Here is a 57,671-nt window from a genome sequence, read left to right on the forward strand (position 1 = left end):
GCACCGAATCCATCGAATGCAAGTGAAGTTTTCTTTGTCAATTACTCTTTACGTCCGAACGAAAAGGGGATTTACCGAATGGAAAATAATACTTTCAAAAAAGTATATAAAAATAACGATTCCGACAGCAACTATAATCGTCCGGGAGGTTTGACTTTTGACGAAAACAACCAGCTTTTTGTATCACTGGGAGTTATCGAAAATCAGACAGCAAATACCGGATATTATTTCTATAATCGAAGTGGAGACGATTTTACAGCAGTTCCTGTCATTGCTGGTGGAAACGTACTAAAACCGTTGGCCAAAGATGGCATTCTTTATATTCCAAGTCCGTTTTTTGATCCAGGAGGTCTGATTATGAAGCAGTATGGTAACAATCCTACTTCTACATCCACCCCTTTAAAGATGATCAATAAAAGTAATAATTTACCGGCCAGTGGAACTGTTTCCGCTTCCATAGATAAAGATGACAATGTCTGGATCGGAACAAGAGGAGGATTAAGAATTCTCTCCAATCCAAAATCAGCTATTACAGAAGCTTCACCTCAGACAGAAGCTATCGTCATCGAACAAAACGGTATTGCCGAAGAATTGTTCAGAGATAATACGATTTTACAGATTGAAACCGATTCCGGAAATCACAAATGGGTTTCTGTAGATGGTGGTGGTGTTTATTATATGTCTTCTACAGGAGAACAGACGATCAAACATTTCACGAAAGAAAACTCACCTTTACCTACCAATAGTGTAACAGACATTAAAGTAGACAGCAAAACCGGAAAAGTATATTTTGTAACACTGGATGGCGTCATGGTCTATCAGGGAGACGTTGCAGATGTAACTTCAGGTTTTGGCAACGTATTGGTATATCCGAACCCTGTAGTTTATTCAAACTTCAAAGGAAAAGTTACGATCAAAGGTTTAGCTGAAAAAACCAATATCAGAATCGCTGATGCTGCAGGAAATGTTGTGCATTCAGCAGTTGCAAGAGGCGGATATTATGAGTGGGATCTTAACAATAATAAAGGAAAAAGAGTGGCATCAGGAATTTATTTTGTACTGATGACAAATGAAGATGCTTCCGATAAAGCTACTGCAAAAATAGCTGTGGTCAATTAATGAATTCACAAGACAGTTTTTTACTATCTTATATAAAATATGGTGAAAATGATGCCGTTCTCCATTGCTTTTCGGAAGAAGATGGCTATCAGACCTATTTTTTAAAAGGAATCTATTCCAAGAGAAATAAGAAAAAAGCATTACTGTTGCCTTTAAACAAGCTTAACTTTTCGGTTAATCTGGGTAAAGGCAATGGTATTCAATCTGTTTCAAAACTTGAACTGGTAAAAAGCAATGATATTTATAATGATATTAAAAGCAATACCGTTATTTTTTTTATCTCTGACTTTCTGAATCAGGTTTTAAGAAATGAAAACAAAAATTTAAATGTTTTTTTCAGGATTGAAGAGTTTATTGAAGAATTGTCACATCAAAATTATCAGGCTCATTTAGTTTTTCTCATTATCATTTTAAAAATCCAGGGAGTAGCCCCTCTGATCAACCATGGAAATTTTCTGGATCCTGAAACCGGTACTTTCTCACAAACTACAACGCACCAGCTGTTCACTGAAAATATTTCAATGATCTGGAAAAATATTCTTACCACCGATAATCCTTATCAGATAAAAATACATTCTTCTTTCAGAAAAGATTTCTTAGACAGTCTTTTGGTTTATTATCATTATCATATTACCGATTTTAAAATCCCGACATCCCTCGAAATCATTCAGCAGATATTTGAGTAAGATAAACAGGCCGAAAGTATGAAGAAAGAATCTGAAGGTTTTACCGAAAATAGATCCTAGAACTCAAGACCCAAACCGTTTTCAATCTACTACGGTCTATTTAGCATCATCCGGCATTTCCGTTTCTGCTTCCGCAATTTCTTTTTTAGTAAATCTAGGCTGAAGGATTTTTGCAATGAGCCCTGTCCATCCAGTCTGATGGGAAGCCCCTACTCCACGTCCATTATCACCATGGAAATATTCATAAAATAAAATATAATCTCTGAAATCAGGATCAGTCTGAAATCTCGAATACTGGCCGTTTACAGGACGGTTTCCATTTTCATCTCTCAGAAATATTGAAGAAAGTCTTTTGCTTAAGGCATCTGCTATCTGATCTAGGTTTAAATAATTTCCACTTCCTGTCGGATATTCTACCATAAAATCGGGGCTGTAGTAAAAGAAAAACCGCTGCAGACTTTCAATAATTAAAAAATTAATCGGAAACCAAATCGGGCCGCGCCAATTGCTGTTGCCACCAAAAAGACCACTGTCGCTTTCTGCCGGAGTATATTTTACGGAATAATCCGTTCCGTTTAAATTTAAAGTATATGGATTATTTTCATATTCTTTCGATAAAGCACGAATCCCATACTCACTCAGAAATTCATCAGGATTCAACATTCTGTGGAGTAACCTTTTCAAGCGGTGCCCCCGTAAAAGGGAAAGCAGATGTTTAGAATCCTGGCCCTTTACTTCCCAGTGAGAAACCAGAGCGGCTAATTCAGGTTTATTTTCAAGAATCCATGTCATTCTTGCCTTAAAATTCGGAAGATTTTCAATCATCTCATCATCAATAACTTCAACGGCAAACATCGGAATCAGTCCTACAATAGTTCTCAACTTCAAATACATATGGCTTCCATCGCTGGAAGAAATGGCATCATAAAAAAATTCGTCCTCTTCATCCCAAAGGCTGAAACATTCATCTCCCATATTATCAAGAGAATTGGCAATAGAAAGGAAATGTTCAAAAAATTTCATTGCCATTTCTTCGTACACATTATTATATTGAGCCAATTCCAGTGCTATTCGCATCATATTGAGTGCAAACATCGCCATCCAGCTTGTTCCGTCTGACTGTTCCAGCTGCTCACCATTCGGAAGCGGCGTATTTCTATCGAAAACCCCTACATTATCAAGTCCTAAAAAACCACCTTCAAAAATATTATTTCCGTTGCTGTCTTTTTTATTCACCCACCAGGTGAAGTTCATCAACAGCTTCTGGAAAGCACTTTCCAGAAATTCTAGATCAGCCTTTTCTTTAAAATATTCATCAATCTTAAAAACCCGGAAAACGGCCCAGGCATGGACCGGAGGATTTACATCACTGAAATTCCATTCGTAAGCAGGAAGCTGCCCGTTGGGGTGCATATACCATTCAAAAAGAAAAAGTTTCAGCTGTTGCTTTGCAAAATCAGGATCGATTAAAGAAAAACTGATGGTATGAAAAGCAAGATCCCAGGTTGCATACCAAGGATATTCCCATTTATCGGGCATTGAAATGATATGTTCGTTGTTGAGATGCTTCCATTCATAATTTCTGATTTTTTCTCTGGATTTTGAAGGCATTACCTCTCCAGGATCACCTTTCAGCCATTTTTCCACATTATAATGATAAAACATTTTATTCCATAGCATTCCTGCAAAAGCCTGTCTTTGAATCAGTTTTTCATCTTCAGTTTTAATTCCTTCCTGAATTTCAGCATAAAATTCATCCGATTCTTGCTTTCTTAAGTCAAAAACCTCATCAAAATCTTTAAAAGGTTCTTTTATATTCTTATCAGAAATTCTGAACTCAAATATTTTAGATTCTCCGGCAGCAAAATTTTCATCGATCAAGAAAGAGGCTTTTGTTCCGATATCTTTCGGATTGACAGCCTGAGAATTACCGTTAATGATAAATTCATTGATTCCGTCTTTTGTATATCCTGACGTATTGGGTGACTGATAAAGCTTTTCATTATTCGTTTCATTATTACAAAACAAAGTTTTCAGAGATTGTCTGGCGTATATATTTTTACATTCTAATTCTTTATGATGTATTTGAATTGAAGTAGCTTCTTCGGAGCTTAATTGCGGTTTATAATCATCATATCCCCAATTCCAGGTATTTCTGAACCAGACTGTCGGAAGAATAATCAGGGAAGTTTCCTTTTCGGATTTATTGACAACAGTCAGTTTTACTAAAATATCATTTTGACTTTCTTTCGCATACTCAATAAAAATATCGAAATATTCATTTTGATCAAAAATCCCCGTATCTATCAGTTCATATTCAGGTTCATCCTTACTTCTCCCTGCATTCGTTTCTACAAGATCTTCATATGGAAAGGCATTTTGCGGATACTTGTACAGCATTCTCATGTATGAATGAGTAGGTGTAGCATCAAGGTAATAAAAATACTCTTTAACATCTTCCCCATGATTCCCCTGTCCGTTTGACAGACCGAAGAAACGCTCTTTCACCATTTTATCCTTTTTGTTCCAGAAGCCCACAGAAAACACCAATTTCTGAAAATCATCGCAAATACCGCATATTCCCTCTTCGCCCCAGCGATACGCTTTGGCTTCAGCAGAATCATGATTGGTATAATTCCAGGCATCTCCATTTTCGCTGTAGTCTTCACGTACCAGTCCCCATTCGCGATTGCTGACGTAAGGGCCCCATTTTTTCCATGAAATATCTGATAGTCTTTCTTTTTCTTTCATATTTTTTATAAACAAAGATTGGTTGGTGATAAATGATTAAAAATGAATATCTAATTTCTTTGAGAAACCTTATAGGTTTGTATACGTATAAAATTTTCCTATTTACATTAAATTGACAAGTAAACCATTCACAATTGACATTCAAAAGACTTTCTCTTCAACGTCGACTGATTCGCGCCCCGGATTGAACGGTATGTCTGAGCTCTTTTTGTAAGAAATGGACAGGCAAGGCACAAAAAAGCGAGTAGTGAAAGCCGGAAATGTGCGCCCAAGACTTAGCCTCCTGTTGAAAAGCTTTCAAAAGTTGTCATTCCTCCATCCACAAAAATACTGGCTCCGGTAATATAATCCGAGAGATCGCTTGCCAAAAAAGCAGCCAGATTTCCGATATCTTCCGGCTGTCCGATTCTGTTGTAAGGAATTAAGTTAAGAAGAGAGTTCAAGGCTTCAGGAGTGCCCCATGCGTCTTTATTGATCGGCGTCTGAATAGCACCGGGACAAATTGAATTAACCCGGATTTTGTCTGCACCATATTCCTGCGCCAGCGTCTGCATCAACATTCTTATGGCTCCTTTACTTGAAGCATAATTGGCGTGGCCTGCCCAAGGAATAATTTCGTGAACCGAACTGATATGAATAATTTTTCCACAGGCAACGGAACGTGAAGTATCGATTCCGCGGCGAAGAAATTCTTTAATAGCTTCTCTGGCACATAGAAACTGACCTGTAAGGTTGATACCAATTACCGCATTCCACTGATCAAGCGTCATTTCTGTGAATTTTGCATCTTTTTGAACACCAGCATTATTTACGAGAATATCGAACGTTCCGAATTCAGAAACTACATCCTGAAACATCCTGATCACCTGATCTTCTTTGGAAACATCACATTGATATGTCATGCCTTTCCCTCCGGCATCTGTAATTTCTTTTAAAACAGCTTTAGCTTCGTCTGTGGACCTTTCTGATGAATGATTCACAATAACTGTTGCCCCCGCTGAAGCAAGCGATTTTGCAATTCCCGAACCAATTCCACTGGAGGCTCCTGTGACTATAGCGACCTGATTATGAAGTGATATTTCCATGTTTAATTATTTGATGTTACTCAAATTTATGGAAGAATCAAGCCAAACGGGAACTTTGCAATTAAAAATTTCTTAAAGTTTTTTATACATCAGATATTGCGGACCAATTCTACCAATCTTTGTTTTACCTTCATATAAATACCCAACCTGAATATAAAGATTATAGGCCAAAGGGTTATTTTGATTGACCGTAAGTACAATTTCGTCACAGTTTATAAAATTGTTTTTAACAAAATCATCTACCAGAATCATCGCCGATTTTCCGATTCCCTTTCCCTGTGCATTTGGATTAACTGATAAAGAACGAAGTAAAACAGCATTTTTATTGTCTGTGATATCCAATTTATCCTCACCGAAATCCAGTGTAAAAAATCCAACAGGTTTGTCATCATCAAAAATAGTTACCGGATGTTCCAATCCTGTATTTCTGTCTTTAATCCTTTGCAAAGCAAATGCAGCTGTTGATGTATATTTAGACTGAATGTCATCCAAAGTATAATTGACTTCAGAAAAATATTCCTGTTTGAAAAATTCTAAGCGGATCATATCTTAATGATGATAAATATCTTCATACATGACACCGGCACGAATTTCGACCGGCAGTTTATTTTCCTCAGGAACGATCGGACAGTTGTAATCGTAGGCATTGTAAGCACAGAAAGGCTGATAAGATTTATTAAAATCCAATATGATGGTATTCCCTTTAGGAATAGTAAGATCCATATATTTTCCACCTCCGTAAGTTTCTTTTTCATTAGTAGCATCACGGAAAGGCAGAAACAGATAGTTCCTGTATTTCTTCTGTTTTATTAAATCCAGACTTTGATATAATGTTAAAGTATATTTTTTCCCATCAAGATCAAAACTTGCTTTTCCATATTCTCTATAAGACTTCGTTTTCCCCGAAGAAGTAGGAAGGTCAAAAGGTTTTGGGTTCTTCGTTTTTACAAATGTAGCCGTTATTCTATATTTTAAATCGAACGGAAAAAAAGGATGTCCTTTAAAGTTAGTTAAATTATCACCTCTTAAAGGCGTTTCTTTTGGATTTAGATATTCAGCATTAAGATCTTCCTGAAATTTCTTCACTTCCATGATTTCTTTAGAAACCATTTTTTGAGAGAAAAAAAACAATGGAAACAGCATTAATATCAGTATAAATTTCTTCATAAATCTGTTTAAAAGTTTAAAACTATGAATTTTTGATGGTATTCGTGTTAAAAAATAATTACAAAAAACCAGCCAATAATAAGAATAAATATTTTCCTACATTTAAATTGAACAAGCATAAATTTTCAATGAAAGATCAATAGTTTTAAATTTCAAAATATAAATATTCATAATTAAGTTTAAATACTATTAACGTTTTATTTTGTAGCATATTTTTTGGACAGGCTGATTAAAAATCATCAATGGACAGAAAAAGTTTCATTAGAAACAGCCTTCTTGCAGTCGGAGGCTTTTACTTTTTACAAACCAACCTATTTGAAGCAGCTCAACCCAAATTTAAGGATAAAAAAGATATAAACGCTCCTATCATCATCATTGGTTCCGGATATGGAGGTGCTGTTTCCGCTTTACGTCTTTGTCAGGCCGGAAAAAAAGTTGTTATGCTTGAAATGGGCATGAACTGGAAAAGTTCCGGACTTCCCTATTCAAATTTATTAAAGCCCGGACCAAGTTCAGCGTGGCTAAAAACAAAAACCATTGCACCATTTTTTAATATTTTCTCATTAAAACTTTTTACGGGAGTTCTGGACCGCCTTGATTTTGAAAACATCAATATCTGGGTAGGAAGAGGTGTTGGCGGAGGTTCACTGGTAAACGGCGGAATGGCTGTAACTCCCAAAAGAAACTATTTTGAAGAAGTTTTCCCTCATTTAGATTCTGATAAATTTTATAATATCTATTTTCCTAAAGCAAAAGAAGAGCTAAAAGTAAACGTTATTAATGAAACTTTCTTACAGGAATGTCCTTTTTATAAATTTACGAGAGTCGGTGAAGCTGAAGCTCATAAAGCAGGTTTTAAAACAGTAAGAGTTCCGAATGTCTATGATTTCAGCTACATGGAAAGAGAATATAAAAATGAAGTTCCCCGTTCAGCTTTTAATACAGAGGTCATTTATGGAAACAACCATGGGAAAAACAGTCTCGACAAAACTTATCTTCAAAAAGCACTCGATACAGGAAATCTGGAAATAATAGATCTCCATCACGTTGACAGTATACAGCTTAATGATGATCAATCCTATACCCTGAAAGTTAACCAGATTGATACTTCAGGAAAAAGCATTGCAGAAAAAACATTCAGCTGTAAAAAACTTATTCTTGCAGCAGGGACGATGGGCACTTTACAATTATTATTACGTTCCCATGCATTGCATCATTTTCCTATTAATGATTATGTAGGAAAAAACTGGGGAAACAATGGAAATTTTATGACCGGAAGAAACTGGGTAAAGCCAATGACCGGAGGAACCGGAAGCAAGCAGTCAACCATTCCGGTAGGCGGTGTAGACAATTGGGAAGATCCCGAGCATCCTTTCTTCGCTGAAATTGCTCCTCTTCCTATGGGTATGGACGTCGCAACAGCCTTATATCTCCAGATCAACAGGGTTGACAAAAAAGGAGAAGTTTCCTATAAAAACAATCAGCTTGTCTTGGACTGGAATGAAAGCCATACTCAAAAGATGAAAGAAAATGCTGACTTTTTCATCAAAAAAATGAATAAAGCAAATGGCGGAACAAGAGCCCATTTATTATTCAAAAATGGTTTTGGGGCTAATATTTGTTACCATCCTTTGGGCGGATGCGTTTTAGGAGAAGCGACTGATGAATTCGGAAAACTGAAAAATCACGATAATCTTTTTGTTTTAGACGGCTCATTAATTCCCGGTACAATTGGTGTTAACCCTTTTGTAACAATCGTTGCCATTACAGAATATTGCATTGAAAACCTGATTTCCACCAATCAATTTGCTTAGCATCCGAGCTAATTTATACTCCAGCAGCATAGCAAAAAAAATAAATCAGTATGATTCTGAAATTTTCACCCGATAGACATCTGAAGAATTTCTTTTGATAGATTCTACATAAAATCCACCTTCTTCAGGAATAACTTCTTTCAGATCGAAACTTTTACAGTCTTTGGGAAGTCCGGAAAAAATTAATGTAAACCAAAAGTCACGCATAAAAGGAACAGGTGTCCAGTTCGGAAATACAGTGATGTTCTCCGTATGAATTAACTGGCTTTTATGCTCCGACTGATTATCAAAAAGATATGTTGAATGCCAGATTCTGATCAGATTTCCTAAAAACGGAGATGCAGGAAAACAGCAATGTACAATCACCTGTTTCTCCTCTTCTACTTTTGTCTGAAGAGATTCCAGCAATTCTTTTGCAATAACAGGTTTAATAACGACTTCTTCCACTTTTTATGAGATAACAGGTAATGAGTAATAAGTAATTGGCAAAGATAATCCATTATTACTTATTACTCACTGCTTATTATTTATAGCTAATAGTCAAGTTCTAATTTTTCTTTTGTATAATTTCTTACCTGATCAGTAAGCTCAGGATTTACAGCCAGTTTCTGACCATAAGACGGGATCATTTCCAATAGCTTATCTTTCCATTCTCCGTTAAGTTTTTCAGGAAAGCATTTTTCAAGAACATTCAGCATAGCGTATACAGCTGTCGAAGCTCCCGGAGAAGCACCTAATAAAGATGCAATTGTTCCTGTTTTATTAACAACAACCTCGGTTCCGAACTCCAGTTTTCCACCGTCTTTTTCGTCTTTCTTGATAATCTGAACTCTTTGCCCTGCTACTTTCAATTCCCAATCTTCTTCCTTAGCATCTTTAATAAACTCTCTCAAATGCTGCATTCTTTGAGTTTTGTTCATCGCAACCTGCTGAATAAGGTATTTCGTTAATGGAATGTTATGCCACCATGCCCCGAATAGAGATTTGATGTTTTTTGTATTAACACTTTCCGGGAGATCCAGATAGCTTCCTTCTTTTAAAAACTTAGTTGAAAATCCTGCAAACGGACCAAACAGAAGTGCTTTTTGACCATCGATAATTCTAAGATCAAGGTGAGGAACAGACATTGGCGGTGCATCTACCGTTGCCTGTGTATATACTTTTGCCTGATGTTTTTCTACGAGCTCCTGGTTATGACTTACCAGCCACTGTCCGGAAACAGGGAAACCTCCATACCCTTCACTTTCTTTGATATCGGAGCTATCCAGTAAAGGAAGCGCATATCCACCAGCACCGATGAACATAAAATCTGCTACGACTTCCTGTTTATGTTTGTTGATTCTGTCTTTTATTTTCATGCCCCATTTTCCATCATTTCTGGGATCTATATCTTTTACTTCATGGTATAGGAAAACATCCACATTAGAATCTTCCAACAGGTGTCTACCCATTTTTCTGGTCAGGGTTCCGAAATTTACATCTGTTCCCATTTCCATTTTTGTGGCAGCCATTACTTCAGATTCTTTTCTTTTGCTCATCACCAAAGGAATCCATTCTCTCAGTGTATCGTGATCTGTAGCAAACTCCATTCCTTTAAAAAGAACAGATTCGCTCATTTTATCATGACGTTTTTTCAGGTATTCAGCATCTTTTTCACCAAATACCAAACTCATATGAGGGCAAGAATTAATAAAATCTTTAGGTTCCTGGATGTATCCTTTATTCACAAGATAAGCCCAAAACTGTTTTGAAATTTCGAACTGTTCTGCGATGCTTTCTGCTTTGGAAATATCAATGCTTCCGTCCGGTTTTTCCGGAGTATAATTTAGTTCGCAAAAAGCCGAATGTCCCGTTCCTGCATTATTCCAAGCGGCTGTACTTTCCTTGGCAAACCTGCCCAGTCTTTCGAAGATTGCGATCTCCAGATTGGGATCAAATTCGTGAAGCAGCGTAGCTAAAGTGGCACTCATGATTCCGCCACCTACCAGTACAACGTCATATTTTGGTTTCGGTGTTCTGCTTATAAGCGATTGTGACATAATTCTAAATTTTACATCAAATTTCGGGAAAAGTTTTAAAAATAAGAACGTGTTTAACGATTTTAACAGGTTTATTTTTGAGAAAAATTAAAGTTTTTATTATGCTAAAAAATACGATCGAAATAATCAATTATTGGGAATTGAAACGATTAATCAAATTGAATAAAATGAGGCTTCGACAAACTTAGTGTGTAAACGTTTGAATCTCCAATATAAATAATTAATATCAGAGAGGTCACGTTAAGCTTGTCGAAGCACCTATTAATAGGCTTAATTTAATTTTGCAGTCAGTTTTTTAAACTGTTTTTCTGCATTTTTTCCTTCATAAAGGATTGCATAAATGGTATCTACGATAGGCAGTTCAAGACCTTTTTGCTTAGCCGTTTTATAAATAGAATCTGCTGCATAATATCCTTCTGCGACCATGTTCATCGACTGGATTGCTGATTTTACAGTGTATCCTTTTCCGATCAGATTCCCTAAGTTTCTGTTTCTTGAAAATAAAGAATAGGCTGTAACCAGTAAATCTCCCAGATAGGCACTTTCGTTGACATCTCTAGGCGCTTCATAAATAGCTTCCAGAAAGATTTCCATTTCGCGGATCGCATTAGACACAAATACAGCTGTAAAGTTATCTCCATAACCCAGTCCGCTTGCTATTCCAGCTCCGATGGCAAAAATATTTTTCAGAATGGCACTGTATTCATTTCCCAAAATATCTTTACTTGAATGTACTTTTATAAAATCAGAATTAAAGATATCTACCAGTTTTTTAGATGTTTCTTCTTCAACCGTTGCCACCGTAAGGTAAGAAAGTCTTTCCATCGCTACCTCTTCAGCATGACAGGGTCCGGCAATGACAGCCTGATTTCTGAAACCTATTTTAAATTCGTCTCTCAGATAGTGCGCCACCACATCATTGACTTTAGGAATGATTCCTTTAATGGCGGAAACAAAGATTTTATCTTTATACTCACACTTCATTTTATCCAGAGTATCAGATAAATAAATGGAAGGAGTTGCCAGAACGATAACATCACAAGCTGAAACCAGCTCATTGATATCTGTTGTCAGCTTTAGATTTTTAAGATTGAAGTTTACTGCTGTAAGATAAGTAGGATTGTGACCGCGAAGCTCTATGGCTCCTTTTACAAACTCATTTCTTACACACCAGTGCACCACTTTACAGTTTTCAACAAGCATTTTTACAATTGCCGTTGCAAAACTTCCGCTCCCTACAACACCTACAGAAATACTATTTTTATTCTTTTTTGGATTCGAAGATTCCGAATTCGTTTTCTTTTTAGCCATAAAACAAAATGTGAATTGCAAATATATTAAAACAAAGGTTGAGAAGGGCTTTTGCCGGCATGATAAAACCCAATTTTAGATAAAATTAACACTTCCAGACAATTAAATATCTAATTAACCGTTAAATACAGAAATAACTAAAGTTTTGTTAAAAATAATGCTAAAAGTTTATTTTTAATTAATTTTGCAAGCTTAAACCGTTTTGTTTAATACTAAGAAAAGAAAAATGAAGAAATTTCTAAGCAGCAAAAAGAACGTGAATTTCCTTTTGGGAGGACTTTTGCTTATCATTTTTGCACAAGGTATATTTATAACCACTTTATTTTCTAAAAAAGATGATAAAACCTATGAGGTGAATCTTGTAAAAATAAACACTGAGAAAGACAGTGTAGATTACTTAAAAATGAAAACAGATCTTACTTTAGTAGATCAGACTGTAGTTCAACTGAATACGTTTTTGAAATCCAAAGACGTGCCTAGTGAAAAAATAACAGTATTGAGTAAAGACAGTATTTCAAACTCTATCTATCTGGCTAAACAGGCCAACCGCTACAGCCAGTATTTGATGGATCTTCAGAAAAAATTGATGCAGGTTCCTTTGGGAATGCCTACAGATGGCTATATTTCATCTAATTTTGGAATCAGAAAAAATCCTATTCCTTTTAAAACCGTTTATGCATCGGTAAAAGGAAATACTTCCACTGAAGCAAAACCATCCGTTGCTGCTGCTCCGAAGCCTGAAGTAAAGGCAGAACCTATTGAAAAGATTATTGAAATCACCGACAGCTACGGAGAAAAAAGACAGGTAAAAGTAATGGTAACACCAAAAGCCAGTCCAGCCCCGGTTGCTTCTGCTCCGGCTACAAGCTCATCGCCAAAAAACATAGCCACTGCCACAAAACCTGCAGAAAAAAATAATCCCCCTGCCGAAGCTGACCAGATGCAGTTTCATAAAGGACTTGATATTGCTGTTCCTTTTGGATCTGATGTCATAGCTACTGCCGCAGGAACCGTAATTTTCTCAGGACAAAAAGGAGGCTATGGAAACTGTGTCATCGTTTCTCACGGGAATGGTCTCGCAACCCTTTACGGACATTTATCACAATTGGTCGCTAAAGTGAATGATAAAATAAAAGTAGGCCAGGTAATTGCGAAGTCCGGTAACTCCGGTCGCTCCACAGGCCCACACCTCCACTATGAGGTGCATAAAAATAATACTCCGGTAAATCCGAAGTTATTTATGAATTTATAAGAGATTTTTAGTTAATAAACAGGCTGCGGCACCAAAGGTGCCGCAGCCTGTTTATTAAAATCCCATTTATCATTCCAAAAAGCTTAATTTACCTTCCAAGTGAATCAGGTTTCCTTCTTTGGATGTAAAATTTGAATACACTATATTTTTGTTATAATCTTCTATATGCGTTATGTTGTATCCGTTTTTAGGTTCGTGCCAGTAAACAAGAAAAACATTCTTAGCAACTTCCACCACAGAATATTTAACGGTATCCGAAGCGCCTTTTGATGATCCTTCTGTTTTAACGAAAGTCATTGTTTCATGATCCTTGAATTCTTCAACAAATTTTGTATCATTAAAATCAACCAAGACTTTTCTTCCGATCGCCGGGTAAGGTGATTTCAGATCCCAGTTCATTTCACCCAGGAAAACTTTCACCCCCATTTCCAGCTCATCTTTTCCTGAAAGCTTTGGATATTTGCTAACCATAAAATTTACAATCGCATCTGAAGTTTTATTTTCAGTGACTGCTTTTTTATAGTTTTCAAGATAGTTTCCGACAAAATCCAAAGACTTTGGAGAAAGATCCAACGTTGCATAATGTGAAGGCACAACCTGTACGGGATGTAATGCTTTCATTGCATTAATCTGTCTGATCCATTGATCAATAGCTTCTTTGTTTTGGGTGTCTGCCATCCAGATGTACGAATCTACGGTTACTGAAATCCCTCCTACAATTGTTTTTATCGAAGGAATCCAAAGAAAACTATGAGCAGAATCATCTAAGTTCTGTTTAAGTTCAATTTTATTTCCTTCCAAATCAGGGACCGAATTTACAGCTTCCGGAATGATAATTTCCGAAGGTGCATTTTCTTTTAATTTGGGTCCCCAAACATTTAATTTTCCATCTTTCGAAGCCGAAATAAGATAAGCCGTCTGGGCAGTGGAAATAATTTTCACATCAGGAAATGCTTTTTTAATAACATCAAGACCAAAATAAAAATCAGGATCACTGTGAGAAATAAAAACTGTTTTCAGGTTTTTTCCGGTAGATTTTATTTCTTTTACCAATTCTAAGGCAAAATTCTTCTCAAACTGAGCATCAACCAGCATGGCATCTTTTTCACCATAAATAATCGTTGAAGTAATAGGGAAAATTGCTTTCGAACCAGGATTATAAACCTTTATTTTTAAATCTCCGGCCAGCAGAACCGTTGTACAACTTAACAGCAGGATTAATGATAAAAATTGCTTTTTAAACATCATTTTAGTTTAATATTAATTAGTAAGCTGCTGTAAAACGTTCGCGGATGTGGTTATTCTGCTCCAGTTCGTCTACTAAAACCACCGCAACATCTTCTACTGAAAGAATACTTCTACCGTTTTCATCAAAAACAGGGTTCTCAAGAGCGGTTCTGTATTTTCCGGTTCTTACTCCTGCAGTTCCCTGATGCATTTCTATAGCCGGGCTGAAGAATGTCCAGTCTAGCGTATTGTTCTCTTTAATTTTATTTAAATAGTCCCTTGCCGCTGTAGCTCCGGGTTTGATCTCTGCCGGAAAATCAGGACCGTCTACCAATTGCTTTCCGTCAATATAAAGACTTCCTGCACCACCTACAGTGATGAATCTTTTTATTCCTGAATTTTCAACTGCTTTTTCGATATTAACAGATCCGTTTAAAAAGTCATCATACAAATTAGGATTTGTCCAACCTGCATTAAAGGCATTGATCACAGCATCATTCCCTTTCACAGCGTCAGCCAGTTGGTCCACATTATTTACATCAACACTTTTTGCCGTTACATTATCATTTTGCTGAACTTTTGAAGCATCTCTTACAATAGCTTCCACTTCATACCCTCTGTTTACTAATTCTTTTACGATTTGTGTTCCTACAAATCCAGTTGCACCTATTACTGCTACTTTTTTCATAATATTTTATTTTAAATTAAATTAAATTGTAATAAATATTGTTACATTTATAGTCAAAAAAAATTTACTCGAATTGATCTGTAAATTCTTTCAAACTTTTGTTTCCTAAAAAATTGAGGACCAATTTATCTGTTTCTGTAAATAAATTATTCAAATGATCGTTAATATCTCTTCCTACACTACAAACAGGGTTAGGATTTTGATTTTTCTTACCCAGAACGTCTGTATTTTTTACTGCTGAATAAATTTCTGAAATGGTAATTTCCTCTGCATTTCTTGAAAGCTGAGCCCCACCTTCTTTTCCCTGTCTGCTGACAATTAACCCCGCCTCTCTGAGTACACTCAGTTCTTTACGCACAATCACCGGATTAATATTGATACTGCCCGCCATCCACTCAGAAGTAAGCCACTCCTGAGGACTTTTTGCCAGTAAGGTCATAATATGTACTGCCGTAGCAAATCTTGTATTGTTCATTGTAATTACATGGCAAAGATAGATAAAAATTCAACTGTAACAAATTTTATTACAGTTAAATTTTTCTTAAAGGATTAGTTTATCCAAATCGAGCAGTAAATAATTAATGTTCTGGTTAATTGTTCTTGTAGCAGACTGCATCTGATTAAGCATTGCAGCGCGATTATGAAGATCATCAGCACGGTAAAAACCTCCGTCGCTGAAAATTACAGATTGATCTGCAGCGGCTTTATCATCTTCAAACTGATAATGAAGCCATCTTTCTCTCATACTGCTGATAATGGAATGTTTTTCTTTATTGGAAAATTTTTTCTCAGTATACATATACCAGATAAAAGGTGGAAAATTGGGCGATTCCAGTTTATCTTTCCAAATATCCCGTAAAAGATTTCTAGAGTGTATAAATTCTACTTTTCGCCCTTTCGGATTAAGCGTTGCAAGACCAAATCCTGCTCCCAAAGCACCCCCGCCAATATCAATCGCATTGCTCCAGCCGTTGTCCTTCACGATACCTCCGGCAATGGAAGCAGCTGCACCAGCTACAATAGAATATAGAATGAGTTTATTATTTCTGGAATCATTTAAGTTATCAACATAATTTCCGATCTGTGCTACTCTTTCTCCTTCACAGTCAAATTCTGCAGCTACAGCATCCAACTCGGTTAATGCAATCGTAATTTTGCTATTGATGACACTTTTAAGCTGTAAGACTTTAACCTGAGAATTTAGTGTTGAGTCTTTTTTAAGCTCAACAATTTTATGTACCTCATCAAGATTTCCCAAGGCATTCAAAATCAGAATACTCTGATCGGAAAACATCCCTTTAAGCTCCTGATTGGCAGCAACAATAGAATCTGAATTATAGGAAGGCAGTTTCTTACTGTAATTATATAAAAACGGAGCCTTACAGTAACTGTCTTTTAAAGTAAGAATATTCTGCTTAATGACCTGGTTTTTCTTTGAAACACAGGACGTAAGCAAGCTAAAAATAGCAATCAGATAAAATATTTTTTTCATTTATGTATGTTTTTAATTCTGGTATTAAACCATTTTATTCTGAATAACTTTGTGTACGGTATTCAAGTCTGTTATAAATACTAAGATACATAAATAAAAAAATTTACCCGAAAATCAGGTAAATTTTTAAGTTATTTTTAAGGATAAAATTATTTGATATCCAACAGCTCCACTTCAAAAACCAGTGTACTGTTTGGTCCGATTTCTTTACTGATCTGCTGATCTCCGTAAGCAAGATGTGGAGGAATAATTAATCTCCATTTGCTTCCAACCGACATTAGCTGAAGAGCTTCTGTCCATCCTTTAATCACTTTATTCAAAGGAAAAGATGCCGGAGTGCCTCTTTTCACAGAACTGTCGAAAACTTTTCCGGAAATTGTTGTGCCGTGATAATGGCATTTTACGGTAGACTTCGGACCCGGTTTTGCCCCTTCTCCTTCCGTCATAATTTCATACTGCAATCCACTTGGTAATTCTACTACACTTTCTCTTTTTCCGTATTCCAGCATGTAATCCTGACCATCTTTCAGGTTTTTCTCTGCCAATTCTTTTTTACGCTTAAATAACATATCTGCTACTCCCATAATTGATAATTTTTACAAAGATAGGATTTTGAAGTTGGAAGACAGAGGCATGAGAAAGGAAGTTTTTTGATGATTAAAAAGAAACATCTATTTAAAAAACTCATCTTCAGCAGTTTAAACTGTTCATTTTCTACATTCATTTTCCACCCTAAAAAAGTTCAAATAACATTAATACTCCGTTAACACCGTTCTCGAAACTTGGCGTTATAATTGAATTTAAAAACTAAATGCCAGATCCAGTAAAATATAATAAGAAATTTGATAAGCTTAGCGATGAGGAAAAGGAACTACTCGAAATCACAAAAAAAAGCATTGCCGATTTTGTGGAGCAGTCTCCTTCTGTAAGTGATGTAAATTATGCCACCAGAAATGCTCATGCAAAAACTTATGCCGTAGCTAAAGGTGAATTTTTAATCAGTAAAAATATTCCGGAACAGTTTCAGAAATTCTTTGACAAGGAAAAATATGATTTAAAAATCCGCTTTTCAAATGCGCATCTTAAAATTGATCCTCAAAAAAAAGATATTCCTGCTTACGGGTTTTCTGTAAAAATAAAAGATGAAAATGGAGATGTAATTGCCAATTATCCGTTGGTGAATTTCCCTCTGTTCCCTATCAATTCTGTAAGTATCTTTCTGAAATTATTCACTTCAATCAATCGTTTTTTTGTAAAAAAATGGAGTTCATTTTCATTAATGATACAAATACTGAAAGTAATTCCTTCCACTTTTACAGGTTCATTTTTAAAGAATATTTTTAAACTCTGGGCGAAGAGAAACGACTTTTTACTGTCTTTTGATTATCATTCTGTGGGTGCTTACCGATTGGGGGAAAATATGATTAAGATAAAATTAAGTCCAAAATCTGTAGATAAAAACTTTGGTAAAAAGCTGAAAGCAAAAGAGGCTCTTGAAAATTATCTGAAAACAACCGATTTTACAGCGGAAGTATTGATTCAAGTCTGTTATAATCTGAGAAATCAACCCATTAACAAACTTAATGTAGAGTGGAAAAAATCACCATTTATAAAAATCGGTGAGGTAAAAATTAATAAAAATGAGCTTTTAGATGCCAGAGCATGTGAAAATGAGCTGCTGTCTTTTAACCCTTTTGAAAGTAAACCATTTTTCCAACCGGTCGGCAGAATACAGAGATTAAGAGATGAAACCTATAAAGTCTCTATGCAGACTAGAAATAAGATTAATAAGTTATTGAAATATAAATAGCAATATTCTTATTCCGGGTTTGTATTTTTATTTTTTTAAAACCATAAAAAAGGCTTTACAGTGATCTGCAAAGCCTTATTATTTAATTATAATTGATATTATTCTTCAATTTTTTCTTTCTCATCTTCCTCTTTTTTGTCAGGGAAAATAATTGATAAAAGAACTGAAATTACCAAGACTCCACCTACAATTCCTAATGAAACCGGTGAAGAAATATGAATCCATGGTGCAATTAACATTTTCACTCCGATGAATGAAAGAATAATTGCCAGTCCATAAGGAAGTTTGCTGAACATATGAATAAAATTCGCCAATAGGAAATACAAAGATCTTAACCCTAAAATTGCAAAAATATTCGATGTATAAAGGATGAACGGATCGTCTGAAATAGCAAAGATCGCAGGAATAGAATCCACTGCAAAAAGTACATCTGTAAATTCAATAACTGCCACTACCACTAGGAGCGGCGTTGCCATTTTAATTCCGTTCTGAACCGTGAAGAATTTATCTCCAACATAGTTATCAGAAACCTTCCAGAATCTTTTGATCAGCTTCGCTCCCGCTGTATTGCTATAATCTTCATCATCATCATCGTCACCATCGCCCCACGACTTAATCCCTGCATAAACGAGGAAAAGACCGAAAAGAACCATCACAATATTAATCTGAACTGCTTTTCCAAAAACATTCATTTCAGGTAAATATGTCAAATTAATTAATCCAACTCCTGCAAAAATGAAAATAGCTCTGAAAATCAGTGCTCCGATAATTCCCCAGAAAAGAACTTTATGGTGAAGATATTTTGGAACTTTAAAGAAGCCGAAAACAAGGATGAATACAAATAAATTATCCACCGACAGTGCTTTCTCAACCCAATATGCTGCCTGATACTGTGTGAATTTTTCAACTGCTATGGCATGGCTCATCGGAGAACCGTCTGTATTGAAAACCCAATACACCACCCCCGAGAAGATCATAGACAGCGAGATCCAGACAACTGACCAGATAGTAGCTTCTTTGGAAGAAACTTCATGACTTTTTTTATTGAAAACCCCTAAGTCAAGAAGGAGCATGATAACTACTGTTACCGCAAATCCCCAAACCAATCCTGGATGAAGATCTAAAATACCTTGATGTTTGTCCACGTTTAATATTATGTTATTATACTACAAAAGCAATAGCTGCACGATGTACAATTATTGCTAGTTTTTTATTTTTAAAAATACAATTTTCAACAATAAATAAGTTTTAACGAAAAAAAATCACAACTTATTTATTCTGAACAGACTAAGATCCGTTGCTGTTGAAGATTAAATTTTACAAATATTTTTGCTTAACAGTTTCAATAGTTTCCTGTAATTTTTTATCAGCTGTCGGATCTCCGATAGCATTGAATTTCCATTCATTATTTCTCTTATAGAAAACTCCCATTACCATAGAAACATGCCCCTTGAAAGAAGCATCATTAGCGATGTCATATTTTGCAAAAACTTCTTTTACATTGGTTGGAGAGCCTTCAAAAATACGGATAGACGCAAAAGGAATTGTTCCGAAGTCCTGACCTCTGTAGCTGTTCAAAACCATTGCAACATACTCTACATTTGAATCCAGGTTGCTGAAGTCTACCGTAATAACCTCATTGTCAAGACCGTCATTTCCGTTTACATCACCTGTCAAATCATCTCCACTGTGTCTTACAGATCCATTTTTTGATTTTAGGTTTCCGAAATAAATTACTTCAGTCGAATTTTTGTTTGAATCATACAAAATGCAGCTTCCATCCAAATCTACCGCTTCTCTTGTCACCCCTCCGAAGAAACCTTTTTTCTCGATTGCTCCCCAGTTTATCCCTACACATGCCTGCGTAAGAGTGGTTCCATTTTCCTTCGTAAGGTTTATTCTTTGACCTTTTTGTAAGTTAATAGCCATCTTTTTATGTTTAGTTTTGTTTATATTTTGTGATGAAAATCAATAAGCTAATAAGCCTATTTCCTTTTCGTTTAATTATTATTCAAATTTAAATTAAGCATTGCACGCAGAATATTTGTTTCTTCATTGATATCAAATATCTTGCTCATAATATCTACATTTTCAAGGTTTTTCAGGTAATCTGCTAACACACTGATGACCTGATCGGGCAATGTCCGTTTTCTCTCATTGATGGTATCTTCCAGCTGCTCATTTTTTCTTTTCAGCTGATGCACAATCGTTCCCTGATTTGATTCATTAGGCATTGTATCCAGTTTTTCCAATTTTTTCGGATCAATTAAATACATTTTTCTGCCTTCAATATCAAAAATAAACTGGTCATCCGACTGAAAAATTTTAAAAAGTTCATATTCATTTCCCGTAATCACGTAACCACAGACAAAACGGACTTTAAAGTTCTGGATATTAAGCCTTCCCAATAATTTCCTTTCTATCTGATAATCCTGATACTGATATGCAGGAAACGAACCTGATTTTAATAATTCCTCATCTACATTCGATCTGTAAAACTCAGTTGCATATTTTTTATAAAAATACAGAACATTATCCCAGTTCACCCGAAATTTATCTTCCGTAAGATCTTTATAAAGACTTTTTAGCTGATTGGAAAACACCCCGCTGTACATTTTCCTGTCCGTTTCAAAACCATCTACCCTTTTTTCCTCAAAACCGGAAATATATTTATTATTAACATCAATTTCATTAATAACAGCCAGCAGATCATTTTCTTTCTGACGCTTGATTTTCGTCAGCAATTCGATCAGACTATCGGTATACTGAAGATGAAAAAGCTCAAGTTTACTGTAATCCAATCCTTTATTTTCCTGAAAAAGATTATGGATAATATCTGTCTTGATGTAAATCGATATTATATCAACATTTTCAAAAAAATTTGCAAGAAGTTTAAGCTTTGTTAATCTTCTTTTGCTTTGAGATAGTATGGTTACAGCTTCATCATCCACCTTTATACTCTATTATTTATCCTCTGACGTTTGCTTTTAATTCGTGCTCTAAAGTCATCAAATCCTGATCCAGTTTTCTTCTGCCTTCAGCTCCTTGTTTCTGAATTTGCTTCACTTCGTTTAATGTACTGATCAATTTTGATGTAGTTTCTCTTAATGTATCAATAGAAACAATAGTCTGCTCGTTGGCTCTGGCAACGTTGATTGAATTCTGTCCCAGACGCTCTGCATTTTTTCTCAAAATTTCTTCTGTTGTAGCCGAAACCTTCTGCTGGATTTCAATATTCTGCTGCTGTCTGTACATAGCCACCGCAAGAGACAACTGATTTTTCCAAAGAGGTAATGTAGTTGTCAAAATAGTCTGTGCCTTTTCAGCAATAGAAACGTTGTTATTCTGAACCAATCTGATCTGCGGAAGCGACTGCATCATGATCACACGAACCACTTTAAGGTCAGCCAGTCTTCTGTCTAATCTCGCAATAAAATCTCTTTTATCCGCAATCTGATAATCCTGATAATTTTGTGGGGTAGCCTCCATTCCGGCAAGTTCTACACCAGCCTTTTCCATTCTCATATGTCCGGCGATCACAAGACCTTCGATTTGCTTGATTGCATTAACGTTACTTTCAAAAATAGTCTGTAAAACAGCATTATCTTTCGTAGAAGTAATAATTCCTGCGTTTACTTTATAAGCAATCTGATCAATATTGTTAACGATCTTATCGTATTTTGTAAATAAATTCTCAATCTGCGTCACAATACTTTTCATGAAAGGCAGTTTGCTTAAGAAGCTTTTGAATTTATTCTGATTTAATTCATCTACGTCTACATAGTTAAGTTCGATCAATAAATTATTAATAAGTTCTCCTACTTCTCCGGAATTTGATCTTCTTACATTTCCCAGGAAACTGTCACTCTGATTCGATAATGTCCTTTGAAGATCGGCACCGAAATTTACAATAGATCCCGGATTAGATTCGTCAATAGAATCTGCAAGAACCTCGTATTTCTGGCGCTCCTCTGCCTGTAGCTGAGCCAAGTTTACATTTCCTTCTCTGTCTACAAGAACAGCCGGAGCTGCATTCTGAGCAGGCTGATTCATCGTAGGTGAAGGAATTGGAGTTGGCTCGAATGTTTTAAGAGGTTCAATCGATCCAAGTGGATCTATAGGTTGATTTTCTTGATTATCCATGGTAAATTATTGATAAATTGATACAAATTTCTCAAGACCGTCTCTCTGCCCCGCTCCTACTGCTTCGAATTTCCATTCTCCGTTTCTGTTATAAATTCTTCCGAATTCTACAGCCGTTTCGATCGAGAAATCCTCATCCAATTCATATTTTAAAATTTCCTCATTCGTATCGGTATTGAAAATTCTGATGAAAGAATTTCTTACCTGTCCAAAGTTTTGTCTTCTTGCATCTGCATCGTGAATCGTTACGACTACTGTAATTTCTTTTACAGCGTCATCAATTTTAGTCAAATCAATTCTGATTTGCTCATCATCTCCAGCTCCGTCCCCCGTCAGGTTATCACCTGAATGAATCACAGCTTTATCCGGAGATTCAAGATTGTTATAAAAAATAAAATGATTATCAGAAACTAACTTTTTATTCTCGCCCAATAAAAATAAAGACGCATCTAAGTCAAATCCTGTTCCTGTAGAAGTATTATTGGTATCCCAACCTAAACCTACAGTGAATTTAGGTGCATTTATATTTTCTCTTTGTCCTTTTTGTAAGTTAATAGCCATAATATAATTCTGTTTTCGTTAAAGTGTTAATGTTATTTTCGTACTCCTTAATTAAATGATAATTGTTGCTGATTGCCAGTTCCAACAAGTTATCCATTTGTTCCTTTGTTACTTTAGACGTAAGATACTCAAAATTACTTGAATCTAAGCCTAAAATATATTTCACAATCCTTGTATTAAACTGGAAACTAGGCTTCGTCATTACTTCTGTGATGTGTTCAACATTTTTCACAGCGTAATAATTAAAGTAATTCTCAATTTTAGGATCCAGATCAAAATTCATCAGTTCTGCGTAATACATGAATAAAAAATCTGCTTCTACATCGTATTCAGCGAGAATTTTATTCACCGTATATTCATGGCTTCCGGTAATTTTGATATCGTCTATAAAAATACAAAGTTTTCCTCTTAAATAATCTTTATCCAGATAATAAGTATCATTGGCAATCAGATTTTTACGATCTTCAAAACTTAGATTTCCATAATCTGTGGTATAAGTATGATTTCTATTGATTTTTGATAAAATACTGGATTTTTTTCCTTTTTGAAATAAATAAAAATCCAAATATTTTTTAAAATAAAAACATAGAAAATTAGAAGCCGTCGGAATTGCCATATATGGACTTGGCAGTACGACAATCTCCTTATCTGTATTTAAAATTTCTTCATGTTCAGAAATAAATCCTTCAAACAATTCTTTTGCGAATTTTTCAGCAAATGACTTATCTCCGTATTTGAAATAACTATATTCTGCAGGTGAAAAAGTAAATTCATCCGCTGAATGAATGTGGTGTAAGCTATACCTTTTATTCATCTTTTATACGTGTTTCAATAAGTGTGCGTTGAACCCAAAATCTTTTGCTCCTTTATAATCAGCAACCGGATTGTCACCTATATGTAAAATCTGATTCATCTGCAATTCCGGATTCCGGATTTTATTTTTAACCTCCTGAAAAATAAGCGGATTGGGTTTTGAACAATTACTCTCATCGGAATAAATATGAAAATCAATATACTGATCCAAATTTTCATTGATCAGGAATTTACGCATGGTTTTTCCCTTGATAAATCCGGTATTGCTTAAAATATTTATCGTCTTACCCTGATTTTTAATTTCTTCAAAAAACTGATGCAAATTTTCGAAAATCACAATCGGTTTATAATCTAAAAACAAATCTTCACTCTTTTGATAAAAATCACTTAATTTATCTCTATTTAATTGTTTTAAATCTACTTCCAAAGCATTAAGAATTAATAAATAGATCTCAAAAGTATCTACATTACCACCAATTATTTCATTGATTGTATTGCAAAGATCATCATAATACTTTACGACTTTCGCAACTTCTCCTATAGGTTTTCTGACATCAAAAAATGAGGAGAACAGCTCAACTCTTTTTGCTTTAAATTCAGGATGAGATTTTATTAAGGTAAGCCACAGATCAAAAGAAAAATGTGAGTGATTGTGGATGTCGATATCTGTTTTCAAAATAGTTTAAGTTAAAAGTTTTTATTTAGCTTTTCTTGAAAAAGATTTTTAAATGGTTATTATTTGCTGTCATCAATTCGTGTTTAAAATTTTTCAGTTCTCCCAAAGATAGAATTTTTCTTATTAATGAATAAATGTAGGGGTATGTTTTAAGATATTTTTATGATTTCCCGTAATTTTATTTTATTTTTATGTTCAAGCAAAATTTTAGTTTTTTAAGCTATTCAAAAAAATTAAAAAAAGTTTTTGTCATTTAAATATTTTTTCTAATTTCGCAACCGATTAACAATCAACAATGTCAACAAAAATGATAAATATTATAACTTTAAACCATCCTATCAGAGCTGTGTACTTTGGTAGCACTGAATATTTATCTGAATAACGATCGACCTTTATAAAACAAACAACATATTGAAGGCCTATCTGTTCAGATAGGTCTTTTTTGCTACCCTACTTTCAGCTTTTACATTCGAAAAGGTTGTCTAAAATTTTTAACGAAAATAAAAATGAACTTCTTACGGAATACATTGTAAGATCATGGAATTTTCGTGCCTAAAATTTCACAATACAACCTTAAAATCAACAATTTAAATTAAACAAAATGAAATACAACACACGAAATATAGGGATTATAGCACATGTCGATGCAGGAAAAACTACACTCACGGAAAGATTGCTTTATTACACAGGAATGATTCACAAAATCGGAAATGTAGACGATGGTAATACCACTATGGATAAGGACATTCAGGAGAAAAACCGAGGAATTACAATTTCATCGGCTGCAATTTCCACTCAATGGAAAAAAGATCATACTATTTTCAATATCAACATTATTGATACGCCAGGACACATTGATTTTGCAGTAGAAGTAGAACGTTCTCTTCGGGTTTTAGACAGCGTCGTTGCCGTTTTCTGCGCTTCTTCGGGAGTTCAGCCACAAACGGAAAATGTATGGTTCCAAGCAGAAAAACATGGAATTGCCAAGATTTGTTTTATCAATAAAATGGACAGAACCGGAGCCGATTTCTTTGCTGTTTTAAAAGAAATTGAAACTAAATTAGATACAACGCCTTTAGCATTGCAAATACCTATAGGTTCTGAAGATCATTTTGAAGGAGTTATTGATTTAATCAAACAGAAAGCACTGTACTGGGTTGATGAAAACGGAGAAACCATTATTGAAAAGGAAATTCCTGAAAATTATATCAAAGAAGCTTCTGAATGGAGAATGAAATTAATGGAAACAGTGGCAGAATTCGATGAAACATTTTTTGAAACATTTATGAATTCTGAATATCAAATTTCTGAAGAAATGATTACTGAAGCCATAAAAAGGGTCTGTCAATCAAGAACTCTTGTTCCAGTTTTATGTGGTTCTGCATTTAAAAATAAAGGAGTTCAGCCTTTACTCGATGCGATTGTAGGTTACTTTCCTTCACCCAATCAATTACCTCCTATCAAAGGAAAAGATGTAAAAACGGAGGAAACGGCTGAACTGGAAAGAAATGAAGCAGAAACTTTTTCCGGACTGGTTTTCAAGGTGATGATTGATAAACATATGGGAAAACTGGCAATGCTCAGGATATATTCAGGAAAGATAGAATCCGGAGATACTGTTTTGAATGTGAGAACAGGGGAACAATTCAGGATTTCCAGAATTTTGCAGATGCAGTCCGACAAAACGTTAACTATCGACATGGGAAAAGCGGGAGATATCGTTGCTTTAACAGGAATAAAAGATGCAAAAACAGGAGACTCTTTATCATCCATTGAAAAACCTGTCTTGCTTGAATCCATTACAATTCCTGCTCCGGTTATCAGAGTTTCGATTGAACCTAAAACAAATGCTGATGAGAAATCTTTTGGATTGGTCTTAGCGAAAATTCAGGAAGAAGATCCTTCTTTAGTTGTTGAAAGAGACAAACAGACTGGTGAAACACTCTTAAGTGGATTAGGAGAATTGCATCTTGAGGTAACTTTAGAAAAAATCCGACTGAACCACGGAATTGAAATCAATCAGGGAAAACCTAAAGTTTCGTATCGGGAAATTTTAACTGAAACGAGAAAACACAGGGAAAAACTTTCAAAACAAAACGGCGGAAGCGGACAATTCGCAGACATCACTTTTGAAATCGGACCTCGTGAAGATTCTGAAATCGGCCTGGAGTTTATTAATCAGATTAAAGGAGGAGTAATTCCTAGTGAATTTATCCCCGCTATTGAAAAAGGTTTCAGAGAAGCCATGGAAAACGGAGCTTTGAGTGGAAATCCTTTAGAAAGTATGAAAATTACCCTATTAGACGGATCCACTCACAGTAAAGATTCTCACGCTTTAGATTTTGAAATTGCTGCAAGAGACGGTTTCAGAGAAATTGCAAAACACTGCAGTCCAAGATTACTGGAACCGATTATGCAGATTGAGATCCAAAGTATTGAAGAGTATACAGGTGCCGTTACTGCCGATATCAACAAGCGAAGAGGAATTATCACTTCGATTGATGAAAAATCTGGAAGAAAAATCTTCACAGCTGAAGTTCCTCTGGCTTCTACATTTGGATATATTTCTGATCTCAGAACGTTGACAAGCGGCAGAGCTTCCATCAGTATGAAATTATCGCATTATGCTTTAGTGCCTGATTTCATCGCCAATACATTAATGACCTAAAAACGAGGGCTGTAAATTTTATTTTACAGTCCTTGTTTGGGTTAATGATGAGTTTTTCTTTCCTGAATTGTACTTTTTTCTCCCACAGATTTTGCTGATCATGCAGATTTTTCATATTATATCTTAACCATGATCCCTGCTCCAACCTTATTGTTTCCCACAGATTTCTCAGATTTACACAGATGTTTACGCGTTATTTTATACTTCCTGCATACGGCTTCCTACCTTCAACCTTATTACTTCCTGCAGATTTCTCAGATTTACACAGATGTTTAGGTATTATTTTAAACTTCCGGCTTCCTACCTCCAAACTCTCCTATCCTTCAGGCATAACTTTGTATGTTGGATCATCCTGAATATTTACTTCTATTACTGCTTCGGCATTTTTCAGCATTTTTCGGCAGTCTTCACTCAGATGTTTCAAATGTAATTTTTTATTTTGCTGAGCATATCTTTTTGAAAGTTTATCCAAAGCATCTATCGCACTCATATCAACAATTCTGCTTTCTTTAAAATCGACAATCACTTGCCCGGGGTCTTTTGCAGGATCAAATTTATCTGTAAAAGCCGTGACAGAGCCAAAGAATAATGGTCCAAAAATTTCATAATATTTAATTCCATTTTCATCAACATACTTTCTTGCACGAATTCTTTTAGCATTGTCCCAGGCAAAAACTAATGCCGAAATAATAACACCTACCAAAACGGCCAACGCTAGATTATGCAAAACAATAGTAATTAAGGCTACCGTCATTCCTACAAAAATATCTGACTTAGGCATTTTATTGACAATTCTGATCGAAACCCACTGAAAAGTACTGATGGCCACCATCATCATTACTCCCACCAAAGCTGCCATCGGAATTTTCTCAATAAATGGTGCTCCCACTAAAATGATAATTAAAATGGTAACAGATGCAATAATTCCTGATAATCTCGCCCTTGAGCCCGCATTAAGATTCACCAAGGTCTGGGCGACCATTGCACAGCCTCCCATTCCTCCAAAAAAGCCATTAGTTATATTCGCAATTCCCTGCGCTACAGATTCTTTATTTGCATTTCCTTTCGAATTGGTGATTTCATCGACCATTGATAGTGTTAAAAGAGATTCAATCAAGCCAACACCCGCCATAATTAATGCATAAGGAAAAATAATCTTTAAAGTTTCCAGAGAAAAAGGAATTCCCGGAATATGAAAAACCGGAAGGCTTCCACTGATATGAGCAATATCTGCAACTGTTTTTGTGTTGATATTAAAGCCTAAAACGACTGCAAAAACGATCACAATAGCAATTAATGAAGCCGGAACAGCTTTTGTTATTTTTGGAAAAAAATAAACGATGGCAATGGTAAGTGCCGTTAATCCAAGCATTATATATAATGACATGCCCTGAAGCCAGCTTACTGCTCCATTTGCATCGATAATTTTAAACTGTTCGACCTGGGCCATAAAAATAATGACAGCCAATCCATTTAAAAAACCGTACATTACCGGTTGAGGAATTAACCGTACAAATTTTCCGAGTTTAAAAATACCAACCAGTAACTGAAAAACTCCTGCGAGGACAACTGTTGCAAATAGATATTCTATGCCATGTGTTTTTATTAATGCGATCAAAACTACAATTGTAGCGCCTGCCCCGCCGGAAACCATTCCGGGGCGGCCACCTAAAATTGCCGTGACCAATCCCATCATAAAAGCGGCATATAATCCGGTTAAAGGAGAAAGTCCTGCCAGAATTGCAAACGAAAGTGACTCGGGAATCATCGTCATTGCGACGGTAAAACCTGCCAGGAGCTCATTTTTGTAATTTATTTTTTTCGAAAAATCGAATAAAGTAAGAGTATTTTTCATTGAATCGCAAAGGTATGGACTTGAAAAATACCGTACAATATTTTCTTGGTGATAACATAATTCACCTGCAAATTTAGCCTGAAAAAGGAGAATTTTCATGATCTTTAGGAGAATAATATATTTCACTTAATAGACCATTTATTTTGGAAAATTTTCATTGATTTTAATTTTTAACAAAAAATTTCAAGTCATTTCTTTGGATTAACTTCTATTTTTTTTAATTTTGAATGCTAACAAGTTGATTTTTTTCTAAGACTTCCACTATTTCCTTAGAGATTGTGCCTAATAATTACGAAAATCGACAGATAACTTACAAAAAGAATTGCATGAAAGAGCTTTAGGAGTAATATTTTTCGTACTTAAACATTAATAAAGTTTAAAGTAGATATTTTTACCACGCGAAATTAGGATAACAATAAAGATGATCGCTAAAAAGCAGGAAGGTATTTGAATGCGCAAGAAATTCTTTAGATACTACTTACACGTACATTAATTTTATTAGAATTTACAAGGCATTATAAAATGAATATTTGCTATATAAACACGGATAAAAATAGCAAATCAATATTTTTGATAACTTAACGAAGAATTTACTAAAAAAACTCATATTCAGGCGATATTGTTTAACACACAAAAATATTTTATTTAATAAAATGTTATATAAAGACATACATATAGGTCAATTTATCAAAGAAAGGGTGAATGATATGGAAATTACGATTGACAGAATCTGTAATTTTTTGAATAAAGACGAAGAATTTGTTGAGAACATTTACAGCAGCAAATCAATAGATACAGATCTTCTTTTAAGGTGCTGTAAACTGTTAGAATATGATTTTTTCAGACTTTACAGTTCGCACCTTATATTGTATTCTCCACCTTCAGCGATTGATAAATCTACAAAAACAAAAACGAGTAATATTCCTTATTTCAGGAAAAATATTTACACTCAGGAAATTAAGAACTTTATTATCAGCAGAATTCTGTCTGGTGAAATGACTCATAATGAAATCATTAAGGAATATTCGATTCCTAAAAGCACGCTTCACCGCTGGTTACAGAAAAATAATAATAACGGATAAATCAAAATGTAATGCGCCCTAATTATACTAAAATTTATCATGATATGCTTCAGCAGGATCATCCTGATAAATTAAAAGACCCTAAAATAAAAGAGCTTTTAAAGAAACTCAATACCACAGAAGATGTATTGAATTTTAACGAAAAAATCTTTAAACAATCTAAAGAAAGTCAGCAAAATAACCAAAAACTGAAGACTTACGATAAGAAAACAATGCTTAAGCTTTTGCAATATCAAAAAAAGCATGAGCTTTCTACAAGTTTTATGTCTAAAAAATATAAAATAAGCAGAACGACAATTGCAAAATGGAAAAAAACTTTTGAAGAAGAAATAGAATTAGCATCCGGTGAATAATTTCACCGGATTTTTTTATTCAGTTTTTATAATTACTTTTATGAAAATTAATGATCATCATTATAATAACTTTAAGGGGCGAAAGTTATGAGTATTCCAACTAAAACTATTAGAATTCTATTCTTATTGTTTCTATTTCTTGCATCAGGCTACGCAGCTTCTCAGGAAAAGAAATTCAATGAGATTGAAAATTTATTAAAAAAATCAGATCAGTCATATGAAAATTATGACAATATAAAAGCGATCCATTACGCTTTAAAAGCCAAAGGTTTAGCTTTTAAAGATAATGATTCAAAATATTTGGCAGAAAGTTACTACCAGCTTTCTTTAATATTATCGGATCTTACCCTTACAAAAGAGAGTCTCTATTACGTAGATAAAGCTTTTCAGCAAAAGTATACCCAAAAAGATAAATTGCTTCAGGCTAAACTGACTGAGGTAAAATCTTACAACTATTATATCAGTGATCTTTCTCAAACTATAAAAGAAAGCTTTAAATCCTTAAAGCTTATTGAAAACGATAAAACGACTGAAGCCAGTAAATTCAGAGGAGAATTATATGTCGGAATTGCCGGTTATTATGAAAACACTAAAATCAATTTTGATTCGGCCTACATCTTTTACAAACTGGCTGAAAATGAATATAAAAAAGTACCGGAACGGCAAAATTATGAGAACTTAGGCGATTTTTACATACGATTAGGAGGAATTTCTATAAAAACGAATGATGAAAACCCTGAACTTTCAAAAGATGCCCGCAAAAAAAATTATGACCGCGGTCTTGATTATTATCAGAAATCTTTCAATCTTGTAAAAAGATACAACCCACCAACGCTGCAACCTCAATATCAAGCATTTGCAGATTACTATTACAGTACAGACCAATACCCTCAGGCATTAGAGTTTTATTTAAAATCAATTAAAGAAAAAAACTCGGTCAACAATCCTTATAATATCAGAACTTACAGAAATATTTCTGAGCTCTATGAAATCTTAGGAGATAAGGAAAACCACGCAAAATATAAAAATATTTTTGATCAAAAAATTGCAGAAGCTGATGTAAGAAAATCAAAAAATATAGATCATGTCATAAAAATGATCATTAATGATAAACAAGCCGAATATGAAGCTAATCAAACGAAAAAGAATACCTGGATTATTATCGGAATTGTTATCTTATTAATTCTTTTTTTCCTGATTTACAGAATCTTACATAAAAAACTAAAACATACAAAAAGTGTTATTAGTGAAGTGACCAATACACTACAGGCAAAAGAGGAAATTCTCGTTCAGAAACATATCGAAACCGAAGAGTTACAACTGAAAGTAAACGACGCCTATAACGAAGTCATAGAACTTGCCAAAAAAAATGATCCTTCATTTTATCTGCGCTTTCAGGAAGTCTATCCTGAGTTTCACAGAAAACTATTGGAAGTGATTCCGGATTTAAGAACATCGGAACTGATTCTTTATGCTTATACTTTTTTAGGCTTCAGCATTAAAGATGTTGCAGAGTATACCTATAAATCTGTAAATACAATTCGTAACAGAAAACAAAATTTAAGGAAAAAATTCAGTATCCCAACAGAACAGGATATGGGAATATGGTTAAGAAAACTTATCGATACAAAGGAGCAGTGAAAACATAACAATTTGTCTATCATTTAATTAACTAAAAGTAGTATATCAATAGTATGCTACTTTTTTTGTATTCTCACGAAATTTGTTTCAATTTGCATCAGTAAGTCAGTCGAAACATTTGATGAAATTAATTAACACAAATGAAATAAAAAGTAAAAATGAAAAACACAGATGATGACATCAGATAAGAGAAAGATTTACTAAAAACACAAATGATAAAACAGTACCGGGTATTTTTTTGCCCCCAATATTTATCCGGTATTTTTTTTAAAACACACAAATAATGAAAGCATCATATTGCCCCAATATATGATACAACATTAAATCCTCAATGATGAAAAAATTAATAACAGAATCCGGGATAGTGCTATATTATAGTATCATCCCTACTGTTATTGGTTACATTTATTTTAAAAAAAATCATTAATTAATCATAATAATAATTAAAAATAAAGTTTTCGATTATTATTAAGAAAATCTGGCTTATTTTTGCCTTCATTTAAATAGTAAGCCACATTCACAAATAGCTTTAAGGGGCGAAAGTTAGCATATGATTATTAATAATTTCATAAGGAAAAATATTTTCTTATTTATTCTACTATTATCAAATTTCGTAATTTGTCAGAATTCCAGTATAAGGGAAATTGATGACCTGCTTAAAAAAGCAGAACACAGCCATCAGTCATATAAAGATCGTGAAGAATTAGAATTAGCTCAAAAAGCAAACATTATAGCCCAAAAAGAAGGTAATTCGGAAAAAATAGCAGAAAGTTATTATATCATTGCTCGCTCATTCGCATGTTTAGAACTTCAAAAACAAAGCTTATATTTTGTAAATAAAGCTCAGAAAGAAAACTACAGTCTTAAAAATCCTTTGATTCAGGCTAAGCTGAAAGAGATAAAAGCTAATGATTATTTTACGTTATCTCTTCAATCTCAAGGAAAAAAAGAGCTGTTTGACATTATAAAACTTCTAAAAGAGAAAAAAGACACGTCCTCTATTAAACTTTTATCCAGGACATATGAATATATAGGGAACTTGCATTTTGATCAAAACAATTTAGATTCCTCATTTATCTATTACAAACGTTCTTATAAAGAAATTAAGAAACTTCCTGCCAGTAGTTCCACGAGTCGATTATTCAGTTATTACACTGCTATTGGTAATGCCTATTTAAAAAGAAAAAAATATGACTCGGCTTTATATTATTATGTTAAAAGTTCTGAAATAGATAAAAAACATAGATTTACTACAGGTTTTATATCTTCTATTTCATTAGGAAATTACTATAAAGAACAAAAACAGTATGAAAAGGCTTTGCAATTTTATTTAAAAGCTAATGAAGATTTAGAGAAAAATAACATTAACAATTATCCTTTTAATTATATCAACAAAAATATCGATCAACTCTACGCTCAGCTTGGTAATAAGGAAAAAGAAAGTGAATATAACTCAATACATTATGAGACCGACAGAAAATTAGCGACCGAGAGAGCCCGAAATGTGGACTATGCTCTTAATCTAATTTTAAAAGATCAGGATGATGAGTATAATGAGTCTCAGAAGAAAAAATACATCTGGATTATAATAAGCATCTCAGTTATTATTATTCTGTTTGTTATCATTTATAATATTCTCAGAAAGAATCTGAAGCACAAGGAAAATACAATAACAGAAGTTACAAAAACACTCCAAACAAAAGACGAGATTATTTCCAAAAAAAATATAGAAACAGAAGAGCTGCAGCTAAAAGTAAATGATGCTTATAGTGAAGTCATTGAACTTGCACAAAAAAATGATCCTTCTTTTTACTTTCGTTTTCAGGAAGTGTATCCTGAATTCCATAAAAAACTATTAGAAATCATTCCAACTTTAAGAACATCTGAGTTGACTCTCTGTGCTTACACATTTTTGGGATTGAATATTAAAGATATTGCTGAATACACTTATAAATCTCCCAATACAATTCGAAACAGAAAACAAAGTTTAAGAAAAAAATTCAGTATTCCGACTGAAATAGATATGGAAAAATGGTTAAAAGATTTACTTAATGAAGATACAGTACAAAAATAAAACAAACTTATAATCAATAACTTAAACAAAAGTAGTATGCAGATGGTATACTACTTTTTTCTTTTTTTCATCTTTTTTGTTTCAATTTGTACAAATGAATTAATTTAAATTATTTGATGAAAAAAATACTAAATTTTATCAAAAACAATTAAATTAATATTTATAAAATAATTGAACAATTTTAAAATCGAACTTATAAAAAGAGTTTAACAGCCTATTAAAATAATCTTCAAAACACAAATGATGAAAATTTATTCAGCAAAGAATAACTAAAAACAAGTACAGGATGAAAAATAATATCGGCTAATATGCCCCCAAATTATCCGATATCTTTAACACAAATGATGAAAAAATTTATTAAAAAGTAAAAGCACAAATGAAAAATAATACCGGGTAAAATGATCCGGTATTTTTTATTACAATTTAAGAAATTTCTATGCAGCATTCCAAAGCCGCTGACAATCGCGATATCTGAAAATTACAATTCTCTATTAGAAGTATAAACTTTTATAGCCGAATGAAAAATAACCTCTGAAAAAATATTTGCCTTACTATTTTCAATAAAAACACTAAAAAGCACAATAGTTCATGTATTTTTCTGACAAGTTAATTGAAAACTGCATGATGACTTATTTTACAATATTAATCAATACTTAATAAAATAGTTAATTTCAAGTAAAAAATAATAATAAATACGGAAATTCATTTAAATTTTTCGCAACACCTTTATTATAAGATCAACTGTTATATTTTTGTATTAATTAAAAAACACTTAATGATGAAATTAATATGAATAAAAAATCAAGCTATACTAAAAAATATATTCTTTTTTTATTTCTTATACTATCAAATCTTTTTATTTGTCAAAATGGTAAGTTTAAGGAAATCGATGAATTATTAGAAAAAGCAGAATACAGTCATAAAACCTATCAAGATTTAAAACAATTAGAATATGGGGAACAAGCAAATCTTTTAGCTATAAAAATCAATAACTCAGAAAGAATAACGAAAAGTTATTACTACATGGCGCGTGCTTTATTCAATTTAGATTTACAGAAGAAAAGCCTTTATTACATTCAAAAAGCTACAGAAGAAAAGTTCTATCAAAAAGATATTAAATGGGAAGCATTAATAATGGAAATCAAAGCTTATAATTACGGTTCCTTAAATCTAATATCCCAACAAAGAAAAGAATTATATAATATTCTAAAAATATTAAAAAATAGTAAAGACAATGAATCGATTGAAATACAGGCCAGAACTTATGCCAACATAGGACAAAAAGAAAAAGATTCGATATTATATTTTTACAAAGAACAAGGAAAGCTTTTAAAAACCTTGCCTGAAAAACAGTACTTTTCTGCCATGAGTGAGCATTATTCTTTTTTAGCATATATATATCTTGAAAAAAAAATAATGGATTCGTCTTTTTATTACATAAAGAAAAGTTATGATATAAAAAGAAAATACAATGACCCCGTTCTCTATATGCAGCATTCAGCCCTGGGTGAATATTATTTCCAGGAAAAACAATATCAGAAAGCTTTAGATTACTTCTTAAAGTCATTTGAAAATATGCAAAATTTTTCATCCAGAGCAAATGAAAAAAAATACGTGTATGAACGTATTATTAAAATCTATTCTATATTAGGAGATCAGGAAAATCAAAAAAAATATACAATCCTTAATAGCAAAATACAGACTGAAGCTGAAACAGAAAAGAGCAAAAGTATAGATTATGCTCTTAACGTTATTCTAAAGGATAGAGATAATCAGTATAAAAATTCCCGACAGAAAAGCTATTATTGGATTTTTTTAGGGATCTCCAGTTTAATAATTTGTTTCTTTCTGATATATAAATTATTAAGGAAAAATTTAAGACACAAAGAGGTCATTATTTTAGAAAAAACAAACATTTTACAGCAAAAGGAAGACATTATTTCTCAGAAAAATACAGAAACTGAAGAATTACAGCTAAAAGTAAATGACGCCTACAATGAAGTGATCGCATTAGCAAAGGCGAATGATCCCTCTTTTTATTTCCGGTTTCAGGAAGTATACCCTGAGTTTCAGAAAATATTACTGAATAATCATCCGGGGTTAAGAAATACAGAATTAACCTTATGTGCTTATACATTTTTAGGTTTTACCATTAAAGACATTGCTGAATATACTTACAAATCTGTGAATACAATCCGTAACAGAAAGCAGAATCTGCGTAGAAAATTCAGTATTCCTACTGAAAAAGATATGGGAATATGGCTGAGAGAGCTTACCCATCCTACCATTACTATTTAAGTCGAAAAATATCTGAGGATAAAATGATTTGAAATTCATAAAAACTCTGATTAACAAATCATTACAAAAAACTAGTATACAGATGGTAGCCTAAATCTTTTGATCTTTAAATAATTAACCGTCTATTTGAAATAGTAAAAAGTAAGAATTAGAAATAATAGAACTATGGCAATATTAATTTCATCCGATATTGCCTTCTATTATTAATATCGTTTAAGATTCTACATTTTATTTGCAATATAAATTAGTTTAATTCAATCTTCATAACAATCATCCACGAAGGTCTAAGATTCATTTCTTAGATCTTTTTTATTTAAAACTGTATGATCATTTTGAGAATAAAAAGAAAATATTTAAAATTAAATCAGGATCAGTGATCATAGTAATAAACTTACCCCATAAAAAATAAACAAATGATAATCAAATACTTGAATAAAAATAGTATATAAATAGTATACTGTTTTTTTTGTTTTTAAGTGAATTTTCTTTCTCTTTGCATCAGTAAAATTAATCAGGTATCTGAATAATTAAAAACCTTAAACACAAATGATGAAAAATTTATATCTGCAGGTAAGCCCCAATACCGATGATATAAAATGTATTAAACACAAAGACACAAGATGAAAAAAGTACTGTAAAACCAGTATAGATATTTAGATTTAAATTTTACTAAAAACACAAACAAATGATGAAATTTTGATTTCTGCAAATTCCGTAAAATTTCTGATTTCAAAAATGAAAAACACAAAATGAAAAAAAATTCAGTTAATGGTAAAAAAGGGCAGTATCTTAAAAAATATTGCCTTTTTATTTCTCCCTCAATCTAACATTCTATTTTAATATCTTTAATAAAAAATCCGATGAAAGTTTATTCATCGGATTTTTGCAAGGTAACTATCGAAAAAAGTAATGGGGCAGCGTTATGCCGGAGTCGAATCGGATAATCTTGCCGGAATTACCGGCTTCATTATTCCTCCCCTTCAAATGGTAACGAAGTAACTTTTTTCTACGACACCCACATATTTTTAAACAAGACAACAATCAAAAAGCGTATTGTCGTGCTCTAACCAACTGAGCTACTTTTCCTATTTAGATTTTGTGTTTTTGGACTGTGGAAAAGGCGGGACTCGAACCCGCGCCCCCGTCGTAATGAGCGAAGTAACACTATTCTACGGCACTTGTTTATATTTTTAAGGCAAATAAGGCAACAGGCGAAAAAGGTGTGCTCTTTTCAGAGCGCCGCTCTTACCCATTTTGGGCAGTGAGCCGGCAATTCTACATCTGCGAGAGACTTGCGTTTTCTTCAGAAAACTTTTGCCCGGTTGGTTTTCAACCCAACTTCGCCAGTTCGGTCGCCCGAATTACGCTACCTTAGGACCGTTATATTTACGAAGGAACCCTTCTCTACGGCACTTATTTGCATAAGTTTTAAATAAAAAGAGGCAAAAGACGAAAAAACTCTTTATATAAATCATTTTCAGATTTATTCTGGAGTCGAACCAACATCATAAGATTAACCGAAGTAAGTTTTCTCTAACGGCACTCTTCTTTTTTCTAAAATCAAGGTAATAATTACAGAATCTTTCGTGCATTTGCTCTACCTTCTGAGCTACCTCTCCTTTTCGAGGGAAAAGGCAGGAATCGAACCCGCGACCCAATGTTTACTCAATCTCGAAGTATGATTCTAAAACGACACTTGATTTTTTTTTATTTTGTATAAACTTAATTGTTGTATTATTCATAAAACTTTTCTTTAAATTTCGAAGTCCGTGCCTGACTCAAAACTAATTTTTTCCAGACACTCCTTCCTATATTTTTTAAATCAAGGTAATAATTGCAGAATCCTTTCTTTATCATTTGCTCTACCATCTGAGCTACATCTCGTTTACAACAGAAAAGGCAGGAATCGAACCTGCGACCTAATGAGCCACAATCGAAGTATGATTCTAAAACGACACTTGATTTTTTTATTTTTTTTAAGATCGAGCAATATGGCGAAAAGGCTCATATTCAATTAGAATTCGAAGGATTCCTTTTCTTACGGCATCGATTATTTTAAAGTAAGGTAAAAAATCAAACAGAGACCTGACCGCGACGTGATAACCAATTACACTATCCTGAATTTTCAGGAGCAGGATTTGAACCTGCAAAACCGCCCTTTAACGAAGTAACTCTATTTTACGACACTTACTTTTTTAAATTTTCATAGTTATTGTTTTTTGTTGAAGCAAAATTATTGCATTAGTGCGCATTCTTTTTACGCAATTAAATATTTTTAATTAAAAACCAAGTAACAGGTTATAAGAGTTTTTGAATATTGTTCAAATTGGAAGTTTGACGATGGAGCTCTTAAGATAACGACATTGGTTAGTTTAAACCGAGCAAAATAGCGAAAAGACTCTAGTTCAAGTGGAAATCGAAGGAATTCTTTTCTTACGGCATCGATTATTTTTAAAAAAGGTAAAAATCAAACAGAGACTTATCGACAGAGCGATACCATTACGCCATTCCCAAATAGGAAACAGGATTCTAACCTGTATTGCTGCCCCCTGAAGTAACTCTGTTTTACGACACTTCTTTTTTTAATTTTTTATGGTTATTGTTTTTTGTTGAAGCAAAATTATTGCGTTAGTACGTATTCTTTTTACGCAGTTATTTTTTTCTTTAATATTTTATGTTTTGTTCGTTTTGCCTTGAAGCAAAAGAACCAAAAATTCAAGACTTGGAAATTCCAGCTAAAAATTTTAAAAACTTCCTAAAATCTAAAAAATCAAGACTTTATATTTCCAACGCTTGTTCAAACAGTGGATATTTTTTAACGGAATTTTCCAAATTTTCTTAACGCCTCCATTTCCTAGGTCGCTTTTTACTACTGTTCTTTTTTAGGTCATTGCGAGAAATGAAATGACGAAGCAATCTCAACATCACATTCCTGTCATTAATTCTGAAATTTTTCCTGCATTTTCAATATTCATTTTTTTAAGAATTTCTGTGATCTTATTTTTAAATTTTATCTGATGTTGCATTACTTTTTCAAATTCAATTTTTAATTCAGATTCCTTAACCTCAAAAATTGGCTGTATGTCTATGGTATCTTTTATATTTAATTCAGAATAATCTGAAAATTGAATTTTTCCATTTTCTTTTTTATAGAAAATCCACGGATGCCCAATCCATATTTCTGACCAATCGGAAGTTTTATTATCAAAAATTTTCTTCCATTCTTTTATATTTCGAATATCTCCACAGCAAGTTGGAGTTATCAAAACCTGATCATTATCTTTTAAAACAATACCTCCATCAAAAGCTATAATTTGATCTTCAAATTCTTCCAAATCAATCTCCTGAAGATTTGTTTCTAAAATCATTTGTAAATTTTCATCATCAATAGTTTCTATATCAACTAAATAGGAATCTTTCTGGATCGTATGAAAGCCAAGATCTAATTTAGAAACTGTTTCTTCCCATTTTCGATACCATTCATTATGATCTGGGTAGTCAGAGGGTTCGGGCAGTTCATATTCTTCTTTAGAATATTTTAATGGACTGACTTCTATTGCATTAATGAGTTTCATCATAATTTATTGTTTTTCCTAGCCCCGATTGCAACGGTATCCTTTTGTGTAGCGAAGCATAATAAAAGATATAGCACTTCGACAAGCTCAGTGTAAATTCCAAGCGGGAAATAGCTCCTAAAAAAATTAATGGTTATTAGTTTTTATTTTTAAAAGCAGTGCCTTTTACAGCACTACTTTTTTTATCATTGCTACCGCTGATTTTCGGTCTTCCAAAGCATTCAGTACATCGAAAATTTTGTCGGACCAACCTGCGATAAGGTATACATCATTTTTTCTGATATCCAGCGGTTGTTTTCCGTAACCTGCCAAATCAAAAATATACAATTTTGCATTCGGATTGAAACTTTTGTATTGATTCCACGAGTTTTCGAAAGAATTCCTACCGCCATTGCTATCCCAAAGCTGAGTGTCGGTGAACAACATTACTTTATCCACTTTTTCATTTTTTCTGATCAAATCTTCAATCACAAGATAACCGTTTGTGGAGTAACCTACTTCACCTTCTCTTTTGTAGAACGCATCCACGTTTCTCAGAATACCGTTTTTAGGCATCGGGACTCTCTTCCAGGTGTCTCCAAACATACCGGAAACCACATTTTTGCACTGTGACTGCAACATCATTGACATCAACAGTCCAATATCGTACAATAACACTTTAGATTTCGGAGAAACAGGCTGTTGCATCGAACCTGAAACGTCTGCCGCGATCACCACCGAAGTATCAAAACCAAAACCTTTGATATTTTTTGCACTCACCATCACGGCATCTTCCAATGCTTCAAGGATTGATGAAGTATATTTTGAATCGATCGTTTTCAGTTCTCTGTACGCCGCTAAAAATCTGAATGGCAATTGTTTTGAATTTCTTACCGCTTTTTCGTTCGACAGATAATTACATACTTTGTACATTGCATCTGATGAAACGTCGGCTTCCATAATATTTCTTAGGTTTCGCAAGGTTGCCATATAGCCCAGTTTATTACTATAAATCAGTTCTTCCCATTTATTTTTGAAAGCTGACTTTCTTTCCGCATCATTGGTAAATTTTGTCTGACCCAGCACCGAAAGTTCAACTTCCCAAGTGTATGGAGTTTCCAACGAATCGTTTACGATTTTATTGAAAATAGCTTGTTGATTTTCATCTTTTGCTTTTGGGTGAACCAAAAACAAAGCATCTTTCAAGGTTACTTCAGCTTTTCTGTTGTATTTTGCAAACTGGTATTCATCAAATTTGTTGAAAGATTTTACCAAACCTTTTTGAATTTGTTTTGAAAGCTTATTCAGTTTTTTCAAATCCGTTCTTTCGTTGGCCAATTGGTAATACGCCAGCAACTCTGTGATTTCATCTGCTCTCTGGATCACTCCGTCAACCGTTCTGCTCACCAGGTCTGTACCTGAGGTCTGTTTTGCCAATTCGGTCGTTAAAACCAATGGAATTGAACGCAAATACATGTCTTTTCTCGCATAAATTGCCAATTTTGCAACAAATTCAGGATCGTTTTTCTTAATCAGAGACTGGATTCTTACTAATCTGTCATTTCCTTTTTCATAGGTTGTGTTTGATAATCCTGTTGTAACAACAGCACTATATAGTTCTTCTGCAAGTGTCATTGTAAATGCTTTTGCACCTTGGTAATTCATTACTACGTTATTTGATTTTCTTAAAAAATTAAATTTCATGGTTACTGTTTTTAGTTAAACATTTTTGGAGGATTATCATTTCCTCTCTGATTTCTTATGCAAAGTAAGGATGCTTTTACGCAATCTTTTTGCGTAGTGTAAATTTTTATGAAAAAGTTTTTATTTTTTTGTTGGAAAATCGCAAAGACAAAATGTTTTTTCTTTATTGAGGATGTTTTTAAAACGCAAGGATTTTTATCTGCGATAAAAATTTTGTTGCTCCATTCTTGAGAGAAGCTTAGTGAAAAGAAAATCTAAAAATAAATATTCACAAAGTTTGTCTTTTCGTAGAAATTCTAATCGGTTTTTAATTACTGAGATTCCACACTCCACTTCGTTTCGCTCTAAATGACAAACATAACGCTGAACAAAAAACAATCAGCAAACAACCAAATACAATCTGTCTATCATTCATTTTAAATAAGGAAATTGCTAATTTGGAGTTTTTGGAAATCCGTTGTGTAGCTTTGTTTCATTAAAATTAAAACTATGATTAAAGGATTATATGAAACCCATGTTCAGGTAAGTGATTTGGAAAATGCTATAGAATTTTATACTGACATTTTAGGATTGGAATTAGCCCACAGAGACGAAACCCGCCCGATTGCATTTTTATGGATTGGAAAAAATAAAGAAGCCATGTTGGGTTTGTGGGAACAAAAAGAAAATTTACAAACCAGACATTTAGCTTTTACAGCCGATAAAGAAGATATTCTGAATTATTCTGTTGAATTTCTGAAAAATAAAAATTTAAAGCCTTATAATTTTTTGAAAGACGGAATCGACAGACCCATGGTTTTTGCCTGGATGCCGGCTTTGGCCATTTATTTTAATGATCCGGATGGAAATCAACTGGAGTTTATTTCGATTTTGGAAGGCGATGGAAAACCTGAGTTGGGCGTGCTTTCTTATGAAAATTGGTTGGAAAGGAAATAAATAAAAAAGACAAGTTTACAATGTAAACTTGTCTTTTTGTAGTCTCGATGAGATTCGAACTCACATTCCCTATCGGCATTGCGGCTGTAAATACGCTTCCCTACTTCTCCTAAGATTTTCGGTGCATCTGTAAACTCTACCCATTAGTCCGCGCAGGTCTAACCGGAATATCCGCAAACTCTACGGTTACGAAATTTTACCGTAGGCTTTTCCTTTTAAGCTACGAGACTGGTTTCTAATTTTTTAAAACAAGACGGGCTCTGCATTCACAAAACCCGTCTCTATAATGATAGTTATTAGTTTCTATTTTGTAAAGATTTCTTTCAGCTGAGAAACAATATTGCTGTTTCCGGAAACGGTGATATCTCCAATTTTGTCGGCGATTTTCTCCATATATTCCATTTCTTTCAGCTTCCAAAGAACTTCGTTTTCTTCCATTAATTTCGCTGTGTTTAGCAAACTTCTTGTGGAAGCAGTTTCTTCACGTCTCATAATGCTGTTGGCCTGAGCTTTTTTCTCCGCAATCAATACCTGATTCATGATTTCTTTCATTTCGCCTGTCAAAATCACGTCTCTGATTCCTGCATCAGATGCTTTCAAGCCTAACTCTTCAGCTTTATTTCCAAGATTTTCCAGGATTTCTTTTCCTACAGAATCTTTTTTCACAAGCAACTCATCTAATGTCAACGCTCCAACGAATTCACGCAAAGCCAACTGCATCAAGATATATAATTGCTTATCATATTCTTTATTTTCCATCAATGCTTTTTCGATGTTTTCCACCTGAAAACGCACATAGAAATTGATACGCAGCATCGCTTTATCTTTCGTCAGCAATTCCTGACCTGCAATTTCCATTTGCTGCATACGCATATCTGCGGATTTTATTTCGATTAAAATTTCATTGTTCCAGAAATAATACGTTCCGGCATCCAAAACTTTGGTCAGTTTTCCGTCAATCAGCAATATTCCTTTATATTGATTTGTGACCACAAACTTTCTGGTGAAATTTTTCAACTTCATATTTTCCAGTATTGTTTTAGAAATTTTTTCTGTGATTTCAACTTTCGTCAAGTCGATTTTTTGAAATTCTCTCTTTACAATATCTTTCCAGAAAGCATACTGACCAACATTTAAAACTTCCTTGAATATTCCGTTTTCATGTACCAAAACAATTTCACCATCTTTCACCTCAATCACTTCAAGCATTGAATTCAAACCTTCATTTTTCAATAAAAGATTGAGATCTTCATTTGTTTTAAACTGGCTTTTCATCTCATGAATTTCAACAGTTTTATTTCCGAAAATCCATTGATTCCCTTCTTTTAAGATTTCAACCAGGTTTCTGTTTTTAAAAACCAAACCAACCTGATATGCTTTAATTTGTACATTTTTAAACATCATATTTTATTTTAAGTGTTATTATTATTAATTTTAATAAAAAAGGAAAATCCAAGAATCTTCTTCCAAAATGGCGGAAGAAAAGTTTTTCATGAAATTCCATTCAATTCAGAATCGTATTTTAAACTTATTTTCTAATTAATCAGATCTTGGGCGTGTCCCTTTCCATCGCTGAAAGCAGCAACTCGGGTCGCTGTGAACTTTCGTTCGTAAGCTTCATCAAAAGCAATATTTAATTGCTTTCAATTCACTTATGCTTCTATCTTTTTTGCTAACAAAAAAGGATATCCGTTACCATCGCTCACGCGGAAAACCGTCCTTCTCAGAAAATTCAATTCAACTATTGACTATTCATCATTCAAATTTTATTTTCAGAAAAATCTTTTCTTACAGGCTTTTTCAAAATGTCGATTTAACGACTGAAAAAACTTAGACTTTCCTATAAAAGAGATATTTTTTTAATGAGAAACATTCAAAACTCTAATAAAAAATAGATTTTGAGTCTATTTTCAACCTACAGTGAAAGTGTAGTGCTCTAACCAACTGAGCTACCTCATTCGAAGTGAGGGAGGGAGTCGAACCCTCGCATCCAAAAAAGCTATTACTCTAACCAAACTGAGTTATATTCCCTCACGGAAATAGAAGGATTCGAACCTTCGACCTATAGCGCGTGGTAGAAGTTTTTTGGCAAACTCCTCAAACCTTCAGGTCAAGCTGAACAGAATAAAATAAATGTCTCTCAACAAATTTTTCTGCAATGGTGCTATACAGAAACACTCAACATGACCTGCCTGATATCTTGACTAAAATCTGTTTTTCAAAATTTTAGTGTCATTTCATTTTTGATAATGCAAAGTAAGAAGCTAATTACGCAATGATTTTGCGTAATTTATTTTAATGCAAAAAAAAGACATTTTTGATTTAAAAATGTCTTCATTATGTATTGTAAGAATTGTAAATTCTATTTTGCTTTGAAAATTAGCCCATTGCTTCCTATATAAAACCAGTCTTTTGGATTATCAGTATAAACAGGGATAAGCTCAAAATTTCTAACAGGACCAGATTGATAAAGAGTCTGGTTCCAGGAAAGTAATTGATATTTGGGTTCTACATACTTTTGGGTATCGATAAAATAAAACCCTTTTCTATTATCTTTTGTAAAGGTCAGCGTGTTATATCGGTCTTCTATTTCCTGAAAATCAACAGGAATCAACGAATTACCCAGCTCATCTATAAGAAGGTTTTTCCCATTTTTTGTTGCTAACAGGTATGTTTGATCACGGTATGGTTTTAGAATTTTCAGACTTTCATATTCTGGTCTGGTCTTTTTATTCAGCTCAAAATCATAAAATCCATATTTATTATTTTGTCTGTAAATACATTTTTCTTTGTAATAATTATCACATTTTGATAAATAATATTTGGACTTAAGCTTTTCAATTGCTGCAGCATCACTAGTTTTGGTGGTACCGGACATGTAAATTCCTCCATCCTCATAAATCGCCTGCATTGACCTGTCGGAAGTTTTCGCTGCCGGGGTGATTATATATTTTGTTTCTTTTTCATTCGAAACCATCCATTTTACTTCTTTAGAATCACCGTCAATATAGTTGATCTGTTTATATTCTACAGGAATAACCATGTGCCCAAGATTATTATAAACACCTATCTTTTGGTTCTTTTTAACTAAAAAAGAATAATTTCTTATATATTCAATTTTATCAAATTCTTCAGGAATGAAAGATTTATTAAAATCATATACTCCAAATTTTCCATTTTCATTTTGTACAATGATAAACAGACTGTACTTATCGCTATCTATATTGATATCTTTGTATGTTGTATTAAACAAAATTCCACCTTTTTCATCAATTAACCCATATTTCCCATTGGATAAAACTTTCGCAAAACGATAATTTTCGTTATTATATTTCGAATCAAAAAGTGCAACACTGTCGTATTTCGGGGTAATTTTCACATTTCCCGACTCGTCGCTGTATCCCCATACATTCTTGTCACGATAAGGAACAAGAGTCTGCGCATTAAATAAGGACCATAAAAAGAGAAAAAAGATTGATATATAGTATCTCATTATTTTTTTTCGAATATTATTTTAGTATTTGATTTCTTAAACTCGGCATTGAAGCTGTACTCGTCTAATTCGCTATTTAAGCTTTTAATAGACTTTAGAAAACCTGTTGTTTTCAATTCATCATATAAAAATTTAGGAGCATTTTTTTTCTGAATTTCATACACTACAAGTTCATATTTTCCAGTCTTAGGATATTTTAAAATCAAAACATGATCATCATTTTCTTCTATTTTTTTATATTCACTCCCCTTACAGTCATCATTAATTTTGTAAGCTTCACTATAAAAAAAAGTATCATCTTTCAAATTTCCTATTAAAACTGAATTATTGGAGTAATCATAATAATAGGCTTTATTTTCATTAGTTTTTTTATCATTCACTAATCGAATAAAAGTACTTCTTGTATCATCTGAAAATTCGAATTGTTCACCGTTTACTTCTTTACCTTTATATTTTTCCGAAATCTCATACGTGAAGTTTTTCTCTTTAGGTATTGATAATGATTCCAAATCCAATTTTCGGTTTTCTTCGAAGTTTTTCATACATTTTCTATACTCCGAACTTCCACTGCTCCAAACGAAATTTTCAAGACTGCTTTTCACGAAACTTTTTTTCTGTTTACCCGCTGTACTATTATCAAAATCAATATCCTGGAGACTTACTCCTACAAGTTTTTTGTTTTTAGGTATTTTTTCAAGCACATTAAGGCTTTTCAAATAACTGTACATTTCATTTTCAGTCTGGATTCCGTCTGCAAACCACAATTTAATTGGAGAAGTATCATTATCTAAATCGTATTCTTCGGCCTTTTCTCCCAGGAAATTTTTTGTTATACCTGTTTTATAGAAACCTTTTTTAGGGAAAAGTTCATTGAAACCATAAAAATCAACCTGTCTTCTGTTACTGACAGCATAAATATTCAGAAATTTTATGTACAATAAAGACTTTGCAGTTTTATTATCAAAAAGCAAACGGTTCATTACATAAAATTTATTTTCATAATTATTGAACTGAAACTTCATTTTATAATCTTTATCTCTCTTTGGAACATCTGCTAAATAGATATTCTCAGTATTTGGATAAAAAACTTCAAAACTTTGAGCTAAAGCAAGGTTTGAAATAATTAAAAATAATAATCCCTTAATTTTCATATCGACAAAGATAAAATAAATCATAATCTGAATATAAATAAAAACTCCCTTTTGAAAGGGAGCAGTTGTCGTATTTTTACATGCTAAATTAATATTGTGCTAAACACCAATGCAAAATCTTCGCAATATTTTTAGCATCATCCACACCTCTGTGATGCGTACCTTCAAGCTTGAGATTCAATTCACCTAAAGCTCTTGCCATGCCCACACTCTTACGAACCGTCGGATGCAATTCTCCAAATAATGTTTTTACATTAATATGGTCATCACTTAAAGGATAATCGACACTGAATCTTCTTGCCTGATCTCTAAGCATATTCAAATCGTAGTTTCCGTAACTTGCCCAAGTTAGATCTTCAGAATCATACTCTGCTCTCAGAATATCCAATGCATCTTCGAGTAAAACCCCTTCATCATCAAGCATTTGCTGAGTAATGGAAGTCAGTTCCGTACAAAACGGGCTCACTTTTGAAAATTGAGGCTTCACTAGAATCCCCTCATTTTGTGAAATCTCACCGGTTTTTGCATTCATTATACAAACTCCGATTTCTATAATTTCACTTTCCTGACCTCTCGGCGGGCGGTCATTCCAACACGTAGCTTCGAGGTCTATAATTAATATATTGTCTGTTGTTTTCATTTGTTTTAAAAATTTATTTTTTGTGGCTGGAAGTTTGAAGCTGGAGGCTGTAGGTAAATTTCGCACTGCAAAAACTTCCCGCTTCCATCATCCATCTTCCTGACCCAATTATCCCCTCAAAATTTCTCTTAAAATTCTGGCGGCATTGTAAGCATCATCTGCTCCACTGTGATGATTTCCTTCAAAATCCATATTCAGGAACTTTAAGGCCCTTTTCAAACCCATCATTTTAAAAAGTCCGTTATAATTTTTGAACTGATGCATCACATTTATATAATTTTCAGAAAAAGGATTTTCGATTCCGAGATAATCACATTGTTCCATAATCTGCTCTTTATCAAAATTTCCGAAACCTGCCCAGGTAAGTGGTGTTGAATGATACTCATCTTTAATTTTCTCACAGGCTTCTTCAAAATAGATTCCTTTTTCTTCAATTAACTGTGGCGTAATTCCGGTCAGCTCTGTACAAAATTTACTTATTTTGGACCTTTCAGGAAGTACATAAATGCTTTGTTTTTTGGAAATTGCTTTTGTTGTTTTGTTTAATTCGCAAATTCCTATCTCTATAATATCGACTTTCTGACCAGCTGGGATTCTGTCGTTTTCCCAACATGTGGCTTCCAGATCGACGATTAATATTTCATTGGTTGTTTTCATAATTTTTGGTTTAATGGATGGAAGCACGAAGTTGGAGGCGGGAAGTAAATCACGCTCTGCAAAAACTTCCGGCATCTCGCATCAAGTTTCCATCTTATTAATTTCTAGGCGCAAACGGTGGCGTCCATTTTTTCTTCTTCATTAATTCCCTGACTTCTTCATAAGAAATCGGATAAAAATTATGACAGTCTACTCCGACATCAATACTTAAAGCCATTTCATCATCAGATAAAGTTCCGTGTGAATGACCGTAGAGTTGCCAAACTCCATGATGTGAGGCATTCCAGGTACGCATTGCGTAGTGAAAAAGAACAATTTTCTGTTTGCCATGAGTGGCTTCTTCATCTTCAACGGAAAGCTCGTGATAATCCTTAATCCATTCAAATCTATCTGAGACACGAAGTGCAGAATATTCATGATTGCCTTTTATTAAATGAATTTTACCATTCAATCTATCTAAAATATCTCTTGTAATATCCGGCTTTCCTAAACTCACATCACCTAAATGGTAGACAACATCATTTTCGCTGATTTTTTCATTCCATCTGTTAATAAGTTCTTCATTCATATGTTCCAAAGACTCAAAAGGCCTTTCGGAGAATTTTATAATATTTTCGTGACCAAAATGATGGTCTGCTGTAAAAAATATATTGGATTTCATTTTTTTTAATTTTTAATTGTTTGTTTTAAGGTTTAATCACCATCCACAGATCTTTTAAATCTGGAATGTGAGTCGTAATCAGTGATGAATTCTGTCCTGAATTCTCTTCTATTTTCCGGGAACCCCACTCACCGCGTTGTCTGTAAGGAATTACTTCTGCCCAAACTGCTTTTGAAGGATCTATAGCCAACAAAGCTGCCACGGTATCATGAAGTGCTTTTTCTTTAAGCTCAACTGCTTTAAGAAATAACTTCAATCCTTTATTGTCATTTTGAAATGGGATCAACATTTCTGCATCTTTTTTAGTAAAAACCGCAGCGTGACATACATTTTTACTGATCAATCGTCTTTCAGTTATGGGTATTGAGAACAATTTTTCTGCAGCCAATGGATTTCCGTTTAGGTTAAATGTTGCACAGGTAGTTTTTCCGTCAAATTTTTCCAGTCGGTTTTCTTTTGGAATAATATTATCCCCTGCAAAACCTCCCTGACAAAACCAACGGTCAAAGAAAATTCCAGTTTCCAAGAGAGCATGCGGGTTTGTAAGTGCGGCTCCCGTTAATAAAGTACAATCGGGAAATTGACGAAGTGTTTCAGTCATAATTTTTGCAGCCGTATCATCTGCTTCTGAATCCTCAAATTTTCCAACCCAGCCTCGGTAAAAATTCGAAACACGAGTCGCTGAAGATTTCGGAGTTCCAGATCCAATACGAACATCTTCCCTGTCCAAAATTTGCAAGACTCGTCTTACAAAACCTATCTGATCTTTTCCTCCCGGATGTATAGAAACGCTTGCCAAATGAACTTTCGGATGCGTTGCCAAAATAGCCAACGTCATAGAATCATCAGGATCAGCCGTTTCCATATCGAAATGAAAAGGTATTTTAAATTGCATGATTATTTTTAGTTTTTTTAATTTTAGTTTAATAAATATTTTAATTAATTTCCTCGAAATGCTTTATAAAAAGCAGTTTCAATTTCCAGTTGATCACTTTCTATATATCTTCGTGAAAAGTGAATTGGGATTGCTTCTTTCACTTCACATTCATTCATGATTTTTCCTGATGCAGACGCGAAACTGTGATAATTCAACTTTGCAAATCCCTGATCTTCATCTTTATAAAACGTTTCGATGTAAACCATATCTGCCCCTTTGAAAACCTTTTTTATTTTTTCATAATTGTCTTCACAAACAGCATGATCCATGATCATTCCTAATTTATAACCTTCATTTTTTGACAAAAAATGAAATAAATCTGAAGCTTTATAAACTGTTTCTTCAACCAGGATTTCTTTGTCTGAATTGTTGTTTTCTAAAGCGGTTTTCAATTCACTGATCCATTTTCCTTTTTTGAATTCAGAAGCATTTTCATTAAAAGTAAATGAATCTTTTTCCTTAAATAAATAAGCAATGGAATCTGTTTTGTGATCGAGAATAGCAAAATCAACATTCACATAGTCATCTTCGAAAAGAAAATTCTGAGTTGTTATCAATTCAAGATTCCAATGTGGTGGATGAATTTTATAAATATTAATTTCTTCTTTTGAAACAATTTCCCGAATTTCATATTCAATTGCATTTTCGTCAATTAAATTCCAAGTGTAAGATTTTAATCTGGATTCAACTTGTTGGTGAATATTTTTTGGTCCGCAAATCACTATTTTTTCTCCGCTTCCAATTTGGTGTCTGAAAATTCCGTCAAAATTTGAAAAATGATCAATATGCGTATGACTAATGAATACCGCCGAAACGGATTGAACTTCTTTCACTGTCAACAAACTAGCTTCACCACAATCACATAAATAATGCTTTGCTGAGTTTGGAATTTTTATTAATATACTAATGTCTTCTCTCAAAAGACTTTTTATTTCTGCCTGTAACATTTTTTTTAATTTTTCATAACCACTTTTGTTCTTTCATTACTTAGATTCCTAAGGAATCACAAACTGAATAGAAAATTTTATGGCTTAATTTAACGTAAAAAAGTTTCGATAAAATGAATTACCGAAACTTAATCTTTATTTTAAACAATGAGTTCTTTTACTGTTTTTCTGCGTACACCAAAATCAGATTTTCTGATCTTACACATACGGTTATCAGCAATATGATGGAAAACTATACCTTCCATATCATTCTCTGTATTGCTAAGAAAACCTTTGATAAAATCAAAATCAAGACTTTCTAAACCAAGAACTTGAGTTCCGTGTTTTACTAACAAATGACCTGTAATATTCTCAGGATTGTTTCTCACCTTTTCGCCAATAAGCTCGTAAGTGCCATCTTCTACCTTGCATGATTCCGCAAGAGTATTGAATCCTTCCCAGAAATATTTATCCTCTTTTTTAGTAATATCACATTCTACCCAATGCGGATGATGACCGGTAATAAAATCTGCTTCCTGACACGGAATTGCACCTTCAGGGGCTGTTTTACCCTTCTTCGCATCGTATCTTTTGTATAATTTACCGTTAATCACTGCGCATGCAGAACCATCAAACTTTTGCGTAGCAATAGCTTCACCGTCAAAAACCCAATTGTTTTCAGGATTAATTTCGTTAATAACTCTTCCTAAATTATGTATATCTTTTTTGAATAATGTGCTTATCTTTTTCATTTTTAATTGTTTTTTAACAGCAAAAGCTTTTATTCATCGGATAATTACCGAAACTATGCCTTTGCTGAAATTAATTCTTCTTTTACTAAATCAATAACCAAAGAATTCAATTTTTTGTTGATCCTTTTCTGTTCTTCTTTTTCTATAGTTGTAAAAACTTCCGGAAAATCTTTTTCAAAATCCTCCAAAATATCCTGTGCAAAAAGGCCGATCACCTTCCCAATCATTTTGGGATCAAACTCACCAATCTTACTGACAACGTTATTCAACCTGTTTACAGTTGCATATTTTTGGATTTCTTCCCAAATATGCTGAGCTTTTTCACTAAAGTTGATTTGTTTTTGAACCGTTTTATCCTGTTTTCTCACAACCTTAGATTTCTCGACCCATTTTTCATTTTTATTTTTCAAAATGACTCTCGATCCATTTCCAAAATATTTGGTTTTTAACGTTTTGATAATCGTTCCTTCACACATATTGTTCTCGATTTCAGGTAATCCCAACCAAGTCGGAATTTTAGAATCAAAAACATTCGGATAATTTAAAGCTTCATCCAAAGTCCCTTGAAATAAGATTTTTGCATAGAAAAATCCGGTTTCTTCAAAAATTTGGTTGACTAAATCTGTATCCAAATAAGTTGTACCATTCAGTTTAATATCGAATGCATAAAATTCGTTGTAAGGTGCATATTCAACACCTTTTTGAACTTTTATCGCATCTTTTACAGGTTCAACTTTTTTATGTTTGTAACCACCACCGAACAGTTCACCGTAGATTACTACAGTTTCTAAATTCGGGTAAATAGTTTTCACTTTTTCGAAGATATCAATTACGTTTTTTCTGTAACGTTCTAAAATTTGATGTGCATTGTAGAATTTTTCATCCTTCTCGATAAAAGCGGTTCTTTTAGCGATCTTAATTTCCTTTCCATCGGTAAAGAAAGAGAAATTAGCGCCGTGAACCTTTTCCTGTACAATGAAAACCTCATCCCCAAAACCCTGTAACTTGATCTGATCGATCACGCGGGTTTGGTAAGCATTTTCTATAGAGTTATATGTTTTGAAAATCATTTTTTTAATTTTTAATAGTTTTTGAAATTCTTTAAAAGGCTCTCAATATTTTCCTTTCCAACAGGATTCATCGAGTGGCAATAGAATTTTGGTAAGTCCAAATAGTTATCCATACAATATTCTACGAGCCATTTTGCACAATCGTAACCTGTTTTTTCAACAAATTCCTGAGAATTAGGTTCTAAATAATGTTCATCAGCAAGGTCGTGATCAAAAGAAATCATTTCCGGAAGCCCTTTTTGCAAAATCCTGTTGACAAACTGCTCGTAATTACGGACAATGTGCCAGTCTTTTCTGAGAAAAATATCCTGTTTGGTATAATGATATGCTTCGTTTGGATATCTTATATCATCCAGAAACAGTAATCTTTTTGTGCGCTCCATTGCTTTATTTTTTTTAATTTGAAAAGTAAATATTCAATGCTTTGATAATACTTTTCACATTGGTATTCGGATAAAATCCCGAGCTGTTGATGCAGTTTATTTCAACAATTTTCCAGCCTTCATCTGTTAAACAAATATCCATTACAAAAGCTTCTTCAAGATTGAAAAGTTGAATCATTTCATTGGCGAAATTCAATCCGTCTTCTGAGACTTTTTCTTCGAAAGGAGCATTATCATTAAATTTATAATATCCTCCATCGATAATCTGTCCGCCAACAATCCAAAGTCTTGCTTCTTTTATCGTTCGTTTTGCTTTAGAAATCTGAATCAAGGAATCTTCTGTAATTCTGTTGGATTTATTTTCCAACCCTTCAAAAACAAAATCTTTCCATTCAGTTTCGTTGAAAACTTTTCCAGTGAAAATTTTCGCTTCATTATAAGGTTTAATGAATTTTATTTCACCTTTTTTCCAAATCAATTCTTCTGAAATTTTGTGAACGGAAATTTTATGATTAAGAAGGTTTTCACCATAATATTGAGAATACACTTCATACAGGTGATTGCCTCCGTAAAAAGAACCGGGAAACCAATCGGTATTTTGTTTTGCCAGTCTTGCAATCGTTACCGAACCATATACGAAAACATCTTTTCTGTCTGTTTCGAAGTCGATTTTTTCTACAGTTGGAGTAATATTAATTACATGATAATCAATATTTAATTCTTCCAAAGCATCAAAAATTTTATAATGATCGGGATCTAAATATACATTAGCCTGAACTAAAAAATACATGGTTATTAGTTTTTAAAATTCTTTTATTTACTTTTTTTGGATAGAGGCTAGAAGCTGGACGCAGGAAGTTAATTGATCTTTTCAAAAACTCCCATCTCCCATCATCCCGCTTCCAGCTTATTTCTTACACCATCATATCAGCACAATTTGAACTTGCGAATGCGTAAGGTTTTGCTTTAAACACATATCCCATTCCCAGAATATAGCCCATTGCATCTTTCAAAGCGACGTTGGATTTAAAATCCGGATCGGTGTTAATGTCTGCATGTACCTCCATTTCCACATCATAAGTTTCCAGAATAGAGCAAATGGCATAGGCGATTTCTACGGATTTGTTGACCTCGTTCAACATACGCTCTTTGATACTGATATTCTGTATTTCTCTTTCTTTTCTAATAAAGGTAAACGCTCCTTTTCCCTCACGAATAAAGACAACTGCCGTGGCATAATTAATGGCATCACCATAAACGTGAGAGTCTGAACCTACACATACTTTCAGTCGATGTCCATTTGCCTGTTCGCGGATGATGGCTTCTTCTACCAGCTGTATGATAGAATGTTGGAAAATTTTTCCAGTCATATTTTGCCATGTTTGTTGTTGCGTTTCCATTTTTTCTACATGTTTTAAATTTGTTTTATTTAAATTTTAATTTGTTAGTTACGTATCATCAATTTTTTAATTATTGACTATTCACCGTTTTGCACTCCGAACTGGATTCGAACCAATACCATCAGTTTTGGAGACTGAGATGCTGCCATTACACTATCGAAGCAATTTTTTTAGTTATAAGTTATTAATTATGAGTTATAAGTTATTTCTTACTGCATATTACTGTTTGCTTATATTTTCGTGGAGCAGACAGGAATCGAACCTGTACCTTTAGTTTTTCAGACTAACGTGCAGACCTGCTACACCATTCTTCCAATTTTTTACAGGTAATAAATAAATCATACTTCATAACCTGCGATTACGATAATTACTCATTGCTTATTACCTATTATTCATGTTTTGTTCTGTACGGAAAGAGGGACTCGAACCCCCAAAACCTTGAGCCTAAATCAAGCGTGTCTACCATTTCCACCATTCCCGCGGTTTGATGAGCAATAAGTAATGGGTAATTAGTAATGTATTAATTTTACTATTCACAATTTCAGCATTGGCAGAATTACTCATTACCCATTGCTCACTACTCATCTTTTAGGTCTGAGAAAAGCTTGTCTATATTTATAAACTATGCCTGTTATATTTTGTAAAGAACTTCTGCGCTCGACAAACTTTTCTATTTCCATTTAACCTGGTACTCTATAAGGGAATCGAACCCTTATTTTCTGCTCGAAAGGCAGGCGTCCTGAACCGTTAGACGAATAGAGCAATTAACCAACTGACCAGGAGTTGAACCTGAACAACAAGAGTACATTTCCTGCATGCTGCCATTACATTATCAGCGGTTTTGTGGAAGTAGTAGGATTCGAACCTACTCAGCAATGAAGCAACAGATTTACAGTCTGCCCCGACTCTCCAACTTCGGCGTACTTCCGGTTTTTAGTTGATAGTTGTTGGTTGATAGTTTTTGGATAATTTTATATCTCTAATTTCTAGCTTCTAACATCTAACTTCTTTATTGTGAAGAAAACAAAGCCTGTCTTTTATTTTTAGTTTGATGTAAGAACTTCTTCGCTCGACAAACTTTTTTTTCTTCGGAACTAATCTCATTTTAGTTATTTGAGATGGTTATGGGAGTCAAACCCACTCAGCTCACGCAACGGTTTTGCAGACCGCCCCGACTCTTCCACTTCGGCGAACCATCGTTTTTGCAACCAATTGTTGGTTGCTAATTGATCGTTTTTAGATCATATCTCTAACTTCTAATCAAAAAAATAAAGCCTGTCTTAATTTTTGTTTGATATAAGAACTTCTGCGCTTTGACAAACTTTATTTTACCTAAAAATTTATATTATGTTTAAAACTTTCCTCATCTGTTTTCCAGCCTCAAGTGAGTTAAGAAAAAGCCTGTCTATATTGTGTTTTTGGCGTAAAGATCTTCTGCTCCCGACAAGCTTTTTCTTTTTCTCTTTTGAAACAATTAACATTTAGTTTTTGCGATTCCGGAAAGGCTCGAACTTTCAACTTCTGGTTTAACAGACCAGCGCTCTACCATTGAGCTACAGAATCTTTTTGTAATTTCGGAAGGACTCGAACCTTCAACCTTCGGTGTATCAGACCGATGCTCTAACCTATTGAACTACGAAATCAATTGTACTCCATAAGGGAATCGAACCCTTGTCGTTCGGTAGAAAGCCGAATGCACTCACCTCTATGCTAATGGAGCAAATAGTCTGGAAAATAGGATTCGAACCTATGGCCTCCCGCGTCCAAGACGGGTAAACAACCACCGTTATCTTTCCAGTTTTGCAGATTCACTTTAAAAATCTTCTCCGAGAGACAGTCGGATCTGAAATTTTCCGTGAATCTTTGCGGTCTATGCGAGAATCGAACTCGCAGTTCCTGAGCGACAGTCAGGCAGGTTAGCCATTACCTCAATAGACCTTTTTTGCGGAGAGCAAAGGAATCGAACCTTCACTACTGTCGTAGAACTCATTAGCAGTAAGCCGCAACAAACCAATATTTGCCTACTCTCCTCTTTTTGTGATTCCGACAGGACTCGAACCTGTAGCCCTGGGTTTAGAAAACCCATGCTCTATCCAATTGAGCCACGGAACCGTTAAATGTGAATTGTGAATAGTCAATTTGCTTTGCTTGTCAATTTTAAATTCATTTGTGAAACAAATTCACCATTGACTTATTCACTTTTCTGTAATCCCAGAAGGATTCGAACCTTCAACCTTCAGTTTCGTAAACCGACGCTCTATCCAATTGAGCCATGAGATTGTTTTAATTTTTAAAATAAAAAACATAAAAAAGCGCCTCTTTTCGGGAGGCGCTTTATATTTTTAGACGTGTCAGTTTATTAGCTGACCCATTTATATAAGCACCTTTTATCCACAAATTCACTATCAAGAAGAATAATACAAGCATATCCTTGCCCCATCGGTTCTACACCGCGTTGTCTTGAAGATAAATTAGATATGTTATGTAATTGTTTCATTATATTCTTGTTATTTAAAAATTGTTTTTGTTGAAAGATTAAAAACTAGTTGCTTTCAATTTTCGGTTGCAAAGTAAAGATGATTTTTTTTAATCCGCAAATTTATTTTCAACACAACTAATTGTAAATCAATAAATTAAACCTAATATTTAGAGTAGAGGATTTCCGTCCGCAATATTTCGCAGATGTCTTAAATACCTAAATGACTGTCTCTCATCGGGTTATTGATCACGCTTTATTTTCTTATTAATTGTTCATTTGTTATTAAATAATTTTCACTTTTATGGTTATTTTTTTTCATTCTA

47 protein-coding genes and 13 tRNA genes (1 of these 60 only partly in view) are annotated in these 57,671 nt (G+C 33.7%); 12 read left to right on the forward strand and 48 right to left on the reverse strand.

Features of this window, described 5'->3' with window-relative positions; all coding sequences use genetic code 11:
* Positions 1-1,119 carry the 3' end of a hypothetical protein gene (locus tag M2373_RS06470; RefSeq protein ID WP_259108776.1) on the forward strand. Its footprint begins 1,122 nt before the window's first position, so the window shows 1,119 of its 2,241 coding nt (coding positions 1,123-2,241); the start codon falls outside the window, past its left edge; the stop codon is at positions 1,117-1,119.
* Positions 1,119-1,805: a DNA repair protein RecO gene (locus tag M2373_RS06475; protein ID WP_259108778.1), complete on the forward strand. Its 687-nt coding sequence runs from the start codon at positions 1,119-1,121 to the stop codon at positions 1,803-1,805. The genes M2373_RS06470 and M2373_RS06475 overlap by 1 nt, the downstream gene beginning before the upstream one ends.
* A gap of 96 nt (positions 1,806-1,901) precedes the next feature.
* Here M2373_RS06475 and M2373_RS06480 read toward each other — a convergent pair whose 3' ends face one another.
* From M2373_RS06480 to M2373_RS06495, 4 genes are all read right to left on the reverse strand, one after another.
* Positions 1,902-4,556 carry an MGH1-like glycoside hydrolase domain-containing protein gene (locus M2373_RS06480; protein WP_259108780.1) on the reverse strand — a complete coding sequence of 885 codons (2,655 nt, stop codon included), beginning with the start codon at positions 4,554-4,556 and terminating at the stop codon, positions 1,902-1,904.
* Between the two features lie 275 nt (positions 4,557-4,831).
* Positions 4,832-5,641 (reverse strand): glucose 1-dehydrogenase, encoded by an 810-nt coding sequence (locus M2373_RS06485; RefSeq protein WP_259108781.1) that lies wholly within the window; start codon positions 5,639-5,641, stop codon positions 4,832-4,834.
* 72 nt (positions 5,642-5,713) lie between these two features.
* Positions 5,714-6,187 carry a GNAT family N-acetyltransferase gene (locus M2373_RS06490; protein ID WP_259108782.1) on the reverse strand — a complete coding sequence of 158 codons (474 nt, stop codon included), beginning with the start codon at positions 6,185-6,187 and terminating at the stop codon, positions 5,714-5,716.
* Between the two features lie 3 nt (positions 6,188-6,190).
* The gene (locus M2373_RS06495) at positions 6,191-6,808 is read right to left on the reverse strand and encodes a DUF1684 domain-containing protein (protein ID WP_259108783.1); all 618 of its coding nucleotides are present in this window, start codon (positions 6,806-6,808) and stop codon (positions 6,191-6,193) included.
* A 242-nt stretch (positions 6,809-7,050) separates the two neighbouring features.
* Between M2373_RS06495 and M2373_RS06500 the strand changes: the two genes are divergently transcribed.
* A complete protein-coding gene (locus tag M2373_RS06500; RefSeq protein WP_259108784.1) occupies positions 7,051-8,622 on the forward strand; it encodes a GMC family oxidoreductase N-terminal domain-containing protein in 1,572 nt (523 codons plus the stop codon).
* A gap of 45 nt (positions 8,623-8,667) precedes the next feature.
* On the opposite strand, the gene M2373_RS06505 is transcribed toward M2373_RS06500, so the two are convergent.
* The 3 genes from M2373_RS06505 to M2373_RS06515 form a co-directional block, all read right to left on the reverse strand.
* Positions 8,668-9,069, reverse strand: coding sequence for a hypothetical protein (locus M2373_RS06505; RefSeq protein WP_259108785.1), 402 nt, complete (start codon positions 9,067-9,069; stop codon positions 8,668-8,670).
* Positions 9,070-9,155: 86 nt separating this feature from the next.
* Positions 9,156-10,661 carry a malate dehydrogenase (quinone) gene (gene mqo / locus M2373_RS06510; protein ID WP_259108786.1) on the reverse strand — a complete coding sequence of 502 codons (1,506 nt, stop codon included), beginning with the start codon at positions 10,659-10,661 and terminating at the stop codon, positions 9,156-9,158.
* A 270-nt stretch (positions 10,662-10,931) separates the two neighbouring features.
* Positions 10,932-11,972 (reverse strand): NAD(P)H-dependent glycerol-3-phosphate dehydrogenase, encoded by a 1,041-nt coding sequence (locus tag M2373_RS06515; RefSeq protein WP_259108788.1) that lies wholly within the window; start codon positions 11,970-11,972, stop codon positions 10,932-10,934.
* A gap of 226 nt (positions 11,973-12,198) precedes the next feature.
* On the opposite strand from M2373_RS06515, the gene M2373_RS06520 reads away from it, so the two are divergent.
* A complete protein-coding gene (locus M2373_RS06520; RefSeq protein WP_259108790.1) occupies positions 12,199-13,224 on the forward strand; it encodes a M23 family metallopeptidase in 1,026 nt (341 codons plus the stop codon).
* Between the two features lie 69 nt (positions 13,225-13,293).
* Here the strand turns inward: M2373_RS06520 and M2373_RS06525 are convergent, their stop codons facing one another.
* From M2373_RS06525 to M2373_RS06545, 5 genes are all read right to left on the reverse strand, one after another.
* Positions 13,294-14,472 (reverse strand): MBL fold metallo-hydrolase, encoded by a 1,179-nt coding sequence (locus M2373_RS06525; RefSeq protein WP_259108792.1) that lies wholly within the window; start codon positions 14,470-14,472, stop codon positions 13,294-13,296.
* Between the two features lie 16 nt (positions 14,473-14,488).
* A complete protein-coding gene (locus M2373_RS06530; protein WP_259108794.1) occupies positions 14,489-15,139 on the reverse strand; it encodes an NAD(P)-dependent oxidoreductase in 651 nt (216 codons plus the stop codon).
* Between the two features lie 64 nt (positions 15,140-15,203).
* Complete coding sequence (locus M2373_RS06535) at positions 15,204-15,614, reverse strand: Rrf2 family transcriptional regulator (protein ID WP_259108797.1); 411 nt, start codon at positions 15,612-15,614, stop codon at positions 15,204-15,206.
* A 66-nt stretch (positions 15,615-15,680) separates the two neighbouring features.
* Complete coding sequence (locus tag M2373_RS06540) at positions 15,681-16,631, reverse strand: hypothetical protein (RefSeq protein WP_259108799.1); 951 nt, start codon at positions 16,629-16,631, stop codon at positions 15,681-15,683.
* A 149-nt stretch (positions 16,632-16,780) separates the two neighbouring features.
* Positions 16,781-17,215: an FKBP-type peptidyl-prolyl cis-trans isomerase gene (locus M2373_RS06545; RefSeq protein WP_259108801.1), complete on the reverse strand. Its 435-nt coding sequence runs from the start codon at positions 17,213-17,215 to the stop codon at positions 16,781-16,783.
* Between the two features lie 227 nt (positions 17,216-17,442).
* Here M2373_RS06545 and M2373_RS06550 point away from each other — a divergent pair, with 227 nt between their 5' ends.
* A complete protein-coding gene (locus M2373_RS06550; RefSeq protein WP_259108803.1) occupies positions 17,443-18,441 on the forward strand; it encodes a catalase in 999 nt (332 codons plus the stop codon).
* Positions 18,442-18,539: 98 nt separating this feature from the next.
* On the opposite strand, the gene M2373_RS06555 is transcribed toward M2373_RS06550, so the two are convergent.
* From M2373_RS06555 to M2373_RS06585, 7 genes are all read right to left on the reverse strand, one after another.
* The gene (locus tag M2373_RS06555; protein ID WP_259108805.1) at positions 18,540-19,586 is read right to left on the reverse strand and encodes a TerC/Alx family metal homeostasis membrane protein; all 1,047 of its coding nucleotides are present in this window, start codon (positions 19,584-19,586) and stop codon (positions 18,540-18,542) included.
* A 172-nt stretch (positions 19,587-19,758) separates the two neighbouring features.
* Positions 19,759-20,370 (reverse strand): TerD family protein, encoded by a 612-nt coding sequence (locus M2373_RS06560; RefSeq protein WP_259108807.1) that lies wholly within the window; start codon positions 20,368-20,370, stop codon positions 19,759-19,761.
* A 71-nt stretch (positions 20,371-20,441) separates the two neighbouring features.
* Positions 20,442-21,392, reverse strand: coding sequence for a hypothetical protein (locus M2373_RS06565; RefSeq protein ID WP_259108809.1), 951 nt, complete (start codon positions 21,390-21,392; stop codon positions 20,442-20,444).
* A 16-nt stretch (positions 21,393-21,408) separates the two neighbouring features.
* Positions 21,409-22,584, reverse strand: a complete 1,176-nt coding sequence (locus tag M2373_RS06570) for a toxic anion resistance protein (RefSeq protein ID WP_259108811.1) — start codon at positions 22,582-22,584, stop codon at positions 21,409-21,411.
* A 6-nt stretch (positions 22,585-22,590) separates the two neighbouring features.
* Positions 22,591-23,145 carry a TerD family protein gene (locus M2373_RS06575; protein ID WP_259108813.1) on the reverse strand — a complete coding sequence of 185 codons (555 nt, stop codon included), beginning with the start codon at positions 23,143-23,145 and terminating at the stop codon, positions 22,591-22,593.
* Positions 23,135-23,959, reverse strand: a complete 825-nt coding sequence (locus M2373_RS06580; RefSeq protein ID WP_259108815.1) for a phosphoribosyltransferase family protein — start codon at positions 23,957-23,959, stop codon at positions 23,135-23,137. Before M2373_RS06580 ends, M2373_RS06575 begins: the two co-directional genes overlap by 11 nt.
* Positions 23,960-23,962: 3 nt before the next feature.
* A complete protein-coding gene (locus tag M2373_RS06585) occupies positions 23,963-24,634 on the reverse strand; it encodes an HAD family hydrolase (RefSeq protein WP_259108817.1) in 672 nt (223 codons plus the stop codon).
* A 601-nt stretch (positions 24,635-25,235) separates the two neighbouring features.
* Between M2373_RS06585 and fusA the strand changes: the two genes are divergently transcribed.
* Complete coding sequence (gene fusA, locus M2373_RS06590) at positions 25,236-27,302, forward strand: elongation factor G (RefSeq protein ID WP_259108819.1); 2,067 nt, start codon at positions 25,236-25,238, stop codon at positions 27,300-27,302.
* A 316-nt stretch (positions 27,303-27,618) separates the two neighbouring features.
* On the opposite strand, the gene M2373_RS06595 is transcribed toward fusA, so the two are convergent.
* Positions 27,619-29,157, reverse strand: coding sequence for a SulP family inorganic anion transporter (locus tag M2373_RS06595; protein ID WP_259108903.1), 1,539 nt, complete (start codon positions 29,155-29,157; stop codon positions 27,619-27,621).
* A gap of 653 nt (positions 29,158-29,810) precedes the next feature.
* Between M2373_RS06595 and M2373_RS06600 the strand changes: the two genes are divergently transcribed.
* The 5 genes from M2373_RS06600 (at position 29,811) to M2373_RS06620 (ending at position 36,605) form a co-directional block, all read left to right on the forward strand.
* A complete protein-coding gene (locus M2373_RS06600; protein WP_259108822.1) occupies positions 29,811-30,239 on the forward strand; it encodes a transposase in 429 nt (142 codons plus the stop codon).
* 11 nt (positions 30,240-30,250) lie between these two features.
* Entirely contained in the window at positions 30,251-30,592 is a 342-nt protein-coding gene (locus M2373_RS06605) for a helix-turn-helix domain-containing protein (protein WP_259108824.1), read from the forward strand.
* Positions 30,593-30,679: 87 nt separating this feature from the next.
* A complete protein-coding gene (locus tag M2373_RS06610) occupies positions 30,680-32,233 on the forward strand; it encodes a hypothetical protein (RefSeq protein ID WP_259108825.1) in 1,554 nt (517 codons plus the stop codon).
* A gap of 550 nt (positions 32,234-32,783) precedes the next feature.
* Entirely contained in the window at positions 32,784-34,307 is a 1,524-nt protein-coding gene (locus M2373_RS06615) for a tetratricopeptide repeat protein (RefSeq protein ID WP_259108827.1), read from the forward strand.
* 789 nt (positions 34,308-35,096) lie between these two features.
* Positions 35,097-36,605 carry a hypothetical protein gene (locus M2373_RS06620; RefSeq protein WP_259108829.1) on the forward strand — a complete coding sequence of 503 codons (1,509 nt, stop codon included), beginning with the start codon at positions 35,097-35,099 and terminating at the stop codon, positions 36,603-36,605.
* Between the two features lie 2,924 nt (positions 36,606-39,529).
* On the opposite strand, the gene M2373_RS06625 is transcribed toward M2373_RS06620, so the two are convergent.
* The gene (locus tag M2373_RS06625; protein WP_259108830.1) at positions 39,530-40,183 is read right to left on the reverse strand and encodes a hypothetical protein; all 654 of its coding nucleotides are present in this window, start codon (positions 40,181-40,183) and stop codon (positions 39,530-39,532) included.
* Between the two features lie 162 nt (positions 40,184-40,345).
* A complete protein-coding gene (locus M2373_RS06630) occupies positions 40,346-41,863 on the reverse strand; it encodes a TROVE domain-containing protein (protein WP_259108831.1) in 1,518 nt (505 codons plus the stop codon).
* Positions 41,864-42,352: 489 nt separating this feature from the next.
* Here M2373_RS06630 and M2373_RS06635 point away from each other — a divergent pair, with 489 nt between their 5' ends.
* Positions 42,353-42,799 (forward strand): VOC family protein, encoded by a 447-nt coding sequence (locus tag M2373_RS06635; protein WP_259108832.1) that lies wholly within the window; start codon positions 42,353-42,355, stop codon positions 42,797-42,799.
* A 303-nt stretch (positions 42,800-43,102) separates the two neighbouring features.
* Here the strand turns inward: M2373_RS06635 and M2373_RS06640 are convergent, their stop codons facing one another.
* The 26 genes from M2373_RS06640 to M2373_RS06765 all read right to left on the reverse strand — a co-directional run bounded on the left by M2373_RS06640 (position 43,103) and on the right by M2373_RS06765 (position 57,149).
* A complete protein-coding gene (locus M2373_RS06640) occupies positions 43,103-44,203 on the reverse strand; it encodes a slipin family protein (protein WP_259108833.1) in 1,101 nt (366 codons plus the stop codon).
* Between the two features lie 958 nt (positions 44,204-45,161).
* Complete coding sequence (locus M2373_RS06645; RefSeq protein WP_259108834.1) at positions 45,162-46,292, reverse strand: WG repeat-containing protein; 1,131 nt, start codon at positions 46,290-46,292, stop codon at positions 45,162-45,164.
* Entirely contained in the window at positions 46,292-47,443 is a 1,152-nt protein-coding gene (locus tag M2373_RS06650; RefSeq protein ID WP_259108835.1) for a hypothetical protein, read from the reverse strand. Before M2373_RS06650 ends, M2373_RS06645 begins: the two co-directional genes overlap by 1 nt.
* Before the next feature lie 88 nt (positions 47,444-47,531).
* Positions 47,532-48,083: a 3'-5' exonuclease gene (locus tag M2373_RS06655; protein WP_259108836.1), complete on the reverse strand. Its 552-nt coding sequence runs from the start codon at positions 48,081-48,083 to the stop codon at positions 47,532-47,534.
* A gap of 108 nt (positions 48,084-48,191) precedes the next feature.
* Positions 48,192-48,815, reverse strand: coding sequence for a 3'-5' exonuclease (locus M2373_RS06660; RefSeq protein ID WP_259108838.1), 624 nt, complete (start codon positions 48,813-48,815; stop codon positions 48,192-48,194).
* A 22-nt stretch (positions 48,816-48,837) separates the two neighbouring features.
* Entirely contained in the window at positions 48,838-49,401 is a 564-nt protein-coding gene (locus M2373_RS06665; protein ID WP_259108840.1) for a phosphoesterase, read from the reverse strand.
* A gap of 25 nt (positions 49,402-49,426) precedes the next feature.
* Complete coding sequence (locus M2373_RS06670) at positions 49,427-50,296, reverse strand: nucleoside hydrolase (protein ID WP_259108842.1); 870 nt, start codon at positions 50,294-50,296, stop codon at positions 49,427-49,429.
* Between the two features lie 44 nt (positions 50,297-50,340).
* Entirely contained in the window at positions 50,341-51,285 is a 945-nt protein-coding gene (locus M2373_RS06675) for an MBL fold metallo-hydrolase (RefSeq protein ID WP_259108844.1), read from the reverse strand.
* Between the two features lie 140 nt (positions 51,286-51,425).
* On the reverse strand, positions 51,426-52,016 hold the full coding sequence (locus M2373_RS06680) for a hypothetical protein (protein WP_259108846.1): 591 nt from the start codon (positions 52,014-52,016) through the stop codon (positions 51,426-51,428).
* Between the two features lie 53 nt (positions 52,017-52,069).
* Entirely contained in the window at positions 52,070-53,086 is a 1,017-nt protein-coding gene (locus tag M2373_RS06685; protein WP_259108848.1) for an RNA ligase, Rnl2 family, read from the reverse strand.
* Between the two features lie 11 nt (positions 53,087-53,097).
* Positions 53,098-53,469, reverse strand: coding sequence for a cyclic-phosphate processing receiver domain-containing protein (locus M2373_RS06690; RefSeq protein WP_259108850.1), 372 nt, complete (start codon positions 53,467-53,469; stop codon positions 53,098-53,100).
* 13 nt (positions 53,470-53,482) lie between these two features.
* Entirely contained in the window at positions 53,483-54,259 is a 777-nt protein-coding gene (locus M2373_RS06695; protein WP_259108852.1) for an ATP-grasp domain-containing protein, read from the reverse strand.
* Between the two features lie 124 nt (positions 54,260-54,383).
* Positions 54,384-54,869, reverse strand: a complete 486-nt coding sequence (locus M2373_RS06700) for a ribonuclease H-like YkuK family protein (RefSeq protein WP_259108854.1) — start codon at positions 54,867-54,869, stop codon at positions 54,384-54,386.
* A gap of 92 nt (positions 54,870-54,961) precedes the next feature.
* Positions 54,962-55,032: transfer RNA gene (locus M2373_RS06705), tRNA-Trp, on the reverse strand.
* Between the two features lie 78 nt (positions 55,033-55,110).
* Positions 55,111-55,183 (reverse strand) — tRNA-Phe (locus M2373_RS06710).
* Between the two features lie 93 nt (positions 55,184-55,276).
* Positions 55,277-55,350: transfer RNA gene (locus tag M2373_RS06715), tRNA-Leu, on the reverse strand.
* Positions 55,351-55,555: 205 nt separating this feature from the next.
* Positions 55,556-55,631: transfer RNA gene (locus M2373_RS06720), tRNA-Glu, on the reverse strand.
* Between the two features lie 82 nt (positions 55,632-55,713).
* Positions 55,714-55,797, reverse strand: a tRNA-Tyr gene (locus tag M2373_RS06725).
* Positions 55,798-56,360: 563 nt separating this feature from the next.
* Positions 56,361-56,432: transfer RNA gene (locus M2373_RS06730), tRNA-Asn, on the reverse strand.
* Between the two features lie 6 nt (positions 56,433-56,438).
* A tRNA-Ile gene (locus M2373_RS06735) sits at positions 56,439-56,512 on the reverse strand.
* Positions 56,513-56,517: 5 nt separating this feature from the next.
* A tRNA-Glu gene (locus M2373_RS06740) sits at positions 56,518-56,589 on the reverse strand.
* Between the two features lie 6 nt (positions 56,590-56,595).
* Positions 56,596-56,667, reverse strand: a tRNA-Pro gene (locus M2373_RS06745).
* Between the two features lie 68 nt (positions 56,668-56,735).
* A tRNA-Asp gene (locus M2373_RS06750) sits at positions 56,736-56,807 on the reverse strand.
* A 7-nt stretch (positions 56,808-56,814) separates the two neighbouring features.
* Positions 56,815-56,899, reverse strand: a tRNA-Ser gene (locus M2373_RS06755).
* A gap of 8 nt (positions 56,900-56,907) precedes the next feature.
* Positions 56,908-56,981 (reverse strand) — tRNA-Arg (locus tag M2373_RS06760).
* A gap of 94 nt (positions 56,982-57,075) precedes the next feature.
* A tRNA-Arg gene (locus M2373_RS06765) sits at positions 57,076-57,149 on the reverse strand.
* Between the last annotated feature and the right edge of the window lie 522 nt (positions 57,150-57,671).

Source organism: Chryseobacterium sp. JUb7 (assembly GCF_024806495.1).
Classification (GTDB): Bacteria; Bacteroidota; Bacteroidia; order Flavobacteriales; family Weeksellaceae; genus Chryseobacterium.

Excerpts from the sequence above, each read along its gene's own strand:
- M2373_RS06475 (WP_259108778.1), top strand. The coding sequence starts at position 1,119 with ATGAATTCACAAGACAGTTTTTTACTATCTTATATAAAATATGGTGAA.
- M2373_RS06480 (WP_259108780.1), bottom strand. The coding sequence starts at position 4,556 with ATGAAAGAAAAAGAAAGACTATCAGATATTTCATGGAAAAAATGGGGC.
- M2373_RS06485 (WP_259108781.1), bottom strand. The coding sequence starts at position 5,641 with ATGGAAATATCACTTCATAATCAGGTCGCTATAGTCACAGGAGCCTCC.
- M2373_RS06490 (WP_259108782.1), bottom strand. The coding sequence starts at position 6,187 with ATGATCCGCTTAGAATTTTTCAAACAGGAATATTTTTCTGAAGTCAAT.
- M2373_RS06495 (WP_259108783.1), bottom strand. The coding sequence starts at position 6,808 with ATGAAGAAATTTATACTGATATTAATGCTGTTTCCATTGTTTTTTTTC.
- M2373_RS06500 (WP_259108784.1), top strand. The coding sequence starts at position 7,051 with ATGGACAGAAAAAGTTTCATTAGAAACAGCCTTCTTGCAGTCGGAGGC.
- mqo (WP_259108786.1), bottom strand. The coding sequence starts at position 10,661 with ATGTCACAATCGCTTATAAGCAGAACACCGAAACCAAAATATGACGTT.
- M2373_RS06515 (WP_259108788.1), bottom strand. The coding sequence starts at position 11,972 with ATGGCTAAAAAGAAAACGAATTCGGAATCTTCGAATCCAAAAAAGAAT.
- M2373_RS06520 (WP_259108790.1), top strand. The coding sequence starts at position 12,199 with ATGAAGAAATTTCTAAGCAGCAAAAAGAACGTGAATTTCCTTTTGGGA.
- M2373_RS06525 (WP_259108792.1), bottom strand. The coding sequence starts at position 14,472 with ATGATGTTTAAAAAGCAATTTTTATCATTAATCCTGCTGTTAAGTTGT.
- M2373_RS06530 (WP_259108794.1), bottom strand. The coding sequence starts at position 15,139 with ATGAAAAAAGTAGCAGTAATAGGTGCAACTGGATTTGTAGGAACACAA.
- M2373_RS06535 (WP_259108797.1), bottom strand. The coding sequence starts at position 15,614 with ATGAACAATACAAGATTTGCTACGGCAGTACATATTATGACCTTACTG.
- M2373_RS06540 (WP_259108799.1), bottom strand. The coding sequence starts at position 16,631 with ATGAAAAAAATATTTTATCTGATTGCTATTTTTAGCTTGCTTACGTCC.
- M2373_RS06545 (WP_259108801.1), bottom strand. The coding sequence starts at position 17,215 with ATGGGAGTAGCAGATATGTTATTTAAGCGTAAAAAAGAATTGGCAGAG.
- M2373_RS06550 (WP_259108803.1), top strand. The coding sequence starts at position 17,443 with ATGCCAGATCCAGTAAAATATAATAAGAAATTTGATAAGCTTAGCGAT.
- M2373_RS06560 (WP_259108807.1), bottom strand. The coding sequence starts at position 20,370 with ATGGCTATTAACTTACAAAAAGGTCAAAGAATAAACCTTACGAAGGAA.
- M2373_RS06570 (WP_259108811.1), bottom strand. The coding sequence starts at position 22,584 with ATGGATAATCAAGAAAATCAACCTATAGATCCACTTGGATCGATTGAA.
- M2373_RS06575 (WP_259108813.1), bottom strand. The coding sequence starts at position 23,145 with ATGGCTATTAACTTACAAAAAGGACAAAGAGAAAATATAAATGCACCT.
- M2373_RS06580 (WP_259108815.1), bottom strand. The coding sequence starts at position 23,959 with ATGAATAAAAGGTATAGCTTACACCACATTCATTCAGCGGATGAATTT.
- fusA (WP_259108819.1), top strand. The coding sequence starts at position 25,236 with ATGAAATACAACACACGAAATATAGGGATTATAGCACATGTCGATGCA.
- M2373_RS06595 (WP_259108903.1), bottom strand. The coding sequence starts at position 29,157 with ATGAAAAATACTCTTACTTTATTCGATTTTTCGAAAAAAATAAATTAC.
- M2373_RS06600 (WP_259108822.1), top strand. The coding sequence starts at position 29,811 with ATGTTATATAAAGACATACATATAGGTCAATTTATCAAAGAAAGGGTG.
- M2373_RS06605 (WP_259108824.1), top strand. The coding sequence starts at position 30,251 with ATGCGCCCTAATTATACTAAAATTTATCATGATATGCTTCAGCAGGAT.
- M2373_RS06610 (WP_259108825.1), top strand. The coding sequence starts at position 30,680 with ATGAGTATTCCAACTAAAACTATTAGAATTCTATTCTTATTGTTTCTA.
- M2373_RS06615 (WP_259108827.1), top strand. The coding sequence starts at position 32,784 with ATGATTATTAATAATTTCATAAGGAAAAATATTTTCTTATTTATTCTA.
- M2373_RS06620 (WP_259108829.1), top strand. The coding sequence starts at position 35,097 with ATGAATAAAAAATCAAGCTATACTAAAAAATATATTCTTTTTTTATTT.
- M2373_RS06625 (WP_259108830.1), bottom strand. The coding sequence starts at position 40,183 with ATGATGAAACTCATTAATGCAATAGAAGTCAGTCCATTAAAATATTCT.
- M2373_RS06630 (WP_259108831.1), bottom strand. The coding sequence starts at position 41,863 with ATGAAATTTAATTTTTTAAGAAAATCAAATAACGTAGTAATGAATTAC.
- M2373_RS06635 (WP_259108832.1), top strand. The coding sequence starts at position 42,353 with ATGATTAAAGGATTATATGAAACCCATGTTCAGGTAAGTGATTTGGAA.
- M2373_RS06640 (WP_259108833.1), bottom strand. The coding sequence starts at position 44,203 with ATGATGTTTAAAAATGTACAAATTAAAGCATATCAGGTTGGTTTGGTT.
- M2373_RS06645 (WP_259108834.1), bottom strand. The coding sequence starts at position 46,292 with ATGAGATACTATATATCAATCTTTTTTCTCTTTTTATGGTCCTTATTT.
- M2373_RS06650 (WP_259108835.1), bottom strand. The coding sequence starts at position 47,443 with ATGAAAATTAAGGGATTATTATTTTTAATTATTTCAAACCTTGCTTTA.
- M2373_RS06655 (WP_259108836.1), bottom strand. The coding sequence starts at position 48,083 with ATGAAAACAACAGACAATATATTAATTATAGACCTCGAAGCTACGTGT.
- M2373_RS06660 (WP_259108838.1), bottom strand. The coding sequence starts at position 48,815 with ATGCCGGAAGTTTTTGCAGAGCGTGATTTACTTCCCGCCTCCAACTTC.
- M2373_RS06665 (WP_259108840.1), bottom strand. The coding sequence starts at position 49,401 with ATGAAATCCAATATATTTTTTACAGCAGACCATCATTTTGGTCACGAA.
- M2373_RS06670 (WP_259108842.1), bottom strand. The coding sequence starts at position 50,296 with ATGCAATTTAAAATACCTTTTCATTTCGATATGGAAACGGCTGATCCT.
- M2373_RS06675 (WP_259108844.1), bottom strand. The coding sequence starts at position 51,285 with ATGTTACAGGCAGAAATAAAAAGTCTTTTGAGAGAAGACATTAGTATA.
- M2373_RS06680 (WP_259108846.1), bottom strand. The coding sequence starts at position 52,016 with ATGAAAAAGATAAGCACATTATTCAAAAAAGATATACATAATTTAGGA.
- M2373_RS06685 (WP_259108848.1), bottom strand. The coding sequence starts at position 53,086 with ATGATTTTCAAAACATATAACTCTATAGAAAATGCTTACCAAACCCGC.
- M2373_RS06690 (WP_259108850.1), bottom strand. The coding sequence starts at position 53,469 with ATGGAGCGCACAAAAAGATTACTGTTTCTGGATGATATAAGATATCCA.
- M2373_RS06695 (WP_259108852.1), bottom strand. The coding sequence starts at position 54,259 with ATGTATTTTTTAGTTCAGGCTAATGTATATTTAGATCCCGATCATTAT.
- M2373_RS06700 (WP_259108854.1), bottom strand. The coding sequence starts at position 54,869 with ATGGAAACGCAACAACAAACATGGCAAAATATGACTGGAAAAATTTTC.